A 57671-nucleotide genomic window follows, 5' to 3' on the forward strand; every position below is an offset into this window, starting at 1 on the left:
CGCCCTGATCGAAAACGAGCGGCAGCTGGCCTCGTACGCCGGCCTGGACGTGGTGCAGCGCCAGAGCGGCCTCGCGGCCCGGGCCGCGCGCATCTCGCGCCGCGGCAACGTGCACCTGCGCCAGGCCTTGTACCTGCCGGCGGTCAGCAGCTTGCGCTACAACCCGCAGCAGATGGCCTTTTACGCCCGGCTGCGCGCCCGCCAGCCCAGCGGCAAACCGGGCGTGATTGCCGTCATGCGCAAGCTCTTGCTGCTGTGCTACTCGCTGTGGAAAAACGACCGGCCCTACGACCCGCACTACCACCCGGCGCGCCCGCTCCGCCCCGAAAAAGAAGTAGCCCCGGCCGCGTGACGGGCCGGGGCTACGCAGGATGAACCCGCAGGCTCTCCTCAAACGAGCCCCAAGGTAAAAAACTGCTCCTGTTTCTTGCTTTCCATCACAGTATCTAGCCCCCCGCCGCTTGATGCGCGGAATCATCTGAGGAGGGGAACTAGCTGCTAGCTTCTAGCTCCTGGTCTTGTTCCGCCGCCCAGGCGCGGGCTTCGGCCAGATTGGGAAAGGCCTGAAACTCCATTTGGGGCAGCTCCGGGGTAACCGTCTGGTACATGTTGTTGATCAGGAAGCGGTTCAGCGACTCTTCCGACTCAACCAGGGCGAAGCGGCGGATACCCAGCGCGTCGAGCGTGGGCAGCAGCCAGTCGGCCACCCAGTCCATATCCACGGGGCGCACCGGGCCGAGGCGGCGGTCATCGGCCACCCAGCCCCGCCCGCCGTGCAGCCGGGCCGCGTCCACGGCCTGGGTCAGGGCCGCCCGGAAATCGGCCGAGCCGGCAAAGCCGAGCCACTCGGTTTCGAGCACCGGAACCGGGCCGGGGTGCAGGTGAACGTGCAGAAAAGGGTGGGCGAGCAGGACGGACATGGGCGAAACAGCAGCGGACAAGTGGCAGCACATACGGCGCAACCACAAAAATAACAGTACAGCTGGTGCGGGCCGCGCAGTTCCAGCCCACGGCCACAAGGCCGGCCGCTGCCGGCCGGCCCGGCTCAGCCGGCAGTCGTCAGCGCGGCCAGGCGGGCCCGGACTTCGGCCAGGCGGGCCTGCTTCTGCGGCTCCCGCAGGCGGGTGGCGGCGGCGGTCCAGTAGCGGTGCTGGCTCAGAAACTGCTCCTGCAGCTCCAGCCAGGCCCGCTCGTCGTAGTGCTGCCCGCGGGCGGCCAGCTCCCGGCGCAGCGTGTCACTGACGGGCCAGTAGTCGGGGCGGCCGAGGTAGTCCAGGTCGGCGTCGCAGAGCAGGCGGGCCAGCGGCTCGGTGCCGGGCGTCTGGGGCATCTGCGTGGCCATAATAAGCCGGCAGATCAGCTCGATGTGGGCCGCGGAGAAGCCGAAGCCGGGCAGCACCTGCTGGGCCAGCTGGCAGCCGGCGGCTTCGTGGCCCTGGTAGGCGGTGAGGAAGCCAGCGTCGTGGTAGTGGGCGGCGGTGCCGAGCAGGGCCAGCTGCTGCGGGTCCGTCAGGCCCTCGGCCGCGGCCAGGGTGCGGGCGGCGGCTACCACGTCGATGGTGTGGTGCCGGCCGTGGTAGTAGAGGGCGGCGGGCAGCTGGTGGAGCTGGTCGAGCACGTAGGCTTCGGCGCGGGGGCAATCCATCGGGAGCGGGCGGTAAGCGGGGCTAATTACCGGAAAAATCCGGGTTGGGCCGCGCCGGGCACTATCTTGCAGTTTCAAATCAGGGGCGGCCGACCGTCCGTATCACGCATTCGGAATGACACTACTCGCACGCTGGCGGCAGCTGCTGGGCATCCGCGCCGAGGAAGGGCGCACGGTGGGCTTGTTCTTCCTGCACAACTTCCTGCTGGGCATCGGCACCATCCTGGTGTACGTGTCGGCCAACGTTATCCTGCTCGAAAACCACCCCGAGCAGAACCTGCCCCTGGCTTACCTGGCCGCCGCCGCCGCCATGATCGGGGCCGGCAAGGTGTACAGCCGCTACGAGCACCACCTGGGTTTGCAGCGCGTAGCCGTGCGGGTGCTGCTGGCCGCGCTGGTGCTCACGGGCGTGCTGGCCGCGCTGGTAGCCTGGGGCCACTCGGCGGCCACGGCCGTGGCCATTATGGCCGGTTACCGCGTCATTTACCTGCTCACCAACCTAGAATTCTGGGGCGTGTCGGCCGTGGTGTTCGATGTGCGCCAGGGCCGGCGGCTGTTCGGGGTCATCAGCTCCGGCGACATGCCCGCCAAGGCCCTGGGCGCGGTGCTGGCCATCCTCATTCACCACCACTCCGACCTGCTCTGGCTGCTGCTCACCGCCTTCGGGGCCTACCTCGGGGCGCTGCTGGTGCTGCGCACCACCGGCCGCCAGCACGCGGTGGAAGTGCGCGAGGCGGCCCGCGCCGCCCGGGCCCAGGCCGTGGCCCCGGCCCTGCAGCGCTGGTTCGGCAGCAGCCGCCTGGTGCTGACGATGTGCCTGAGCATGCTCTGCATTGCAGCCGTCACGGCCGGCATCGAGTACTCCTTCTTCGTCAACGTCAAGCACCGCTTCCACGACCAGGCCCTGGTGATGCAGTACGTGGGCCTGGTGCTGGTGGCCGCGTACTTGCTGGCGCTGCTCTTCAAGCTGCTCTTCTCGCGCGCCGCCACCGACCAGGTGGGCGTGCGCCGCATGCTGGTCTTGCTGCCCGGGGTGCTGGCCGCGGCCATGCTGCTGGCCGGCGGACTGTGGTACGCCGGGGTGTCCGAAGGCACCCGGCTGCTCTACTTCTGCGGGGTGTTCGTGACGCTGGAAGTGCTGCGCCGCGCCCTGTTCGACCCGCTGTTTCTGACCCTGTTTCAGCCTCTCTCGCCGCCCGAGCGGCTGCAGGCCCACACCCTGGCCAAGGGCGTGTACGAGCCGCTGGGCCTGGGCCTGGGCGGGTTGCTGCTGCTGCTCGGGCCCCGGCTGCCCGCCGCGTCGGCTTGGGCGCCGTTCGTCTGGATGAGCCTGTTCGTGTTGCTGGCCTGGTACTTTCTGCACCGCACCCACGCCGGCTACCTGGCCGAGCTGCAGCACGCCCTGAGCCGCCGCTTTTCCACCGGCCCCGACCCGGCCACTGCCCTGCGCTGGGCCGCGGCCGAAGAGGGCGGCAGCGCCGCCCCCGCCTTCGACCCGGCCGACTTCGCGCCGGCCGAAACCAGCCAGCTCATTGCCGCCCTGCGCGACAAAACCACCCGCCCGGCCGCCACCCAGGCCCTGCTGCAGCGCGGCCCCGAAGCCGCCGCCGCCCTGGCCGAAACCCTGGAAAGCCCCGAGGCCGACGACGCGCTGGTGCGCCGCGTGGCCCTGCTCTGCGCCCGCCTGCCGCTCACGGCCAGCCACCAGGCCCTGGTCACGCTGGCCTGGCAGCCCAACCTGTTCCGGCGCGAAGCCGCCCTGCGCGCCCTGCGTGGCTACCCGCCCCAGCCCGCCGAGGCGCCCGTGTTCGAGGCCCTGGTGCAGGAGGAGCTGACGCTGGCCCGCCACCTGCTCACCGGCCTCACCGAGCTGGCAGCGGCCGAGCCGCTGGCCCTCAGCCTGGAGTACGAGCTGCAGCGGGTGCAGCAGCGCCTGTTTGGCCTGCTCGGGCAGCTCTACCCGCCCCAGCTCATTGCCGATGCCCAGCGCGGCGTGGCCCAGGCCGCCCGCGAGCGGCAGGCCAACGCCCTCGAAATCCTCGACAACCTCATTCCGCAGCCCGTGTACCAGGCCCTGCAGGCCCTGCTGGAAGTGGCGCCGGCCCCGGCCCGCCTGCGCACCTTCGAGCGGCTGCTGACCTACGACGAGCCCCTGGCCGACATCGTGCCCACCGTGGTGCGCCGCGGCGAAACTGCCTTCACCGACTGGACCATTGCCCACGCCCTGCACCTCTGGCAGCCCACCGCCGCCCTGGCCGACGCCGCCGCCCTGCGCGCCCGCCTCGACAGCGCCAGCCCGCTGGTGCGCGAGGCGGCCGAAGCCTTGGCCCAACGTCTGCGCCAGGAGCAGCCGGAGCTGTACCAGCAGCTGCGGGCCCACCAGCCCACCCTCGATACCGTTTTTATGAGCCATTCCGCGCCCGAATCCCGCATTTCCGCCGCCGAGCGGGTGGCCCTGCTCAAGCACACCGCCCTGTTCGCCGCCACCCCCGAAAACGTGCTCAGCAGCATCGTGCCCATCATGAAGGAAGTCAGCTTCCCGGCCGGGGAGCAGATTTTCGCCAAGGGCGACCTGGGCACCTCCCTGTTCATCGTGCAAACAGGGGAGGTGGGCATCTTCTCCGGCCCGCAGCAGCTGGCCACCTTCGGCCCCGGCGACTTTTTCGGCGAGCTGGCCTTGCTCGACGCCGAGCCCCGCTCCGCCTCGGCCGTCACCCAGGCTCCCGTGCTGGCCTTCCGCCTCGACCAGGACGACTTCTACGACGTGATGGAGGAGCGCCCCGAGGTGCTGCGCAACATCCTGCGCGTGCTCTGCCAGCGCCTGCGCCGCCAGAACGAGAAGTCGGTGGCGTAGGGGCCTCACCCCCCGGCCCCCTCTCCCGTGGAGAGGGGGAGCCAGACGTCAGCAACGACAGCGGGAGCCATGAGCATCAGGCTCATGGCTCCCGCTTCGTATTTCCGAACACGCCGGAGTAGGTTTATTAACTGCTTGAAATGATGACGTATGCGGCGGGGCTGCGTAGCGCTAGTGGAGCAGACCCGCACCGCCTGCTGATGTTGCTGACGCCAGGCTCCCCCTCTCCACGGGAGAGGGGGCCGGGGGGTGAGGCCCCTACGCCACCACCTCGTAAATCATCACCGGCTGGGTCTTGTTCTTCAGCGTCACTTCCCGTAGCGGGCGGCACTGGAACGACTCCTTCACCAGCTCGTAGGTGGATTCGGTGATGATGACCTGCCCGGGCTGGGCCACCGACTGCAGGCGCTGGCTCACGTTCACCGTGTCGCCGATGACGGTGTAATCCAGGCGCTTGAGCGAGGCCGAGCCGATGTTGCCCGACACCATTTCGCCGGTATTCACCCCGATGCTCACCTGCGGCTGGTACGTGCTGCCGTCGGGCAGGGTGTACTCGTTGGCCTGCACCACGGTGCGCACGGCCAGGGCCGCGTCCACGGCGCGGTCGAGGTGGTACTCGCCCCGGAACACGGCCATGACGGCGTCACCCATGAACTTGTCGACGTGGCCGCCCTGGGCAATGATTTCCTTCACCATCTGGTCGAAGTACGTGTTGAGCATGCCCACGATGTCGGCCGCGGGCAGCACCTCCGAGAGGCTGGTGAAGCCGCAAATGTCGATGAACACCACGCTGGCCTGCACCGTCTCGCTCACCATCAGCGTGTGCTCAAACTCGGGCCGGGCCATCACGTTCAGCACCGTCTCGTCGACGTACATGCGCAGGATGTTGTTTTCCTGGATGGCGCGCAGCGTGTCGCGCAGCTGCTGCACGTGCTGGGCGGTCTTGTCCATGGTGGTTTCCAGGTCGGTGAAGTCCACCGGCTTGGTCACGAAGTCGAAGGCGCCGCGGTTCATGGCCGTGCGGATATTCTGCATGTCGCCGTAGGCCGACACCATCACCGTCTTGACCACCGGGTTGGCCTCCTGCAGCTTCGTGAGCAGCGTGAGGCCGTCCATCACCGGCATGTTGATGTCGGAGAGGATAATATCGGTATCGGGGTGCTGGCTGAGGGCCTGGAGGGCTTCCTGCCCGTTGGCGGCGAAGATGAACTCGTAGACGTTTTCGCGGATTTTGCGCCGGAACTTCTGCTTGATGAGCAGCTCCAGGTCCGCCTCGTCGTCGACGACCAGAATCTTAGTTTTCATGCGTTTCCATAGCGGCCAGCTTGGCCTTGAGGGCGGCGAAGTCGACGGGTTTGGTCAGGAAGTCATCGGCCCCGAGGCGCAGGGCCTGGTCGTGGCTGGCCTGGTCGCCGTAGGCCGTAATCATCATCACCTGCGGGGGTGGCGGGGCCGGGTATTCCTCGCGGATGTGGCGCAGCAGCTCCAGCCCGCTCATGCCGGGCATGTTGATGTCGCTGAGAATCAGCACCACTTCGGAGGCGTGGGCATGCAGGTATTCCAGGGCCTCCTCGCCGGAGTAGGCAAAGGAAAACGTGAACTGCCCGCTGCGGATTTCGCGCCGGAACCGCTGCTCAAACAGCGTCCGCACGTCCTGCTCGTCGTCGACCACCAGTATTTTCATCGTAAGCAAAGCTAGGGCAATTCAATGTAGCGCGAACTTTTAGTTCGCGTTTTCTGCAACGGCATTGTTGGATATGAGCCCTCAGACATCAGCAACGATACGCGAACTAAAAGTTCGCGCTACCCCGGCAGCGTGACGATAAACTCGGTGCCCTGGCCCTCGGTGCTTTCCACCTCGATGGTGCCGCTGTGGCCTTTCGTGACGATGTCGTAGCTGAGCGAGAGGCCCAGGCCGGTGCCTTCGCCGGTGGGCTTGGTGGTGAAGAAGGGCTGGAAGATCTTCTGCTGCACCTCCTCCGGAATGCCCGTGCCGTTGTCCTTCACCCGGATTTCGACGTCGCCCGCCCCGGTGCGGCGCGTGACCACGCTCACGGTGGGCACGAAGCCGGCGCCCTGGGCTTCCTGGCGCTTCTGCACGGCGTAAAAGGCGTTGGTGAACAGGTTCAGTAGCACCCGGCCCAGGTCCTGGCCCACGGCCTGAATGCTGCCCACGGCCGGGTCGAAGAAGGTGTTGATGGTGGCGTTGAAGGCCTTGTTTTTGGCCCGCAGGCCGTGGTAGGCCAGGCGCAGGTACTCGTCGGCGAGGTTGTTCAGGTCGGTGGCCTGCCGCTCGCCGGTGCTCTGCCGGGAGTGCTCCAGCATGCCGCGCACGATGCTGGCGGCCCGCTGCCCGTGGTGGTGAATCTTCTCCAGGTTCTGCTTGAGGTCGTTGAGCAGCTCGGCCTCCAGGTCCGGGTCGCGGTCGGGGCGCTGCTGCTCCTCCAGCAGCTCCTGCACCAGTTCGGCCGACACGTCGGAGAAGTTCGTCACGAAGTTCAGCGGGTTCTGGATTTCGTGGGCAATACCGGCCGTCAGCTCCCCCAGCGAGGCCATTTTCTCGCTCTGAATCAGCTGGTCCTGGGTGGTTTTCAGCTCGTCGAGGGTGTGCTGCAACTCCTGGGCCTGCCGGGTGAGGGTGGCGGTGCGCTCGGCCACCATGCGCTCCAGCTGGCTGTTTTCGGCCTCGATGCGGCGCTTGTCCTCGATTTCCCGCTCGCGCTCCAGCCGCTCCTGCTCCAGGTGCTTTTTCTGGTTGCGGGCAATGAGGCCGAAGGTGAACAGCCAGATGACGGCGAAGCCCTGGGAGGTATCGAAAACCTCGTCGTAGCTCTTGAGCAGGGTTTTGCCCACCAAGGCCACCAGCAGCTCGATGAGCGAGTACAGGGCGTAGGGCGCCAGGCCCAGCAGCAGCGTGCGGGCCGGGCGGTAGTCCTGCGTGCGCAGCAGCACCAGCCCGATGACGCTCAGCACGAAGACTAGGTAGGCCTCGTCAAACAAATCGGACTTCAGGAAAAACGACAACGCCAGCAAAGCCGCCCCGGGCACCCAAATCCAGTCGAGCTGGCGACTGAGCCGGGGGGCGCGCAGGGGCAGGCTCAGAAACTGACGCAGCATGCGCACCACCCACAGGGCTATCAGGATGGGCAGAATCAGGGAGGTGTTGAAATCCATAACGGCCGGGCTGGGGCAGGAGGGAAGTTAGTCTTTCTTGGGGGCGTCGGGCGCGGCCTTTTTGCCCGACAGCAGCTGGGGCAGCGGCAGGGTGAAGACCAGCACCGGATTGCTGGTGCGCGGGCTCTTCTTTTCGGCCGCGCCGGCGGGCTGGTCGTCCTTGCTAAGCAGCCGCATGGCGTAGCCCACGGCCGTGGGCAGGGTCACGCGCAGCGTCATGACCTGCTGGGTGGGCGGTGCCGGGGCGGCGGACGGCGGTTCCGACTGGCCTTGGGCCCGGGCCGAAGAAGCCGCCAGCGTGAGCAGCGTAAGCAACATGAATAAGCGGAAGCCAGCGGGCATTAACAAAGCAATTGGCGGCCAAAGATGCGACGATAAGCGAAGCGGCACCAAAGCCGAAGCCCGGTGCCGCCGAATTAGATTCAAAATAAGGGCCCGCCGTTGCCCGGGCGGGGGCGGATTGCTCCTGTAGCTGAACTTGTGCGGTAGGTGTTCTGGGTCATCGAAGAATACCGCACGACAGGGTGCCCGCTCAGCCTGCCCGGCACCACAAGCAGCCGCTTCACGCCCACATGCCCACCGCGTTCTTGCTGGGCAGCACGGTTTTGCCCATCAGAAACTGGTCGACCTGCCGGGCGGCTTCGCGGCCTTCCGAAATGGCCCAGACCACCAAGGACTGCCCGCGGCGCATGTCGCCGGCCACGAACACCCGGGCCACGCTGGTCTGATAGTCCTGCTCGGCGGCCCGCACGTTGCCGCGCTCATCCAGCGTTACCCCAAGCTGCTCGAGCAGGCCGCCCGGCTCGGGGCCGGTGAAGCCTAGGGCCAGCAGCACCCGCTGGGCCGGAATTTCGCGCTCCGAGCCCTCGATTTCCTCGTAGCCCAGGCGGCGGCCCAGCACGTCGGTGTCCCAGGTGATGTCGGAAACCAGCAGGGCGCGCACCCGACCGTGCTCGTCGCCCAGAAAGGCCTTGGTTTTGATGCCCCAGTAGCGCTGGCAGCCTTCCTCGTGCGAGGTGCTGCTGCGGAAAATGGCCGGCTCCAGCGGCCAGGGCGTGTGGGCGGGCCGCTCGGCGGCGGGCTCGTTCATCTGGGCAAACTGCGTCACGGAGCGGGCCTGCTGCCGGTTGGCCGTGCCCACGCAGTCGGAGCCCGTGTCGCCGCTGCCGATGACCACCACGTCTTCGCCGGTGAAGTGCAGCTCTTCGCCCCCGACGGGCAGGCCCGCCACGCGGCGGTTGTGCTGGGTGAGGTAGGGCATGGCCAGGTGGATACCCCGCAGCTCCCGGCCGGGCAGCGGCAAATCCCGCGGCTGCAGGGCGCCGCCGGCCAGCACCACCGCGTCGAAGTCGCGTAGCAGCTGCTCAGCGGGCAGGTCGCGGCCGATTTCCACGCCGCAGCGGAACTGCACGCCGTCCTGCGCCAGCAGCTCAATGCGGCGGTCGATAACCCATTTTTCGAGCTTGAAATCGGGCACGCCGTAGCGCAGCAGCCCGCCGGGCCGCTCGTCGCGCTCAAACACCGTAACCGCGTGCCCGGCCTTGCTGAGCTGGGCCGCCGCCGCCAGCCCGGCCGGCCCCGAGCCCACCACCGCCGCCAGCCCGGCCGGCCCCGAGCCCACCACCGCCACCGTCTTGCCCGACTTGAGCACTGGCGCCGTGGGTTGCACGTAGCCCTTGGCGAAGGCCAGCTCGATGATGTGCTTCTCGATTTCCTCGATGGCCACCGGCGCGCGGTTGATGCTCAGCACGCAGGCCGCCTCGCAGGGCGCGGGGCAGATGCGGCCGGTAAACTCGGGGAAGTTGTTGGTCGACGTGAGAATCTGGTAGGCCTGCTCCCAGTCCTGCCGGTGCACGGCCTCGTTGAACTCGGGGATGATGTTGCCCAGCGGGCAGCCCGAGTGGCAGAACGGGATACCGCAGTTCATGCAGCGGGCCGCCTGCGTGGTCAGCTGCGCTTCCTCGTAGCGGCCTACAAACTCCTGGTTGTGTTGCACGCGCTCCTGCGGGGCCGCCTTCGGGGGCAGCTGCCGCTCGTAGTCCTTGAAACCGGTGATGTGTGCCATAGGGTCGCCTCGTGTGCGCCTCACCCCCGGCCCCCTCTCCGAAAAGGAGAGGGGGAGCCTGACGACTTGGGAGGCTGGTTTGTTGTCGTTGTTGAATGATTTTGACTGGTGCGAATCCGCTCGTAACCCCGATCTGGATTTGCTGCGGGTGCAGAACCGCATCGTTGCTGACGCGGGGCTCCCCCGAAGAAATGTTTGATGCGCATTTCCCTTTTTCGGAGAGGGGGCCGGGGGGTGAGGCGCACAGGCCTACCGCTCGGCCGGCTCGAACCGGGCCGCCTGCAGCACCTTTTTGTACTCCGAGGGAAACACCTTCACGAAGCGCCCGGCTTCCTCCGGCCAGTTGTCGAGCAGGAAGGCGGCCAGGCGGGAGCCGGTGAGCTGCTGGTGGCGGTGCAGGAGTTGGCGGATCTGGTCTTCGTCGTCGGTGTCGAGCGGGTCCAGCTCCACCATTTCCCGGTTGCAGTTCGGCGGGAAGGCGCCGTCCGGGTCGTACACCCAGGCCAGGCCCCCGCTCATGCCAGCGGCGAAGTTGCGGCCGGTGCGGCCCAGGATGAGGGCCCGGCCCCCGGTCATGTACTCGCAGCCGTGGTCCCCCACGCCCTCCACTACGGTCGTGGCGCCGGAGTTGCGCACCGCAAACCGCTCCCCGGCCTGCCCGCGCACGAACAGCTCCCCGCTGGTAGCGCCGTACAGGGCCACGTTGCCGATGATGATGTTCTGCTCGGGCACGTAGCGCGCCCCGGGCGGCGGACCGATGACCAGCTGCGCCCCGCTCAGGCCCTTGCCCACGTAGTCGTTGGCCTCGCCTTCGAGCTTGAACGCGAGGCCCTTGGCGCAGAACGCCCCGAAGCTTTGCCCCGCCGAGCCGCGGAAGGTGTAGTTGATGGTGCCCGCGGGCAGCCCGGCACCCTGGTAGCGCTTAGTCACCTCGTTGCTGAGCAGGGTGCCGATGGTGCGGTCAGTGTTGTGCACGTCGAAGCTGGCAAAGACCGGAACCCGCTCGTGCAGAGCCGGCTCGGCGTGGTGCAGCAGCTGCCAGTCGAGGATGCCGCTGAGGCCGTGGTCCTGGGCCTCGCTCTGGTGCAGGGTGCCGCCCGAGGGATTGGGCACGGGCTGCAGCAGGTCGGTCAGGTCCAGGGTGCGGGCTTTCCAGTGCGTGAGGTCCTCACGCACTTTCAGAAACTGCGGCCGGCCCACCATTTCCTCCACGGTGCGGAAGCCCAACTCGGCCATGATTTCGCGCAGTTCCTCCGCGAGGAAGCGGAACAGGTTGACAATGTGCTCGGGCTGGCCGGTGATCAGCTTGCGCAGCTCCGGGTCCTGCGTCGCCACGCCCACCGGGCAGGTGTTCAGGTGGCACTTGCGCATCAGGATGCAGCCGCCGGCAATGAGGGCGGCCGTGGCTACGCCCCACTCTTCGGCCCCCAGCAACGCCGCCACGGCCAGGTCGCGGCCGGTTTTCACCTGCCCGTCGGCCTGCAGCACCACCCTGGTGCGCAGCTGGTTGCGCACCAGGGTCTGGTGGGCTTCGGCCAGGCCCAGCTCCCAGGGCAGGCCGGCGTGCTTGATGGAGGAGATGGGCGAGGCGCCGGTGCCGCCGTCGTAGCCGGCAATGAGGATGACGTCGGCGTGGGCCTTGGCTACCCCGGCGGCAATAGTGCCCACCCCGGCCTTCGACACCAGCTTCACGCTGATGCGGGCGGCGCGGTTGGCGTTTTTGAGGTCGAAAATGAGCTGGGCCAGGTCCTCGATGGAGTAGATGTCGTGGTGGGGCGGGGGCGAGATGAGCCCGACGCCGGGCGTGGCGTGGCGCACCCGGGCAATCCACTCGTCCACCTTGTGGCCCGGCAATTGGCCGCCTTCGCCCGGCTTGGCACCCTGGGCCATCTTGATTTGCAGCTCGTCGGCGTTGGTCAGGTACTGGGCCGTGACGCCGAAGCGGGCCGAGGCCACCTGCTTGATGGCCGAGCGCATGGAGTCGCCGCCTGGCAGCTGCTCGTAGCGCATGGGGTCCTCGCCGCCCTCCCCGGTGTTGCTCTTGCCGCCGATGCGGTTCATGGCAATGGCCAGGGTGCTGTGCGCCTCGTGCGAGATGGAGCCGAACGACATGGCCCCGGTGGCAAAGCGCCGCATGATGCTTTCGGCCGGTTCCACTTCCACCAGCGGAATGGCGGGCCGGTGCCGGGCAAAATCCAGCAGCCCGCGCAACGTGAACAGCCGCTCCGCCTGCTCGTTGACGAGGCGGGCGTAGCGCCGGTACACCGCGTAGTCGTTGGTGCGGGTGGCGTGCTGCAGCAGGTGCACGGTTTCGGGGTTGAACATGTGCGCCTCCCCGCGCCGCCGCCACTGGTACACCCCGCCCTCCGGCAGCAGCGGCTGCTCCTCCGCCGAGGAGGCCTTGAAGCCCTGAAACTGCTTGTAGAGCGTCTCCCGCGCAATTTCGTCCAGCCCCAGCCCGCCGATGCGCGTCACGGCCCCGGTGAAATACCGGTCGACCACGGCTTGGTTGAGGCCCAGGATTTCAAACACCTGCGCGCCCTGGTACGACTGCAGGGTGCTGATGCCCATCTTCGAGAAAATCTTCAGCAGCCCGTCGCACACGGCCTTGATGTAGTTCTGCCGCAGCTTATCGGCGTCGAGGCTGGTGCGCAGCTGCCCGCCTGCGTGCATGGTCTGCACCGTCGACAAGGCCAGGTACGGATTGATGGCCGTAGCCCCGAAAGCCAGCAAACAGGCGAAGTGGTGCACTTCCCACACGTCGCCGGCCTCCACCACCAGGCCCACCGAAGCGCGCACGCCCAGCCGGATCAGGTGGTGGTGCACCGCCGACACGGCCAGCAAGGACGGAATCGGGGCGTGCTTGGAGTCCACGGCGCGGTCGGAGAGGATGAGCACCTCGAAGCCGTCGCGCACCGCGTCCTCGGCGTAGCGGCAGAGGCGGGCCAGGCCGTCGGCCAGGGCGCCGGGCTGCCCGTCGGCCTTGAAGTAGGTCTGCAGGGTCTTGGCGTTGAACAGGCCCGTGTCGATGCTACGCAGCTTTTCCAGCTCGTGGTTGTTCAGCACCGGCTGGCGCAGGGCTACGCAGTGGCAGTGCATCTTGTCCTCGTCCAGGATGTTGCCGTTGTTGCCGATAAAGGTGGCCAGGCTCATCACCAGCCGCTCCCGAATGGGGTCGATGGGCGGGTTGGTCACCTGGGCGAAGAACTGCTTGAAGTAGCTCGACAGGTGCTGCGGCTGGTCCGACAGCACCGCCAGCGGCACGTCCACGCCCATGGAGCCGATGGGCTCCTTGCCCTCCAGGGCCATCGGCGTAATCAGCGTGTCAATGTCCTCGCGGGTGTAGCCGAATACCTGGTGGTACTTGAACACCGCGTCGGCCGCCAGGTCCGTAAACACCTGCCGGGGCTCGGGCAGCTCCTCCAGCCGGATCTGGTACTCCGCCAGCCACTGCCCGTACGGCTGCTGCCGGGCCGCCTGCGCCTTCAGCTCCTCGTCGGTGATAATCTGGCCGGCCCGCGTGTCGATGAGCAGCATCTTGCCTGGCTGCAGGCGGCCTTTCTTCGTGATGGTAGCTTCGTCGATGGGCAGCACGCCGGTTTCGGAGGCCACAAGCACCCGGCCGTCGTCGGTGAGGGTGTAGCGCAAAGGGCGCAGGCCGTTGCGGTCGAGCATGGCGCCGAGCAGGTGGCCGTCGGTGAACAGCAGGGCGGCCGGACCGTCCCAGGGCTCCATAAAGGTGGCGTGGAACTCGTAGAAGGCCTTTTTCAGCGGGTCCATCTGCTCGTTGCCGTCCCAGGCCTCAGGCACCAGCATCATCAGCACGTGCGGCAGCGGGCGGCCCGAGTGCAGCAGCACCTCCACGATGTTGTCGAGGCAGGCCGAGTCCGACTGCTGGCTGTCGATAACCGGCAGCAGCATGTCCATTTCCTCCCGCGTGAAGTACGGCGACACGTAGGAGCGCACCCCGGCGTAAAACCAGTTCAAATTGCCCCGCAGCGTGTTGATTTCGCCGTTGTGCGCCAGATGCCGGAAGGGCTGAGCCAGCTTCCACGACGGCATCGTGTTGGTCGAGAAGCGCGAATGCACCATCCCAAACGCCGACGTGACCCGCTCATCCGACAAATCGGGGAAGTAGCCGCGCACCTGGTAAGTCGTCAGCTGCCCCTTGTATACTATCGTCTGGCTCGACAGCGAAGCGAAGTAAAAATCATCCGCCGCAGCGGGCACCGTTTCGGCCACCGTCTTGGTGATGAAGCGGCGCAGCACGTACAGCTTCCGCTCGAAGTCCTCGGCCGTAGCCAGCCCCGGCGGCCGCAACACGAATACCTGCTCCACATAGGGCTCGGCCGCCAGGGCCGTCGGGCCGATGCCGGCGGGATTCGTGGGCACGGGTCGATACCCGAGAATGGGCAGCCCCAGCTGCTTACCAGCCGCGTTGATGACCTGGCGGCAGGCCGTTTGCGCGGCCGCGTCCTTGGGCAAAAACAACATGCCCACGCCGTAGCCGCCGGGCTCGGGCAGGCGGATGCTCAGGGCGGTACATTCTTCGAGCAGAAACCAGTGGGGGAGCTGGAGCAGCAGTCCGGCGCCGTCGCCGGAATCCGAGTCGCAGCCGCAGGCGCCGCGGTGCTCCATGTTTTCGAGCATGGTTAGCGCGTCGCTGATGATCTGGTGCGACTTCTGCCCGTTCAGGTACGCGATGAATCCCGTCCCACAGGCGTCATGCTCAAACTCCGGGCGGTACAGGCCCGGGGAAGGAGTTGGCGTCATTGGTAGCTAGTGCTAAGCGGGAATGCGGGTAGGGCAGGAGCGGTGCGAATCAGTAAGGTAAGATTCTTTGCCTAAGATGACAACGGGTCCGCTGTCGTGGGTATTAACTTTTTGTCATGAATGCCTATCCGCCCAACTTTCAGTAGCTTAAAAGCTGAACTTGAATGCCTGAACAACAATCCGTGCCCAAGAACTCCCCGACCTTAAGATTGTGCCTCCTCAGTATGGTGCTGCCCTACGTGCTGGTTGTGCTGATTCCGCGCACAACGGATGGGGGTAACATCCTAAAGCTGAATTTTCTGGCGCTTTGTACGCTGTTTTTCACTGGCTATATGCTGGATAAAGTCGCTAACCGGCAGGGCCGGCGGCCTTACCATCTGGTCGGTGCCTTGGCGGCAGTAGTATTTTTCTTCTTGAGTGAGTCGACGCTTCGAGCAACAGTTGATTATGTAAGCTTCAAATTCAAGCAAAACCGGGTAGAGCCGCTTGCGCTAAACCCGCACAACGCCCAGCAGCTGACTGCCGCTGGCTTCGTGCGCGTTGAAACGGCCCATCCCGGCGTGACTTTGTTCGTGGAAGATGGGGCAGCCAGCGTTAAATACTGGGGTGTGGCTTACTCGGCTGCGGATGAAACGCCCAACAATTCTTACCTGCCGCACGAAGTCTGTTACTGGCAACGCCTGAGCGGTCATTGGTATAAATGGGTGCGGTATGATTAAGAATCGGTCCAGATAAGGATGGTTTTTTGTAAAGTTTTCAAAAAAAGCTTGCGCTTGAGCCGCAAACGCATTACTTGCTAAGGCTTAACAATTCGGTAACATGGAAGTCGCAGTTTTGAAGTACCCGGCCGTCCGCAACTACGTCGCCGGTCAGTTTGTGGAAGACGCCGGGGCCCGCAGCCTCGACGTGTACAGCCCGCTCACCGGGGCGGTGATTTCCACCGTGCCGCTGTCGGGCGCTGCGGCGCTGGACCAGGCCGTGCAGGCTGCCAAAGCTGCGTTTCCCGCCTGGTCGAGTACGCCCATTAAGGAACGGGTACAGATTTTCTACCGCTACAAAACCCTGCTGGAGCGTGACATGAAAGCCCTGGCCGATTTGGTGCGCGAGGAAAATGGCAAGACCCTGGACGAAGCCCGGGCCGAAGTGGAAAAGGCCGTCGAGCTGACCGAGTTTGCCTGCTCCATGCCCCAGCTGGTGCAGGGCGAGTTTCTGGAAGTCAGCAAGGGCGTGGAAGCCCGCGTGGAGCGCAAGCCCCTGGGCGTGGTGGCCAGCATCGCGCCCTTCAACTTCCCCAACATGGTGCCGCACTGGACCATCCCGAACGCCCTGGTGCTCGGCAACTGCATGATCCTGAAGCCCTCGGAAGTAGTGCCGCTGAGTGCTGGCCGCATTGCCGAGCTGCTGAAAGAAGCCGGCCTGCCCGACGGCGTGCTCAACATCGTGCATGGCGACCGGGAAATTGTGGAAGCCATCTGCGACCATCCGGGCATTGAGGCCGTGTCGTTCGTGGGCTCCACCAAGATTGCCAAGGTCGTCTACATCCGCGCCACCTCGAACCTGAAGCGCTGCGTGGCCCTGGGCGGGGCCAAAAACCACCTGATGGTGCTGCCCGACGCCCACCCCGACATGACGGCCTCCAACGTGGCCGCCTCCATGTCGGGCTGCGCGGGGCAGCGCTGCATGGCCGGCTCCACCATGGTCGGCGTCGGCCAGGTCGACCACATCGTGCAGAAGCTGGTGGACGAGGCGAAGAAAATCGTGCCGGGCCAGAATCTGGGCTCGGTTATCAGCAAGGAAGCCAAGGCCCGCATCGAGCAGCACATCACCGAGGCCGAGCAGGCTGGCGCCAAAGTGCTGCTCGACGGCCGCAATGCCCACGTGGAGGGCCACGAGGACGGCTACTACGTGGGCCCCACCGTGGTCGACTACGTGACGCCCGACATGCGCATTGCCCAGGAAGAAGTGTTCGGCCCGGTGCTGGCCATCCTGCGCACCAACACGCTGGATGAGGCCCTGGCCATCGAAAATGCCAACCCCTACGGCAACGCGGCGGCCGTGTTTACCCAGAGCGGCAGCATGGCCCGCTACGTTATGGACCACGCCAACGCCGGCATGATTGGCGTCAACATCGGGGTGCCGGTGCCGCGGGAGCCGTTTTCCTTCGGCGGCTGGAACGAATCGAAATTCGGCGCCTGCGACATCACCGGCAAAAGCTCCATCGAATTCTGGACCCAGCTCAAGAAAACCACCACCAAGTGGAACCCCGAGTCGCGGGTGAATTGGATGAGCTAACGGAATTTCCTAAATTAATTTCTCGCAGAGGTTCGCAGAAGAGGCGCGGAGGTTCGCTGAGGTCGTTCCAGAACGGCTCAGCGAACCTCCGCGAAAAACCTCTGCGAACCTCTGCGAGAAATGACGCCCGCACCGAATAAACGAACTGCAACCGCCCACCCCACAAATGGAAACCTACACCGAAACCGACAAGGAGCAAATCCTGCGGGATAATCTGGAGCATACCCTGTTTTCCTGGTCGAAACAGGCCGGCCTGAACCCCATCAGCGCCGAGCGCGCCGAGGGCGTGTACCTCTGGGACCGGGACGGGAAGCGCTACATCGACTTCTCCTCGCAGCTGATGAACGTCAACATCGGCCACGGCAACCAGAAGGTGACCGAGGCGGTGGCCGCGCAGATGCGGGAGCTGAGCTACGTGTACCCCGGCATGATTACCAAAGCGCGGGGGGATTTGGGCAAGCGCCTGGCGGAAATCACCGCCCCGAACCTGACCAAGGCGTTTTTCACCCTGGGCGGGGCCGAGGCCATCGAAAACGCCATCAAGCTGGCCCGCATCTACACCGGCCGGCACAAGATCGTGTCCTTGTACCAGTCGTTTCACGGCGCTTCGTACGGGGCCATCAGCGTCGGCGGCGACCCGCGCAAGTTCGCCGTCGACTCCCAAGCCATGCCCGGCACGGTGCACGTCGAAAACCCGTACTTCTACCGCTGCCCCTGGTACAGCACTACGCCCGAGGAATGCGCCGAGCGGGCCGCCGCGGCCATGGGGCGCATCATCGGCTACGAAAACCCGGGCAGCGTGGCGGCCATTATTCTGGAGGGCGAGTCGGGCACTTCGGGCTGCATCAAGTACCCGCCCGGCTACTGGAAAGCGGTGCGCGAAATCTGCGACCGGCACGGCATTCTGCTCATTGCCGACGAAGTTATGTCGGGCTTCGGGCGCACCGGCAAGTGGTTCGGGTCCGACCACCACGGCGTGAAAGTGGACCTGATGTGCATGGCCAAGGGCATCACGGCCGGCTACCTGCCCCTGGGCGCGGTGATGGTGGACGAGCAGATTGCCTGCTACTTCGACGAGCGGGCCCTGCCGCTGGGCCTCACGTACTCGGCCCACCCGGTATCCTGCGCCGCCGCCGTAGCCGTGCTCGACATCTACGAGGAGGAAAACATGCTGCAGAACGTGCAGGAGCTGGGCCACTACCTCGACGCCCGCATCTGCGACCTGATGGCGGAGCACCCGAGCATCGGCGACTGGCGCAACACCGGCCTGTTCGGCTGCCTGGAGCTGGTGAAAAACCGCGACACCAAGGAGCCGATGGCGCCCTGGAACGCCGCCCCCGACCAGATGGCGGTGATGAACCAGGTAGCGGCCAAAATTCGGGAGCTGGGCATGTACACCTTCGTGCGCTGGAATTATATTTTCATTGCGCCCCCGCTGAACATCACCAAGGACGAGCTGGACGAAGGCCTGGATATTATTTCCCAGGCTTTGCGCATCGCCGATCAGCACGTGCATTAATCGGCGCTGAAAAAATCCGCTTGGGGCAGGCCAAGGCCGGAGCCTTCAGGTGGTGATATAATAATTACTGGCGGCTTCTTTTTCTCGCACCGTGCGGGGTTGGGTGGCTATTTTCTATACAGTAATTATTACGCCCATTGATGAATTGAAATCAGATAAGAAAAGCTTATATTTTCCATCTGATTGCGGTACTCCTTTTTCCTGTTGAATGGCGTCTTTGCTCCTTAAAAATGGCCGCGTCGTGACGGCTGATTCCGACGCGGTGTGCGACATCCTGATTGACGGTGAAACCATCGTTGCCATCGGCCGCGACCTGCCGGTGCAGGCCGATCAGGTTATCGACGCCACCGGCAAAATCGTGGTACCCGGCGGCATCGATCCGCACGTGCACCTGGACATGCCCTTCATGGGCACGTTTAGCTCCGACACCCACGAAACGGGCACCCGCGCGGCCCTGCACGGCGGCACTACCACCGTTATCGACTTCGTGCTGCAGAAGCAGGGCCACTCCCTGCGCGAGGCGCTGAGCGAGTGGCAGAGCCGGGCCACCGGTACCGCCGTGGGCGACTACAGCTTCCACATGGCCGTGACGGACTTCAATCCGCAGACCAAGGAGGAAATCAAGGACATGGTGGCCGAGGGAATCACCTCCTTCAAGACCTTTATGGCCTACAAGGGCGCGCTGATGATTGACGACGCGCAGATGGTGGGGCTGATGCAGGAAGTGCGCAAGCACGGCGGGCTGGTGACGGCCCACGCCACCAACGGCGACATGATTGACACGCTCATTGCCCAGCACCGGGCCCAGGGCAAACTCACGCCGCGCTACCACTACCTCTCGCAGCCCGAAGTAACCGAAGCCGAAGCCTCCGGCCGCTTCGCCGACATTGCCAACTACACCGGCGTCAACAGCTACATCGTGCACCTGACCTGCGAGGGGGCCCTGAACCAGGTGCGCCGCGCCACCGAGCGGAATCAGCGGGTATTCGTGGAAACCTGCATCCAGTACCTGCTGCTCGACGCCTCGCTCTACGGCGACGATTTTGAGGGTGCCAAGTGGGTGATGTCGCCGCCGCTACGGGAGCAGAAGGACCAGCAGACGCTCTGGGCCGGCATCAACCAAGGGCTGGTGCAGGTGGTGGGCACAGACCACTGCCCCTTTATGTGGGAGCAGAAACGGATGGGCGCCGACGACTTCTCCAAGATTCCGAACGGGCACCCGGCCATCGAGCACCGCATGGAACTGCTGTTTTCAGAGGGCGTCAGCAAGAGCCGCATCAGCCTGCAGAAGTTCGTGGAGGTGTCGAGCACCAACGCGGCCAAAATCTTCGGCATGTTCCCGCGCAAGGGCACCATCAGCATCGGCGCCGACGCGGATCTGGTGCTCATCGACCCGGAGAAAAAGCACACGATTTCGGCCGCTACCCACCACATGAACGTGGACTACTCCGGCTACGAAGGCTGGGAGCTGACTGGCAAAATCGAGACGGTGCTGCTGCGCGGGCAGGTGGCCGTGGCTGGCGGCGAAACCAAGGTTTCACGCGGCTACGGGCAGTTCATCAAGCGCGGGCCAGTGACGTTCTGACCTCACCCCCGGCCCCTCTCCAAAAGAGAGGGGTGCGTTCTGAAGTTAAAGCACCACAAAGCATAAGGACAAATCCTACACTGAATACAAACGCACCACCCAAAGTCGTCAGGCTCCCCCTCTCTTTTGGAGAGGGGGCTGGGGGGTGAGGTCCCTTTCCCACCAAATAACCGCGTACCCCGAATGCCCAGAATAATTAAATCAGGCCTCATTCAGATGAGCCTGCCCATGACCGAAGGCGAAGGCACGATTCAGGAAATCATGGAGGCCATGGTGCAAAAGCACATTCCCCTGATTGAGGAAGCCGGCCGGCAGGGCGTGCAGATTCTGTGTCTGCAGGAAATCTTCAATACGCCCTATTTCTGTCCTGGCCAGGACAAGGCCTGGTACGCTTCCGCGGAGGCTGTGCCGGGGCCCACGACGGAGCGCATGGCCGAGTACGCCAAGAAGTACAACATGGTGATGATTGTGCCGGTGTACGAGAAGGAGCAGGCCGGCTTCCTCTACAACACCGCCGCCGTTATCGACGCCGACGGGACGTACCTGGGCAAGTACCGCAAAAACCACATTCCGCACACCTCGGGCTTCTGGGAAAAGTACTTTTTCAAGCCCGGCAACCTGGGCTACCCGGTATTCCAGACCAAGTACGCCAAAGTGGGCGTGTACATCTGCTACGACCGGCATTTCCCCGACGGGGCCCGCGTGCTGGGCCTGAACGGGGCCGAAATCGTGTACAACCCCTCGGCCACGGTGGCCGGCCTCTCGCAGTACCTCTGGAAGCTGGAGCAGCCCGCCCACGCGGCCGCCAACGGCTACTTTATGGGCTGCATCAACCGGGTAGGGGAAGAGAAGCCCTGGAACCTGGGTAAATTCTACGGTACCAGCTACTTCGTGGACCCGCGCGGGCAGATTTTCGCCCAGGCCTCGGAGGACAAGGACGAGCTGATCGTCGCCGAATTCGACCTCGACATGATTGACGAGGTGCGCGCTACCTGGCAGTTCTTCCGCGACCGGCGCCCCGAAACCTACGAGAAGCTGGTGGAGCTGTAAGAGGCGTTTTTCGTTTTTCGTTGCTCGTTTTTCGGGGCAGAACCGCGCTGTTAAGCCGGGTTTGCCAGAAGGGCCAGAGAACGAAAAACGAAAAACAAACAACGAAAAACGAACCCTTATGGCCGAATACCCAACTCCCACCACGGCGCAGGATTTCGCGGCGAATTTCGCCCAGATCAAGCCGCTGATGAGCAACACCGAGGCGCTGTACGAAAGCTCCCGCTGCCTGTTCTGCTTCGACGCGCCCTGCATCAAGGCCTGCCCCTCCGGCATCGACATTCCGCAGTTTATCCGGCAGATCAACTCCGGCAATACCACCGGCGCGGCCAAGACCATTTACGAGGCCAACTACTTCGGCAACGCCTGCGGCAAGGTGTGCCCCACGGAAGTGCTCTGCGAGGGCGCCTGCGTGTACAACCTCAACGAGCAGAAGCCCATCGAAATCGGGCGGCTGCAGAGCCACGCCACGCGCAAGGTGATTGACAGCGGCCAGAAGCTGTTTGGGCCGGGCGCGGCCAACGGGCGCAAGGTGGCCGTTATCGGCGCCGGGCCGGCGGGTATTTCGGCGGCCTGCGAGCTGCGGGCCTTGGGCTACGAGGTGGATGTGTTTGAGGCCCGCGCCCAGCCCTCGGGGCTGACTTTGTACGGCGTGGCGCCCTACAAAATCACCAACGAGGAGACGCTGGCCGAAATGGACTACCTGGAGCAGCAGTTTGGCTACCGAGTGCATTACAACCAGCGCATCAGCTCCCGCGAGGACCTGCAACGGCTGGAGGACGGCTACGACGCCATTTTCCTCGGCATCGGGCTGGGCGCGACCAATGCGCTGCTCCTGCCCGGCGAGGAGCGGCAGCACTGCGTAGGCGCGGTTGAGTTTATCGAGCAGTTGCGCACCGAGCAGCAGCACGTAGCCGTGGGCCGCAAGGTCGTCGTGCTCGGTGGCGGCAATACGGCCATGGACGCGGCTTCCGAATCGGCCCGCATGGGAGCCGAGGACGTGGTGCTGGCTTACCGCCGGGGCAAGGATGAAATGGGCGCCTACGAGTTTGAGTACGACCTGGCCAAGAGCGTGGGCGTGAAGGGCTTGTTCAACGTGGCGCCGGTGGAAATCATCGGCAACGGCAAGGTGGAGGGCGTGCGGTTTATCCGCACCGCCACCGTCGATGGGCAGGTGCAGGTGGTGCCGGGCTCGGAGTTCGTAGAAAGCTGCGATATGGTCATCAAAGCCACCGGGCAGAGCAAGCAGACCGGCTTTTTGCACCTGATTCCGGGTTTGCAGCTCGACGGCAAGGGCCGCATCGTGGCCGACGCCCGCACCGGGCAGACCACCAACCCGAAGTACTTCGCCTCCGGCGACGCGCTGAACGGCGGAGCCGAGGTGGTCAACGCCGCCGCCGAAGCCAAGCAGACGGCGCGGGGAATCCATGGGTTTTTGAGCGGTAACTAAAGCCGTTGGTCATGTCGAGCTTGTCGAGACATCTCGCGCGCTGACGTCGGATAGCAACTCCCTGAAGCAGAACATCACTTTCCAACGTCAGCACGCGAGATGTCTCGACAAGCTCGACATGACGTTCTTTTCCAAGCAAGCAACCCATGCCTGACCTTTCCATAAACTTTGCCGGCATCAAGTCGCCGAACCCGTTCTGGCTGGCGTCGGCGCCGCCCACCAACTCCGGCTACCAGGTGATGAAAGCCTTCGACGCGGGCTGGGGCGGGGCCGTGTGGAAGACGCTGGGCGTGCCTGTGGTAAACGTGTCGAGCCGCTACGGCGGGGTCAACTACCGCGACAAGCGCCTGGTGGGCTTCAACAACATCGAGCTGATTTCGGACCGCCCGCTCGCCGACAACCTGCGCGAAATCGAGGAAGTCAAGAAGCATTTCCCGCACCACGCCGTCATTGCCTCCCTGATGGTGCAGAGCCGGCAGGAGTGGCACGACATCGTGCGCGACGTAACCAACGCTGGCGCCGACGGCATCGAGCTGAATTTCGGCTGCCCGCACGGCATGTGCGAGCGGGGCATGGGCTCGGCCGTGGGCCAGGAGCCGGAGGTGCTGCGCACCATCGTGGAGTGGGTAATGGAAGTAGCCCGGATTCCGGTCATCGTCAAGCTCACGCCCAACATTTCGGACATCACCGAGCCGGCCCGGGCCGCCCGCGCCGGCGGGGCCGACGCCATTTCGCTCATCAACACCATTCAGAGCATCGTGGGCGTGGACCTCGACAAGTTCGCGCCCTATCCGATAGTGGATGGCAAGGGCACCAACGGCGGCTACTGCGGGCCGGCGGTGAAGCCCATTGCGCTGAACATGGTGAAGAACTGCGCCCAGGACCCCGACGTGCGCCTGCCCATTTCGGGCATCGGCGGCATCGAGAACTGGCGCGACGCGGTGGAGCACATCCTGCTCGGGGCCTCCTCGGTGCAGGTGTGCACGGCGGCCATGCACTTCGGCTTCGGCATCATCCGGGAAATGACGGCCGGGCTGGAGCAGTACATGACCGAGAAGGGCTTCAGCACCATCTACGACATGGTGGGCAAGGCCCTGCCGAACGTGAAGCACTGGGAAGACCTGAACCTGAAGTACAAGGTCACGGCCCACATCAACGAGGACAAGTGCATCGGCTGCCAGCTGTGCTACACGGCCTGCGAAGACGGCGCCCACCAGGCCATTCGGCTGCAGGAAGGCACCCGCACGCCCGCCATCATCGAGGAAAACTGCGTGGGCTGCAACCTCTGCTCCCTGGTGTGCCCGGTGGAGCAGTGCATCACCATGGAGCGCACCGACGACGCCACCCAGCACCGCACCTGGAAGGAGCGCACCGCCGCCAACGACATCCCGGTGACTTTCAACGACGAGCGGGCCGGCGGTCTGCACCACTGGGTGCCCGAGCCAGCGGCTGCGCTGGGCAAGGAGCGGCATAAGACGCTACCCGGCAAGGCCCGTGCCCTGGGCAGCCCGCAGGCAGCCCGGCTGCCGGCGCCTGCCGAAAGCCAATCCTGACCCTGGCAACTACCGCAGCCTGGCCCCCGGTCGCCGAGTTTTTCGGCGGCCGGGGGCCAGCCGGCTTAAAAAAGCCCTGAAGCGCGGCCAAAATTCAGTGCTGGCACTGATTCGGCGGGCAAAATATGTGGGGAATTTGCCGCCCTGTGTCCTGCATCGAAGCGGGCACCGCAACCACCACCTTCATGGCTACCAATGAATTAACCATTGCCGTTACCGTCCGGCTCGGCGACAACCAGCTAACGGCTGAACTAGCGCCCCAGACGGGCGTGTTGCCCCAGCCCGCGGCGGCCGTCGCAGCCCTAGAGGCCGCGCGGCCCTTAGGCTATTATATTGGTTACGAGGGCTACGACGTCAACTTTCTGGGCCAGCCGGTGCCGCTACCGGTGCTGACGGACGAGCAGCGGCGCAACGCGGCCAAGAACAGCAGCGCCACCGCCGGGCAAGACCCGACGGTGCTGCCCTACACCCACTTCAGCATCGTGATGAACCGTCGCCGGCAACTGGCCTACTACACCGCCGTGAACATCGACGGGGCGCTGATTCCGCCTGCTGAGGACACCACCCGGGGCAAAGACAAGTGGTTTTACGACTCGCGGATTGCCGAGTCGGAGCAAATCGGGGAAACGCTCTACGCCCGCAACGCCCTCGACCGGGGCCACCTGGTGCGCCGCCTCGACCCGGTGTGGGGCCCGTACTGGCAGCGCGCCAACGACGACACCTTTCACTTCACCAACTGCTCGCCCCAGCACGAGAAATTCAACCAGGGCAAAGATTTGTGGCAGGGCTTGGAAAACTACCTGCTCGACGCGGCCGACATACGCGACAAGAAGATGACCGTGTTTACCGGCCCCGTCATGGACGAGGACGACCCGCTGTACAAGGGGGTGCGCCTGCCCCTCGCGTTCTGGAAAATCCTGCTTTACCAGCGCAACAACCAGCTGGTGGTAGCGGCCTACGTGCTGGAGCAGGGCAAGCTGATTGCCGACATGCTCAGCGCCGCCGCCCGCGAAGCCGCCTTCGAGCCCGGCGCGTTTCGCGTGCCTCTGCAGCACCTCATCGAACGCACCGGCCTGCAGTTTGCCTTTCCCGAGGCGCAGGAACTGGACTTAAAGGACGGCGGCCTCAATGAGTTCGAGGCGGCACACGAACGGGTAGCCCTGCGCTTCGGCTACCGGGACCTAAGCATGTAAGGCGAGCCACCGGGCCTCTACTTCGAAACGGTTATTTCCAATGAGCGAATTACCTTCCCAGGCGCAGGACCAGTTTCTGCAGCGCCTCAGGGCCACCGCGCCGGAGCGCGACAGTACCCGCAGCAAGCTGGCCACCAATTCCCTGATTTCGGCCGACACTCCCGAGCGCCTCGAAAAGCGCAAAAACCGGCTGCTGGCCCACCGCAGCATGGCCACTGCGCTGCCCGACACCCACCGCGACATGCTGCTGAGCGGCGCAGTGCTGGCCACCGCCCCCGCCGAGGTGAAAAACGCCTTCGAGGTCCTGATTGAGGGGCGGGATATTCAGCAGGCGTGGTTTCTGCCGCGTGGGGCCGAGCTGCGCCGCACGGTGGGGCGGGTACACATCCGCAACGCGTCCTACCGCGAAGGTTGGGGCACGGGCTTTCTGGTGGCACCGAACCTGCTGCTCACCAACCAGCACGTGCTCGAGTCGGCCGACGTGGCCCGCCACAGCTGGGTGGAGTTTGAGCACGAGGAAACCTACAGCGGCCAGATGCTGCGCTCGGCCATCTTTGATTTGTGCCCCGACGTGGTGTACCTCAGCAGCCCCGCCGACGACGGCCTCGATTACGCCTTGGTGGCGGTGGCCTCCCAGCCCCGGCAGGCCGAAAGCAACTGGCCCCAGGCCACGCTGGCCGGCTTCGGCTTCAATCAGCTGAGCAGCGAAGAAGGCAAGCTGGTCAAGGGCGAGCCAATTCACATCATTCACCACCCCGAGGGCCAGGCCCGGCAGCTGAGCCTGCGCAACAACCGCCTGATGGCCCTGGCCGATGCGCAGCTGGCGGGCAGCTGGATGCACTACGAAACCGACACGCTCCACGGCTCCTCGGGCGGGCCGCTGTTCAACAATCAGTGGGAGGTAGTGGGCATCCACCACGCCGGCGCCGTGAAGAAGGACGAGCAGGGCCGGCCCCTGGCCATCGGCGGCGCCCTCTGGACCTCCGACATGGGCGAGAGCCGCAAGTGGTACTACGCCAACGAGGGGCTGCGCATCAGCCGCTTCATGCAGGACGTGGTCCAGCGCTTAAAAACCTTCACGGCCTCTACCCCCGATTTTACGCTCACCGGGCAAGGTCAGAGCCTGGTAGAAGCCATGTTCAAGCCCACCGCCGGCCCGGCAGCCGGGCGGGTGGACCCGCCCACCGCGCCCCCGCCTCCCACCGACCCGCCCCGGCGCTTCAGGCCGGAGTAATCGTCGGGACTATCAGCGCACCACCTCCAGCCAGCCCTTGAACTTGCGGCCGTTGGTGAAGGTGACCAGGTAGTAATAGGTGCCGGCTACGCCGCTACCCGGCCAGCTGAAGCTGCGCTCGGGTGAGTGGTACACCTCGTTGCCCCAGCGCGAGAAGATGCGCACCCCGGCGAAGCGCGAGTCGCAGAGGTCGGGCGGCAGGCCGGGCAGGGTGAACACGTCGTTGAGCCCGTCGCCGTTGGGCGTGATGACGTTGGGCGGCAAAAAGGCCACGGTGTCGGCGGTGGGCACCATCAGGAAGCGCACCACGCGCTGCTGCGGCAGCGGCGTGCAGGTGGCCGCCTCCTGCAGCCGGAACGTCACGGTCAGCTCCGTGGGGACGGGGTTGTTGTCGCAGGTGGGCTGCCAGGCGAAGGTGCCGGTGGCGCGGCCCGAGCCGTTCTGGGCCGTAAAGCGCATATCCACCGTTGCCAGGTCGAAGTTCTGCCCCTCGGCCGTCATGGTCAGGGCGTTGTTGTCGGCGTCGAGGCCCAGCAGGTTGGCGGTGTAGGGCTGCCCGACGGGCACCTGCACCAGCACCGGCGGGGCCGCGGCGTCGAGGGGCGGGGAGGGGAAGGTGCTGGTCAGCTGCGGGGCCGTATTGGGGGCAGTGCGCGCCGTGAAGGCAATGCGGACGGTGTCGCGCTTGGGCAGGGAGCAGCCGTTGTCGGCCACGACGACGTCGAGCAGAAACACCCGGCCCTGGGAGTCCAGGCAGTCGGGGAAGCACAGGGTGGCGCGCAGCGTATCGGGGGCGCCGGGCGTGCGCACGCGGCCGGTGGTGGCGGTGGTGAAGATGGGCCCCGGTGTGCCGGCGGCCACGGTGAAGTTCACCGGGTGGGTCGACAGCGTGAGCTGGGAGTTGGCGTCGGGGTCGGTAAACAGCAGCTGAATGCAGTGGTCCTGGCCGGGCAGCAGGCGCAGCGTGTCGCGGGCGGGGCGGTAGGGCTGGCGGGTGCCGGGCGGCATCATCACCATGCTCGGGGCCGCGTTCTGCGGGCAGGCCAGCACCATCAGCTGAAAGTCGCGCCGCGTTTCCCCGATTTTGACGCCCCGGCGGTACTCCGCGCAGCGCACCCCGAACACGAACAGCCCCAAGCGGGTGGGCCGCACCGTCAGCCGGCCGCTGCGGCCATCGATGGTCATGGTGGGCGCCCCGGGAATCTGGTTGGCGGTGCTCAGCCCCGCGTTCCAGGTGATGGGGCTGAAGGGGCCGGGCAGCGCGGTGCCGAGGCTGACGGTGGCGGTGTTGGTATGCCCGTTCAGGGGCGTCACCATGTCGTAGGCCAGGGAGTCGCCGTCGGTGTCCTGGCCGCCAAAATCGTAGTAGAACAGCTCGCCCAGGCAGGCGTAGTCGCCCAGGGGCGGGAAAATGCGCGGGGTGGAGTCGCGGAAGGGCTGCCCGTTCTGCACCACGGCCGGAAACTCCAGGTAGAACGCCTGGGCCGCGCCGCCGGGATTCACGATGTTGGTGATGCCGTTGTTGCGGCAGCAGCGCTCCACGGCCACGTAGTAGCCGGCCGGGCTGGTGTACACGTTGCCGGCCAGCGTGACTTCGCGGCTGTACACCAGCTTGCGGGTGCTCAGCGAGCCAGCCGTGCAGGAAGGGTTGGTGTAGTTGACGAAGGTGTTCGAGGTCAGCGGCAGCGTCACCTGCGCCATCAGCTGGTCGGTGCCCTTGGCGAAAATGCCGGCCAGCAGCTGCTGGTCGAGGGCGCCGCTGTTGCCGTTTACCGCGTCGAAGTAGAGGTTGAGCGTGAGCAGGTAGGTGCTGCCCGAGCGGTACTGCAGCTCCATCTCCCCGCCCACAATATGCGTGGCGCGGGCCGGCCGTTGCAGGCCGAGCAGCAACAGAAGCAGGAGCAGCAAATGACCCCGACGAGCTAAGCCGAAAGTAACGGGAGGCAGCATGGCAAAAGCGGAAAATAGCGGATGAAAAGTAGGCGTTTGGCGATAAGGAGCAGCTAGGGTGGGCGGAAAAAGAACCCGGCAAAAAGCCGGGCGCGCGGGCCGGCAGGAGCGGGGCCGTCGAAACCGGGCGTCCGACGGCTCCGCCCGGGCTTAGCTGGCGCCGCCCGTGCTGGTCGTGGTGGTCGGGGCCGAGGGCGTGCCGCAGCCGCCTTTGCCGCCCGCTTTGGGGCCGACTTCCGGGGTTTCGCAGGCGGTGAAGGCGAGGCTGGTGCCCAGCAGCAGCAGGCCCAGCCCGACGCGTAGAGAAGCAATGCGCATAGGATGAAGGAAAAAAAGTGAACGAAGTGGCTGGTTCGGGGTGACACCGGCGGCGGCCAGCCGTCCGCCGCAACGGTGCTTACCGGGGGCCGCCCAGCGGCAGTCCACTCGGGACGCGGGGCGGAATGGTTGGGTCGAATCCAAAAGAATTCAGGGCCGCACCGGCAGGGCAACTCCTGGTTTCAGCGCCAAAACAAGGGTCAGACGCCCGCGCGCCACAACGCAATAGACCATCGGCCCCAGAATACCGACGAAACACCTTTCCCGGCTTTCTATGCCGGCGCAGCCGGTCGGAATAATTTCGGAATAAACTCGCTGGATAGCAAGTATAAACGGCCGGCCTGGCGCCGGTTTAGCCGTCGAAGACGGCGTAACCGGTGCCGGAAATAAAGCAGGTTTCCAACCTGCGTCGAACGTTGTTTCGTCGGCCAAAATGGTCGTTGGGGTGCCACACGCAGGCTGAAAGCCTGTGTTATTATCGGCACCGGTTACGCCGTCTTCAACGGCTAAACCGGCGCCAGCCGTTCAAGTACACCTTTGACTTACCAACTCAGCGCTACTGCGCCCGTTTCAGGCCGGCCGTGGCGGTGGCGTCGCCGGGGCGGATGAGCAGGGCTTTCTGGTAGAGCACGCGGGCCTCGGTTTTCTTGCCCAGGTTCAGGTAGGCCCAGGCCAGGGAAAGGTTGGAGTCGTAGTCGAAGGGGTAGAGGTTGACTACCTTCTCGAAGTAGCGGGCGGCCTGGGCGTAGTCCTTGCGGTTCAGGTGGATAATGCCCACCCAGTAGTTGGCCTGGGTGTTCTGCGGGTCGATTTTGAGAATGGCCTGGTAGAGCGTGAGCATGCGGTCCACCTTGTTGAGGGCATTGAGCGGCTTCACCAGCCCGAATTTCGGCTCGATGGCGTAGGGCCGCTGCTCGGTGGCTTTCTGGTAGTAGGCCTCCGATACCGGGTAGTTCTTGGCCAGGAAATACAGCCAGCCCAGGCGCAGGTTCTGCTCGTAGGTGCCGGCGTAGCCCTTTTTCAGGGCCGCAATAGCGTCGGCGTACTCGCCCTTGGCCTCGGCGGCGTAGCTGCTGGCAAAGGCGGCCGCGGCGTCCTGAGCGCGGGCGCCGAGGTGCACGGTCAGGGCCAGGAGCAGCGCCAGGAGCCGGGAAGAAGTGAAGGGTTTTACCAGGTCCATGTAGCGGCGAGGGTCAGCGTATGTTGGGTATAAAACGTGAGCGTCTGAATCTGGGTGCGGGCTTCGGCCCCGTAGTGCAGGCGCGTTACCCAGTGGCGGCCGGGCAGCGGCACCAGCAGGCCCAGCCCCAGGCGGCGGCGCAGCGGGTCGAGCAAGTTATACACGTAGGCCCCATCCTGGTCGGCCAGCACCGGCACGCGGCCCCAGCCGGCGTAGCCGTCCACCCACAGCCGCCGGGCCAGCCGGGCACCCGCGCCCAGCACCACGTGCGGGGCGGTGCGGCCGGCCGTGCGCACGAAGCTGGCGCGCCCGAAGCCGTACAGGTGCAGGTTGCCCAGCGGGTAGGCGGTCAGCTGCAGTTCCGTCTGGGTGCGGACCGAGTCGGTGAGGCGGCCGGCGTACAGGCCGGCCTGCAGCTGCCAGTGGGGCCGCACGTAGCGCAGGGCCGCGTAGCCGAGGTGGCCGGGGTAGCGCGTCTCGTGGAAGCGGCTGCCGGTATAGTGGTAGCCGACTTTGCCCTGCAAACGGGCCGGCAGCGGCACGGTCAGCAACGCCTGGTAATCGAACTGGCGCACCGCCACCCAGCGGGGGCCGGGGCCGGGCCCAGGGCCCGGCCCAAACTCGGGCACGACCACCCGCACCTGCTGGGCGTAGTGCGACACGGCCTGCCAGAGTGCCCAGCCACCGCCCCACTGGCTGCCCAGGCCCAGGCGGCCGTAGCTGGCGGCGCTGCGGTCGGCGGTGCTGGGCCACTGCCCGCCCGCTTCGGCTTCGGCGCGGGCCAGCAGCCGCGGGGCCAGGCGCAGGGTGCGGCGCGCGGAGTCGGGCAGGGGGCGGGCGGCCCGGGCGGCGGCTTCGCGCTGGTTCAGGGCCAGCCAGGCCAGGCTCAGGCCGAGGCGGCTCTGCTCGTCGGCGGAGTTGTCCAGCAGGGCCCGCTCGTAGTGGCGCACGGCCTCGGCCGGCCGCTCCCGCAGCGTGGCCGCGAAGCCCAGGCGCTGCCGCAGGGCCGGGTAATCGAGGCCCAGCCCGATGGCGCGGCGGCCCACTGAATCCAGCAGGGCCCAGCGGTGGCGGGCCAGCAGGGCGGCAGTCAGGCTGTCGACGTAGGCAAAATCGGCCGGGTCGCGTACGAGCGGGACCCGCCGGCGCAGCGAATCGGGCCGGGGCCAGACGCCGGCCGGCGCCCCGGGCTCCTGCACCAGGCTATCGGGCAAAACGACGGGCTCCACCACCAGGCTGTCGGCCGGCTCGCGCACCACCGAGTCGAGCGGGGCGGCGGGCACCGTCTGGGCCGCGGCGGGACGTACGGCCAGCCCGAGCAGCAGCGCGCCGAGCCAGAGCAGGGGCAACATCAGGCGACGGGCTGGCATACGAGGCGAAGGGGCGAAGATTGGTGGGGTAGCTGCACGCGCAGGCCGGCCAGCGCGCCGTGGACCAGCTCGATGTCAGTTGTTTGCAGCACGCGGGTGCGGCCGAAGTAGCGCAGCTCGGCGCGGCTGCTCAGCTGCAGCCGGCGCGGGTGGTACGGGTCGTCGGCACCGTGGTAGCGCAGCGCGAAAGTGGGGTGCACGAAGCGCACGAAGGGCGCCGCAAAGTCCTGCGCCCATTTCAGCACAGGGCTCCGCAGCAGCGTCAGCGGGAAGGTGTCGGGCAGCTCGGGGCCGGGCAGGTAGCTGAGCAGCACGCGGTAGGCGGCGCGGTAGAAGAGGTAAAGCCAGCTCGATTCGTCGCCGTAAAAGGCCGTGAAGCTGAAGGCGGCCAGGCTGCGCTCGAAGTACGCCACGGCGCCGGTGCGGTGGCAGTAGAGGTAGGTTTTGTTGTAGGCATCGGTAAACACCTCCCAGCGCTGGGGCGGGGCCGCGGGGTTATCGGCGTCGCATACGTCGAGCCGGTAGCCGGGCGGCAGCTCGAAGGCCAGCCGCAGCAGCGGGTTCAACGGCAGATTCTGCACCGATTCGCCCTCGGCTGGCACCTGGAACGTGCGTACGGCCGGGCCGCTGAGGTAGTAAGCCAGCGGGTAGGCCAGCGTGCGGGAGCCGATGTAGGGCGTGGCCTGCACCTGGAAGTGCAAGTGCGGCTCGGGCGAGCGGCCGGAGTTGCCGCAGGCGCCCAGCAGCTCGCCGCGGCGCACCAGGTCGCCGGGCTTCACGGGGGAGGAGTGCGGGCGCAGGTGGGAGACTTTCGAGTACAGCCCCGGCGCGTGCTGCAGCACCACGGTGTTGCCCCAGTTCTGGCGGGTGTTTACCTGGCCCACCGGGTTGTCGTCGATGTGGCTCACGACTTCCACCACGGTCCCGTCGGCCGGGGCCAGCACGGGCTTGTTGTAGCAGTAGAAGTCGGCCAGGTTCTGGCCCGCGCCGCGGTAGCTGCGGCCCTCGGCGTCGAGCAGCATGAAATCGAGGGCCTGGGCCCACTCGCCCTGGTGGGTGGGGGCGCCGTCGTAGCCCTGCGTCACTTGCCACTCGCCCAGGAAGGGCAGGCTCAGGTGCACGTACAGCTGGCTTTGCAGCCGTTCCCGGTCGTTGGTGAAGGCGTAGAGGTTGCGCTCGGGCGAGTAGCGCTGAATGGGCGTCAGCGGCAGCCAGCGGCTATCCACGCGCAGCAGCAGCACGTACAGAAACAGCTGCGAGGTGAGGCAGAAGGGCAGCGAAAACGCCGGCAGCCCCAGCCGGGCCAGCAGGCTGCCCAGCCCCGCCACCAGCACCGCCGTGACGGGCACGCTCAGCAGGGCCCACAGGTACGAGGCCGCCGAGGGAATGACGAACACCCCGCCCACGGCTACGGCAGCCATGATGTAGTTGGCCCCCAGGATGTAGTGGTTGATGGCCCCGTCCTGGTACACGCCCGTGGCCATGCCAAAGGCGTAGGCGCCCAGGAAGGCCACAACCGAGAGGGAAAACGCAATGCGGGAGTGCCAGAGCAGCCCCAGGGCCATCAGCAGGCCCACCAGCGGGCTGTCCTGGAAAAACACCGAGCTGAGGGCGCGCAGGTAGGTATCGGGCATGAGCGGCAGCTGCCAGCCGTTGAGCCAGTGAATGAGCTGCAGCAGCGGCTCCCCGCCCACGGCGTACATTTCGTTGAGCCAGTAAATGCCCCGCTCGTTCAGGGCCAGGGCGTGAAACTGCTCGGCCGCCGGCGTGAGCAGCCAGATAACCCCCAGAAACGGCACCGACAGCGGCGGCAGCCCCCGGGGCCCCAGCCAGCCGCCCAGCGCCACCGTCAGCAGCAGGGCCAGCAGCGCGCCCACCAGCAGCACCAGCCCGTAGGCCCAGCCCGGCTCGTAGAAGGTGCCCAGCGCCAGCCCGACCAGCAGAGCGTTGAAGCTGTAGGCGCCGGTTTTGAGTACTTCCCGGTCGAAGCCCAGCAGCCAGGCCCCGCCCGCGGCCAGCAGCGCGGCCGTCAGTCCCGCCGCGCCCGCGCCGGGGTTGGCAAACGAGAGCAGCAGCAGCAGGGCCGCGAAGCCGCGGTGCTGGGAAAAGAAAATCAGGCTGTAGCTGCGCAACACGGCCAGGGCAAGCAGGCGCAGGGGCGTATTGGCAGGAGTAGAAGGCAAGACGGAAACGAGTAAAGACAACAAGCAAGTTAGCGCCGCCGCTCGGCTATTGCCGAGTGGCTTCTACGCCTGAGGGGCGGTGCCCCGAATTCGGCCGCGCCGTGTGGACTTCACTGGCTTGGCGGCGCGGAAGGCGGCCCGGCACAGCCGAGCTAGGTTCCACTCACTCGGCAGTGGCCGGGCGAGTGGGGGCCACTGCAGCGGGCAGCAGATGCCCCGGCACCTCTTCCAATTGTTGCAGGTACTCCACCGTCTCGGCCTGCCGGATGCGGTGGGGGCGGCCCTGCGCATCGAGCAGCACGATGGCCGGGCGCAGCGAAATGAACTGCATCCATTGGGTCATGTTGTAGGCGCCTACTTTGTGCACCACCACCTGGTCACCGCGGTTGAGCAGGGGCAGGTTCACCGATTCGCGCAGCTGGTCGATGTTCATGCACATGGGGCCGAAGAGCACGGTGTCCTCGGTGTGGTGCGAAAACTCGCCCGCCGGGCTGATGCGGTGGTCGTACCAGAACGAGGTGAAGAGCAGGTTCACGCCGAAATCGAGGATGGTGGCGCGGCGGCCGTCGGCCAGGCGCTTGGTGGCCAGCACCGTGCCCAGCAGGTAGCCTGCGTCGTCGACAAGCACCCGGCCGGCTTCGAGGATGAGCAGGGGCAGCTCCTCGGGGCGGAAGCCGGCGCGGTGCAGGGTGTCGGCAATGACCTCGGCAAACTCGTCGAGGCTGGGGGCCGTGTCGGTGCCGGGGAGGTAGGCGCCCTTGAGCGTGTTGGTGCTGGGGAAGCCGCCGCCGAGGTCCAGGTATTGAATGGGGGTGTTCAGCTGGGTGAGGCAGCTCCAGGCCAGGTCGGCCAGCTTCTGGGCGGCCACGCCGTAGGGCTTGGTGCTGAGCATGAAAGTACCGATGTGGCAGTGCAGCCCCACCAGCTCCAGCCGCCCCGAGGCCACAATGCGGCTGATGGCGTTCCAGGCCTGCCCGTTTTCCAGGTTGAAGCCGAACCGGTCCCACTGCGGGTACACGCCCGCGTCGAGGTTCACCCGCACCGCCACCCGCGGCCGGCGCGCCAGCCCTTCAGCCAGGCCCAGCAGCTCGTACAGCTCGTCGAAGTGGTCGAGGTGAATAACCGAGTCGTTTTCGGCCGCCAGCTGCAGTTCCGCCCGGCTTTTGCCCGGCCCGTTGAACAGAATCTGCGGGCCCGGCACGCCGTTGAGCAGCGCCTTTTGGTACTCGAAGCCCGATACCACCTCTGCCCAGGCGCCTTCCTGGTGAAACACCCGGCACACCGCGTTCAGGTAGTTGGTCTTGTACGACCACGCGAACTGCACCCGCGGGTAGCGCGTGCGGAAAGCCCGCACGGCCTGCTGGTAGTTGCGCCGCAGCTGCTTTTCGCTGAGCACGAACAGCGGGGAGCCGAACTCCGCCAGCAAGTCCTCCACCGCTGCGCCATCGACATGCGTGACGGCCTGGGCCTCCGAGCGGGAGCCGAATTTGTTGAGCGGCCCGGCGTTGAGCTTGCGGATTAAGGGTCGTTCGTAGCGTTGTTTCATGGGTGAGGAAGTAGCGCGGGCTTCAGCCCGCGTTCGGCAGATAGTAATTCCAGTCGTCCACCCGACCATCGTGCTACGACAATCGTCTGGCCGGATGCGGGCTAAACCGCAGGAAGGCGTAGCCAAGCCCGCGCTACAGCTCGCCCAGGGCCGAAATCTGGTGAAATTCGTGGTTGTCGGTTATCAAATCCCAGGCGTAGCGGATAAACATGCGGCCCACGGCGTACGTCGTCCAGGGCTCCACCGGCAGGCCCAGGGCCAGGCGCAGCAGGGCGGCGGGCTGGTTCTGGCCGGCGGCGGCCGTCAGGTATATCCAGGCCGGAAAGCGCGGGTTGATTTCCAGCACGTACAGCCGGCCATCGGCGGCGCGCATCAGCTCCAGCTCGCAGCCGCCGCGCCAGCGGGTGCCCTGCACGAAGCGGCGCGCCAGCTGCAGCAGCGTCTCGTCTTCCAGCGTGATGCCAGCCCAGGCCTTGCCCTTGTCGGTGATGTAGAGCTTGCGCATGGGCACCGCGCTTAGCGTGCCGCCCTGCCCGTCGCCCAGCGCCGCCACGTTGATTTCGTGGCCCGGCACGAATTCCTGGGCAATAACCGGCAGCCCCCACTTGGCGCTGAGCTGGTGAAAGGCCTGGCGGGCCTGCTCCAGCGTGTGCGCCACCGTGGCGTCGTAGAATTTGCCCTTCACCACCAGCGGGTAGCCCAGCTGCTCGGCCGCCGCGGCCAGCTCGTCGGCGCGGTGCAGGGGGCGCTGCCGGGGCACCAGCAGCCCGTGCTCCTCCCCGAACGCGCGCAGGTTCAGCTTGTCGCGGGCTTCGAGCTGACCGAGCGTGGGCAGAAAGGTGCGGATGCCCAGGGCTTCCAGCCGGGGCACCAGCCGGGCGAAGTTGGGCAGCTCCGCGTCGAAGTTGGGGATGATAACGTCCAGCCCTTCCCGCTCGTGAATCTCGCGCAGGCGCTCCAGCAGCACCTGCGTCCCGGCCGAAGGGTAGGGCAGCTGGTAGGTTTTATCCACCAAATCGTGCAAGTAAATGCCCGGCTCCAGCGCCTCGTAGCTCAGGCCAATGACGCGCAACTCGAACTCCGCCGCCTCGCGCAGGGCGCGGATGACGGCCACGCCCGGCCCGGGGCTGTCGATGGCGTTCAGCCCCGTCACGGCCACGGTGCAGCGCCGTTTGGGGTGGTCGGTAGTCGGTAGGTGGGAGTCAGACACGGGAGAAGGCAGCATGATCGGGGAATACGGGGCGTAAGCAGCGCAGCAGAGGACGAGCAGTGAAGTCCTGCTTGTGACTACTTAATACCAACTACCTAATCCAGCAGCTGAAAGTCGCGCAGCTGGGCCACGAGGTCGTCCCAGTCCTTTTCCAGCTGGCGGGGCTCCACGTCGTAGCGGTTCAGCAGGTGAGTTTTGATGTCGGCCGGGCTACGGTCCTGCTTGAGCAGCTGCAGAATCTCAGTAGCCAGCCCGTTGGCCGCAAACGAGTCGCCGGTGGCGGGGTTGAAGATGAACCCGGTTTCGCTGGTGGCAATGTTCTTTCGGAGTTTCATAGCGGGCGGGCTGGTCAGGCGGTCTTGCAAAGGTGGCACGAGCCCGGCAAAAGGCCGGCGGCTCCTTTAAACATACGCCACCCCAGCCGCGCCGGCCGATTTCCAATCGACCAACCGCCCGCAAACGCCGACGAGTCGGGCGCCGGGCATGCGGCCCGCGGGCGCGGGTGGGCGCCGTTGCTGCCCCAATGGCCGCGTCGTCCGGGCGTTAACCGCAAAACCAAGCAGCGTCACTCATTCACCACCACTCGTGCGGGGGGCGCAAACGCCGGACTTCGGCGGCCATTGGGAGGGGTAGAGCTGGGAGCGTAGGAGGCGGTTTTAGGAGGCCAGATAGTGCAGAATGTCGGTGAGCAGCTGGCCTTCCTGGGCGGCCGAGAAGTAGGTGACCAGCTGCGGACTGGGCGCGGCCCGGCGGGCGGTTTGCAGCACTGTGCGCGTCTGCAGAGCGCAGAAAGTCACGTCGCCGGCGGGGTACAGGTGCTGCAGGCCCGGGAAGTCGGCGGCGGCGGCGCCCTCGGCCGCTACCACGGGGCAGCCGGCTGCCAGCGCCGCCAGCAGCAGCGAATCGTAGTCGTCGAGGGCCGCGGGGGCCAGCAGGGCGTCGAGGGCGGGGAAGAGCAGGCCGCCGGGCTCGGGCAGGTGAAAGGGCCGCAGGTATACGCAGTGGTGCAGCTGCAGGGCGTAGGCGTGCTGGCGCAGCTGCTGCCAGCGGGCCGCGTGGGGCGGTGTTTGGGGGTGGCCTACTATTACCAGGCCGGCTTCCAGGCCCAGCTCGGTACGCAGGCGGTGCAGCACTTCCAGGGCAAAGAAGCCGCTCAGGCCGTCGTCGGCCACGCCCAGTAGGGGCGGCTGCGCGGGCAAATCGAGCAAGCGGCGGGCTTCGGCGGGCGCGGCGGCTCCTACGCGCCGGGCCGCCGCCGGCAGTCCGGGCGGCACCACCCACAGGCGGCGGGCTTCCAGGCCGGTGCGGGCTTCCACGGCGCGGGCCGTGCCGGGCAGCGGGGCCAGCCAGGCATCGAGCGGGCGGCGCCACTGCCGGGCCCACCAGCCCGCCGGGGCGGCCGTGCGCAGCGGCTCGTGCTGGCGGAACAGCAGGCGCAGGCGGCCACCGAGCAGCAGCTTGGCGGCGCCGGCCACCGGCAAATCGGCGGCGCGGGCCACCAGCAGCGCCCCGATGCGCTGCCGGTGCAGCCAGCGGGCCAGCAGCCAGGCCGCTCGCGGTACGCGACCCGGGCCCCGGTCCGGCAGGGGCTGCACCGGCAGCAGGCCGGCGGCGTGGTGGGCCAGGGAGGAGGAGGCCGCCGCCACCAGCTGCACCGGCTGCGCGGCGCGGTGCAGGGTGGCGCACAGCCGCAGCAGGTGCTCTTCGGCCGGACCCAGGTCGGGACTCAGGTTCAGCACGGCCAGCGGTTCGGCCGGGGCCACGGCGGCACCGGGGTGGGCGGGGGCGGGCGGCGGGGTGAACAAGGCAGGCATACACCGGAGGACTAACGGGGCGAAGGCGAAAGAGCTGGCTCAAACCTAGCGCCCCGCCCGCCGCCCTGCCCGGGCATCAGACCAGCCGGCCGTTTGTCTCGACCAACGGCCGGTTTTGCGGGCCCGCTGCCGCTCGCACCGGCGGCCCGGGCGGCAGGTACGCCCAGATAGAAAAACCAGCTATTCGGCGACACATCCGGGCCCGTCGCAGAGTGGCGGCTGCAGACGCGCCGGCGGCTTGCTAGGTTTGAACCACGTTCTGCCGCTCACTACGCTTCATCCTCTGACAACAACCTTACCCACGACGCCGAGCTCTATGGCCTGTCTGCTTTCCAGCATCCCCGGTTCTGTGCCGGCCGCCCCCTCACCGGAGCTGCTGACCGTTCAGCCCGAACCCGGCACCCAGTTTCGCCTGGGGCAGAATTACCCGAACCCTTTCTACGCCGAAACGACCATTTTCTTTTCCCTCGCCGCGCCTTCCGATGTGCTCCTGGCCCTGTACGATTTGCGCGGCCACATGGTGAAAGAGCTCAGCCAGACGGGCTTGGGCGCCGGCCCGCAGGAGTTTATTCTGAACCTGCCGGCCCTGGGCCTGCCCCGCGCCAGCTACGTGTACCAGCTGCACGTGCACAACGCCGCCGGGCACTTCACCGATTACCGACTGATGACGGCCGCCGCGCCGTAACGACGATATTTTTTTGTGTTGGGGGAAAGGCCGTTCTGTTTCAGAACGGCTTTTTTATTTGCAAGTGCCTGCCAGAATGATAGTTGAGTTTTGCCTGTGGTCTGTGGTAACCAATCTTCACGGCGGAGCAGGAAGGCGGCAGGATGAGCGGAAAAAACCGGGCAGCCGGCCCGACGGCAGCACGGCGGCGCCTTGCGGCAGCGCAGGTGCTCGGTCCTGAGCCCGCCGCCAAGCCCGTTCGACCCGCCCCATCCGCCCGTCAATTAGCGCCCGAATGGGGCCGGTAAGCGCCGCCGTCACCTGCAAACGCCCCGCGGGCTCCATCCGAACGGAATAAACCCGGCGCTGGTCGGTAAACTCCGGCCGTTGGTGGAGCCCGGTAGCCGGAATCTACCCGCGCGCGTAGCTTTGGCCGGGTGATTGGTAAACGGCTGAATGGCTACATGCTCAAATGGCTGATGTTCGGGCACCCCACACGTTGTAACCGCTAACCATTCGACCATTCAGCCATTTAACAATTATCAGCCCCAATGCCCCTGAATTCGTCGTTTCTGCGCCATGCCTCCACCGTGCTGCTGCACGCCCTGATCTGGGGGCTGGTGGGCCTGCTGCTGGCTTCGCCGCCGCCCGGGCAGCCCAGCCCGCTACCCACGGCTTTTTGGCTGAAGCAGGCCGCCGTGCTGGCTGCGCTGATGGTCTTGTTCTACGCCAATGCGCTCTGGGCCGTGCCGCGCCTGCTCTACCGCCGCCGCGTGTGGCTGTACCTGCCGCTGCTGCTGGCGGCCGTGGCGGGCGTGCTGCTGCTGCATCAGCGCCTTGAGGTAGCCCTGAACGTACCCGAGCTGCTGGCCCAGGCCCGTGAAAACGCCTTGAACGTGAGTGCCTGGTGCGGGCCGCGGCCCCACGTGCAGCTGGGCCCGCAGGACGCGCCCGAGGTGCTGAACCCCGCCATTCTGCTCATCACCCTGCTCACGCTGGCCATCAGCACCGGCACCACGGTGGTGCAGCGCGCCCAGCGTGAGGCCCAGCTGCGGCGGGAGCTGGAGCAGGAAAAGCTGGCCACCGAGCTGTCCTTGCTCAAGGCCCAGATCAACCCGCACTTCTTCTTCAACACGCTCAACAACATCTACGCCCTCACGCTCATCGACGGGGAGCAGGCCCGCGCCGCCCTGCACCGCCTCTCCCGCATGATGCGCTACGTGCTCTACGAAACGCCCGCCGGCACCACCTTGCTGAGCCACGAGCTGACGTTTGCCCAGGACTACATCGAGCTGATGCACCTGCGCCTGACCGACAAAGTGCAGGTGACGCTGGATGCCCCCGCGCAGGTGCAGGAAGTGCAGATTGCGCCCATGCTGCTGCTGCCCTTCGTCGAAAATGCCTTCAAGCACGGCGTCAGTGCCACCGCGCCCAGCCGCATCTACGTGGGGGTGCGCCAGCCCGAGCCGCACGTGCTGGAAATGGAAGTGCGCAACACCCTGTTTCCGCCGCGGCCCGGTAGCCTGGAAGAGCCCGGCGGCATTGGCCTCGTCAATACCCGCCGCCGCCTGGAGCTGCTCTACCCCGGCCGTTACACCCTCACCGTCAACCCCCGCACCGACCAGAACGAGTACCAGGTGCTCCTTACTTTAGCCGTATGATCCTGAACTGCATTGCCGTCGACGACGAGCCCCTGGCCCTGGGCATGGTTTGCGCCTTTATCGAGCAGACGCCGTTTCTGAAGCTGGTGGGCCGCTACGGCAGCGCCGTGGAAGCCTTGCGCGGCCTGCACCAGCCCGATATGCAGGTGGACCTCATCTTCCTCGACATCCAGATGCCCGACCTCAACGGCCTGGAGCTGGCCCGGGTGCTGGGCCGGGGCGAGGACAAGGCCCGCATCGTCTTCACCACCGCCTTCAACCAGTACGCCCTCGAAGGCTACAAAGTCGACGCGCTGGACTACCTGGTGAAGCCCTTCAACTACGACGAATTTCTGCGCGCCGCCCTCAAAGCCAAGGGCTACTTCGAGCTGATTCGCCGCCCGGCCCCCGCGGCCCCGGCTCCCGCAGCCGCTCCGCCCGCCGAACCCGCGCCCGTCCCGGCCCCCGAAGACCAATACCTCTACCTGAAAGTGGAGTACCAGCTCGTGCGCGTGGCCCTGAGCGACATTCTTTACATCGAGGGCCTGAAGGACTACATCAAAGTCTACCGCCGCAGCGAAACCAAGCCGCTGCTGTCCCTTTCCAGCCTCAAAGCCGTGGAGGACAAGTTGCCGGCGCGCCGCTTCATGCGCATTCACCGCTCCTACATCGTCGCCCTCGACCACATTGCCAGCGTCACCCGCGGCACCGTGCAGATTGGCGGCGAAACCATTCCCGTCAGCGACAGTTACCGCGAGGCGTTTGATAAGTACCTGAGCCGCTGGAAGTAGGCGAGGCATTTGCGCTAACGGTTGCTGGTAGCCAGAGCGCGCAGTCCTGCAGCCGCGTAGCGGCGCCACGTTGGTAGAGTCACCACGCGAAAAGAACCAACGAGCTGCAGCGCAGCGGCATGGCCCCGGTGCCACGTGAACGTCAACGCCCGTTCAACCTCAGCAAGGCCATGCCGCTGCGCTGCAGCTCGAAATGCTTTCATCCGCCAATTCCTACCAATATGGCGCCGCTCGGCGGCTGTAGGATGGCGCCTGGCGCCAAGTCGAATCGGGGATAGGTCCTTTTAGAACAGACAACGGCCACCCGAATCCGGGTGGCCGTTGTCTGTTCGGTGGAGCTTGGGTTACTTCCGGCGCTGGCGCAGGCGGCGCAGGGCGTAGGCCGCCCCGCCGGCCAGCAGCAGGGAGGCTCCGCCGTCGATGGGCACGGCGGTGGGGTCGGGGGGCTGGTTGCCGGGCACGGGGCCGCCCGAGCCGGGGTCGGTTTGGGCCAGGGCGGGGGCGGCGGCCAGGGCCAGCAGCGGGAGCAGAAGCAGCAGGGGGCGTTTCATCGGTGGAGGAAGCTTAGTTCAAGACGAGTTTGCGGGTGAGCGTACCGGCGGCCGTGCGCAGCTGCATGGTGTACACCCCGGCCGGCAGCCCGGCTACCGACAGCGGCTGCTCCAGCAGGCGGCCGTTCAGGCTCAGGGCCTCGCGGCGCACCAGCTGCCCCAGGTTGTTGAGCAGGTGCAGCTCGGCCTGGCCGGCCGTCAGGCCCGCGGCGGCCACCGTCACCGTGCGGCCCTGGGCCGGGTTCGGGTACACCGTCAGCTCGGTCCCGGTCAGGCGCGCCGACTGAGCGGCCGTCACGCGGGCGGCGTTCAGGTGCAGCACGAAGCGGGCGGCGGTGCTGCCCTGGCTGAGCTGGGCGGTGTAGCTGCCCAGCCGCAGGTCGTGCCAGGTGCCGGTGAGGCGGTCTTCCAGGTACAGGCCAGCAGTGGCGGCGAAATTCACCAGCTGCTGGGGCTCAAAGGTGAAGCTGCCGGCTTGCGGGGCGTGCACCGTCAGCGGCAGGGCCACGGGCTGGGGGCCGGTGGGCAGGCCCTGGATGCTCAGCGCGTCGGGGCCGGCCTGCTGGTAGAGGCTGGGCTGCAGCCCGCCGTTGAGCTGCACTTTCAGCGCGTCGAACTGCCCATCGAAGCCCGCGGTGGCGCCGGCCTGCTGGTACACGTAGAGCACGTCTTCAGTGACCGAGCCGGCGGCGCGCAGGCTCAGGGCCAGCAGCGGGCGGGTTTCCTGGGTGCGGTTCAGGGCCGGGTTTTCCAGCGTCGTTACGCGGTGCGTGTTGTTCAGCGCCAGGGTGGGCGTGCCCGAGGCGGCCCGCACGAAGAAGGCCTGGCCCATCGGAATCAGGTGGGAGCCGCCCACGCCGTTGACGTAGCTCACGTAGCCGCCGGCGTAGGGGCCGGTGCTGCGGTACACGTAGGCCGCCCCGTTCATGCCGCTCGGGATGCTCACCAGGTCCCAGTCGAGTGGGGAGGGGAAGGGGTTGCCGATGAGGTTCCAGCCCGGCGCTGCGGCCCCGCGGCTCAGCGCAATATTCACCGCGCCGTTGGTGAGCGTGCCCACGAAGTCCACCGTTTGCGGCGTCAGGTTCACGGTGTAGCCGCGGCCGGGCGTCAGCGCGTCGGTCAGCGCCGCCGGCGACTCCCAGCCGGTGTCGAAGGTATTGGAGAGGCCGGGCTGCAGGCGCAGCTCGTTGTAGGCGAATACCGTCGGGAAGGGCACCACCGAGCCGGGGTTGGCAGTGGCGTTGTAAGCGGGGTTGACCACCGGGGTGAAGTTGCTGGCGGCCAGGTCGGCCACCGTCGAGCCGCTGACCGGGGCGGTGAGGTGGCGGTAGCCGGTGCCGGGGTTCAGGGCCGGGCTAATCCAGCGCTGCACCGTGACGGGGCCCTGCACCACGCCGGGGTTGTTGTACACCGAGGCTGTGCCCGAGCTGTTGGATACCAGCGTGAGCATCTGGTTGTTGGTGTTCAGGTTGCCGGCCAGCGTGAGCAGCCCGCGCACCTGCACCGGGGCCAGCAGCCGCGCCCCGCTGGTGCCGATGGTGAGGTTGCCAAACTCGGTGTTGGCGTTGCCGCCGATGTCGTCGAGGGTGGCGCCCAGCATGGCAATGGTGCCGCCGGTCTGGTTGAACGAGCCGCTGTTCAGAAACTGCCCGTGCACCGAGAACGTCCCGCCGCTCAGCGTGAGCTGCCCGCCGCTTTCGATGGTGATGTTGCGCACCGCCGCCGGGGCGCTGATGACGGGGTAGCGCGGCATGCCGGCCGGAATGGTGATGTTGTCGCCGAAAGTGGGCACCACGCCGCAGGCCCAGTTGGCCGTATTGTTCCAGTCGTTGCTGACCGAGCCGCTCCAGCTGAATTGCCCGCCCACGTTCACCGTCACCACGGCCTCGTCGTAGCAGCCGCTGTTCACGTTGGTGGCCCGCACGCGGTACTGCTGGGTGCTGGGCGGGTTTACCAGGATGGAGTTGTCGGTGCTGCTGATGATGTTGGTGGTCGGCGTCCAGGTGTAGGCAATGCCCTGGCGGATGCTGGCCGGGTTGTTGATCCACGCCGGGGTGGCGCTGGCCGCGGCCAGGGTGCCGTTGTTGCCATTGGCCGTCTGGTCGACGAAGGCCGTGCCCGAGCCCTCGTCGAGGCGGTAGTAGGCCACCAAGCCGGGCTGGGTGCCGAGCACGGTTTTGTTGTAGTCGGCCTGAATCTGGGCTTCGGTGCGGGCCACGTTCCAGAGGCGGATTTCGTCGGCCTGCCCGTTGTAGTACTCCGTAAAGCCCGGCTGCTGGCCCAGGGTCAGCGGGTTGGTGTTGATGGTGACGGTGCCGGTCTGCGGCTCGTCGAGCACCTTGGCCCCGTCGATGAAAATCTTCACCCGGCTGCCGTCGTAGGTGGCGGCGGTGTGGTGCCAGGCGTTGCGCAGGCCGGCGTAGGGCACCGTAAAGGTGCGCCAGCTGCCGCTGATGTGCAGGTAGAGCACCAGGGTGTTGAAGTTGTCGTTGGAGCGCGGGAAGATGTAGCCCGTGTTCTGCGTGTTCGAGGATTTGCTCACCACGTTTTGCACCGAGTTGCCGGTACCCACGGGGTTGATCCAGGCCTCCACCGTCAGGGCCGAGGTCAGGTTCAGCGAGCTGCTGGCCGGTATGGTAGCCATGTCGTCGGCGCCATCGAAGCGCAGGCCGCGGCCGGCCACGGAGGCGGTGCTGTTCGTGCCGGTGGCGGTGAGCGTGACGGAGCCGCCCTGGCAGATGGTGGTGCTGCCGGCGGGCGAAATCGTCACCGACGGCGCCGTGTCGGCCATCACGTTGAAGGGCGCCGAGGTGGCCGTGCAGCTGGCGTTGTCGGTCAGGCGCACCGAGTAGGCCCCGGTGGTCGTGATGTTCGACAGGCCCGGGCCGTTGGCCCCGGTGGTGCTGGCGGGCAGGTCCACGCCGTTGCGGGCCCATTGGTAGCTGGCCGATTCGTCGGACAAAGCCACCGCGTCGATTTCATTCCAGCCCGGCACGGCCGCCGAGTTGATGGCCAGGCGCACGTCCTGCACCGCAAAGCTGGTCTGCGGGAAGTTGATGTTCAGAATGCGCGAGTTGGAGCCCGCCGAAGCGGCCGTAGCCGTGTACACCGGCACCCAGGCGTTGGTGTTGGGGTTGCGCACAAACACCGTGTCGATGGCGCCGGGGTTGTAGGTTTCCCAGATGAGGATGCGCTTGGCCGGCGCTGGGTTGGGGAAGCGTAGCACCAGGTACTCGCGGGTGCCGTCGGCCGCGCTGCTGGCCCAGCTGCCGCTGATGTCGCCGTGCTGCGGATAGACGTTGGGGGTGCCGGTAGCCATGCTGGCGGCCCAGCTGCTGCTGTATTCGGTGCTGAAGCGCAGCACCGAGGAGGCGTAGCGCACCGGGTTGGCGCCGAGCGAAGTTATCAGGCTCACCTGCCCGTTGCAGACGGAGGCCGCCCCGAACGAGCTGACGGTGGGCGCGGGGCACTGGGCCTGGGCGGAGTAGGCGCCCCAACTGCTCAACAGCCCAAGCAGGAGTATGGATTTGGTCATAGTAGAGAGAAGAAAGAACAGTGGTTCAGAAAGCGCAGCGGCCAAAGACAGCAGGCTGTCAGGGAACTACAAAGGAACTGTTCTGCCTTGCACTCAGCAATGACATTATTGGGTTATGAAGGGGCCACGGCATCACATAATCATGTGAGGCGGGGGGTAATGGGGGTAGGGGGGTGTGAGGGTAGGAGTTTAGGAGTTGATGAATTGAGAAGGGTAGGAGTTTTAAGGCTCATCGGTCTGAGCGTATCGGGTTAAGGCAGCAACGACAGTTCCTGGTGGGCAAACCCGCTTCTGGCAGCCGATACCCCATAAACTCACACCCTCATACCCTCCCAAACTCCCACCCTCATACCCTATAGCTCCCCGAGCCGGCGGCCCGTGTCGCGCCGGCGGGCGGGGTGCTTGGCTTCGCCCACCACCTGCGCCCCGTAGATGCCGCCGTGGCCCGAGCTGAGGTAGGCCACCACGCAGGCCAGGGCCAGATAGGGCGCGGCGGGCAGGCCGAACAGCTCCAGGCCCATCAGCGTGCAGGCCAGCGGGGTATTGGCCGCCCCGCTGAACACTGCCACGAAGCCCATGCCCGCCAGCAAAGCCACCGGCAGCGGCAGCACCACGGCCAGGGCCGAGCCCAGCGCGGCGCCGATGAAAAACAGCGGCGTCACCTCCCCGCCCTTGAAGCCCGCGCCCAGCGTCAGGGAGGTCAGCAGCAGCTTCAGCCCGAAGGCGTACCAGGGCAGCGGCGCCTCGAAGGCCGCCACGATGGTGGGCACGCCCAGGCCCAGGTAGCGCGTAACGTCGGGCACCGGGCCCAGGCCCAGCAGCCACGTCAGCAGGAGCAGCAGGGCCCCGCCCGCCACCGGCCGCAGCGGCGCCCAGCGCATCAGCCGCCCAAACCAGCCCTGCCAGCCGTGCACCGCCGCCACGAAGCCCCGCGCCGTGAGCCCGCTCAGCAAGCCCAGCAGCAGGGCCACGGCCACCCCGGCCACCGACAGCGTCGGCACCGCGGGCACGTAGTAGTGCGTGTGGCCCACGCCCCAGAGCCGCGTCACCCAGTCGGCGCCGTAGGCAGCCAGCAGGCTGGGCAGCAGCGCGTGGTAGCGCAGGCGGCCGATCAGGAATACTTCCAGCCCGAACACCGCCCCGGCCAGCGGCGTGCCGAACACCGAGGCAAAACCCGCGCTGATGCCCGCAATGAGCAGCAACGGCCGCTCCCGGCGCCGTAGCCGCAGCGGCCCGGGCAGCCAGCGGGTGAGTTGGTCGGCCAGGGCGCCGCCCATCTGCACGGCCGTGCCCTCCCGCCCCGCCGAGCCGCCCACCAGGTGCGTGAGCAGGGTACCCAGCAGCACCAGCGGGACCATGCGCAGCGGAATCACGTCGCGCGGGCGGTGGATTTCCTCGATAAGCTGATTGTTGCCCCGGGCCACGCTTTGGCCGAAATAATGGTAGAGCAAGCCCACCAGCAGCCCGCCCAGGGGCAGCAGCAGAATCAGCCAGGGGTGGGCCTCACGGGTGCGCGTCACCCAGTCCAGGCTCAGCAGAAAGCCCGCCGACGCCGTGCCCGCCAGCGCGCTAATCAGGCCGCAGATGAGCAGCCAGCGCAGCAGAAACAGCAGCTGCGGCAGCGGCTCGGGCAGGCGGGAGCGGCGGGTAGAAGTGGGAGCGGAGCTGGGCAACGGCAGAAATGGTAGCGGCGGCAAAGGTAGCCGCCGGCGCTGTGGACGCTCCGCGGCAGTTGCGGGCCGGCTGCCTGCCGCGGCAGCAAGGACTTAGTCGCAGATGGTGGGCAGCTCGGGCTGACGGGCAAAGCGGAACATATCGGCCAGCTGCCCGGGCGTGGTGCGTACCGGGGAGAGTTCCAGCCCGGGAATTTCGCTTTCGTGCACCCAGCGTACCTCGCCGGTTTCCATGGTGTCAGAAGTGATGCTGCCGCCCACGATGCGGCAGAGGATGTAGCACTTGTAGGCGTACCAGGGCTCCGGCGGGTGAGGGTGCAGCTTCTTATCGTAGAGGGCCAGCAGGCGCACGGCTTCCACTTCCAGGCCGGTTTCCTCGCGGGCTTCCTTCACGGCCACTTCCTTGGGCGTCAGGCCGATGTCGGCCCAGCCGCCGGGCACGGTCCAGCGGTTGTGGTCGATTTTCTCCTGCACCATCAGGATTTCGTCGGTACCGCGGAACAGCACCACCCGCACGTCGACCTTGGGCGTCTGGTAGCCGACTTCGTTGGTAAACAGCGGGCCGATTTTTTCCACCGGCTCGTCGGTCAGCCGGTGCAGAATGTCAATGCTGATGGCCTGCAGCTGCTCGTAGCGGTCCGTGTCGTACACGTTCTGGCTGTAGGTTAGCCCGGCCTGGGCAATGGCTTGCAGCTGCTGCGCCGTGCGCAGCCAGTCGAGGTTGGTCATGGGGGCGAAAGTAGGGCTGCAGGCAAAAAAGAACGTCATCCTGACGAAGGAAGGACCTTCCTCCAACTCCGCACCGCCGCTGATGCCAACGTGCAGGCTCTTACTCAGCTGACTGGAAAGAAGCGCAGCCACTGACCAAACGGTAGTGGCTGCGCTTTTACATGTTCTGATGTAGTAACGTCTGCACTTCGTAGGCCGCGGCGGTGCGGGGTTAGAGGAAGGTCCTTCGCTCTGCTCAGGATGACGTTCTGATGCGTCGAAAAACGAAAAACCAACAACGAAAAACGAATTACGCCAGCAGCACCTTATCCGGCGTGACGGGCAGCTCCCGGATGCGCTTGCCGGTGGCGTTGAAGATGGCGTTGGTAATGGCCGGCGCTACGCCGATGATGGCAATTTCGCCGATGCCCTTGGTGCCCAGCGGGTCCACGATGGTGTCGGGCTTGCCCACGAAAAATACTTCCACCGGCGGCGCGTCGGCGTGCACGGGCACGTGGTAGTCGGCCAGGTCCTTGGTGACGTAGCGGCCGAACCGGTCGTCCATCACCGCGCCCTCGTGCAGGGCCATGCCGATGCCGCCGATGGCCCCGCCAATCATCTGGCTGCCGGCCGTTTTCAGGTTGACGATGGTGCCCGCGTCGGCGCCCGATACCAGGCGCGTCACGCGCACCTCGCCGGTGAGGGCGTGCACGCGCACCTCGGCGAAGTGAATGGAGAAGGAGTACATGGAGTACTGCTGCCGCTCGTTGCCAGGCTTGGCCTCGGTCGTCACCTCGATGTCCTGCCCGTTGTTGGCTTTGCACAAGTCGGCAAAGGCGGTGCGCGGGCCGCCGTTGGCTTTCAGGCCCAGCTGCCCGTTGGTCAAGGTCAGCTGCTCGGGCTGCACGTTGGCAAAGGACGCCCCGCCCAGCTGCTGCAGCTTCTTCTTGAGGTCGATGCAGGCGGCCAGCACGGCCGAGCCCACAGTGTTGACGGTGGCCGAGCCGCCCTGCGAGGGCGCGTTGGGGAAGGTGGAGTTGCCCAGCTCGAAGCGAATCTGGTCGGTGGGCATGTCCAGCGCGTCGGCCGCAATCTGCACCATGGCCGTGCCCGTGCCCGGGCCGATGTCGGTGGTGGCGCTTTGCAGCAGCACCGTGCCGTCTTGCCGGAGTACGGCGCGCACCTTGGCCGCCCCGCGGTTGGCCCCGAAGGTACCCACGCCCATGCCGTAGCCGATGAGCCAGTCCCCCTCGCGCAGGCTACCGGGCTTCAGCTGCCGCCGGCTCCAGCCGATACGCTCGGCGCCCATCTGGTACAGCTCCTTGAGGTATTTCGTCGACCAGGGCTTGCCGTTGTCGGGGTCGGTGTCGGCGTAGTTGCGCAGGCGCAGCTCGATGGGGTCCATGTTGAGCAGGTGGGCCAGCTCGTCCAGGGCCGATTCCAGGGCGAAGGCGCCGGTGGCCTCGCCCGGGCCGCGCATCCAGATGGGCGTGCTGATGTCCAGCCCCAGGATGCGGTAGCGCGTCGACACGTTCGGGCAGGCGTACATCATGCGCGTCTGCTGCAGGGTCGACTCGGTAAACTCCTCGTAGCTGGACGTCTGCCCCACCGACTCGTGGGTGATGCCCACCAGCTTGCCGTCCCGGGTGGCCCCGATGCCGATGCGCTGCCAGGTGTAGGGCCGGTAGCCGACCATGGTAAACATCTGCTCCCGCGTCAGCACCAGCTTCACCGGCTTGCCCGTCACCTTGGCCCCGATGATGGCGGCCGTTTCGTGGGGCCAGTTGTGCAGCCCGTTGCCGAAGGCCCCGCCCACGAAGGTGGCCACCACCTTCACGTTGTCTTCGGGCAGGTTCCAGTCCTTGGCAAAGGCCCGCTGCGTGCCCTTCACGGCCTGCACCTTGTCGTACACCGTCAGCCGGTCGGGGGCTTCCCAGTGGGCAATGATGCTCTGCAGCTCCATGGGGTTGTGCATCTCCGAGGGGTGGCGGTACTCGGCCTCCAGCTTCACCGGGGCGGTCTGGTAACCGTCCTTCTGCCCGCGGTCCTTGTCGTTTTGCGGCGACTTGGGGTTGCGCTTGGCCTGGGTCGGCAGCACGCCCCGCTCCTTGTTGGCCTCGAAGTTGGTGCGGTGCTCCTCGGGGGCGTACGTAGCCTTCACCAGCCGGGCGGCGTAGCGGGCCCGCTCCAGCGTATCGGCCACCACCAGGGCAATGGGCTGGTCGTTGAAGTAAATCCGCTCGTCGTAGAACACGCGCAGGGGCTGGCCGATGGCCGGCGGCTCGTCGGGGTTGCTCTTGGCGGCGAAGCCCGGCACCTTGGGCGAGTTCAGGTGCGTGATGACGGCCAGCACGCCCGGGGCCCGCTCGGCCGCCTTGGTATCGATGCCGGTGATGCGGCCCTTGGCAATGGTGCTGCCCACCAGCGCGCCGTGCACCAGGCCCGGCAGCTGGTACTCGGCCGAATACTGGGCCGCGCCGGTGACCTTCAGCCGGCCGTCCACCCGGTTCATCCGGTCGCCCACGACCTTGTCCTGAAATAGTGCGGTATTGCTCATGATGAGGGAGAATTGCGAAAGAGGAAGGGCGCCTGCGTCGTAGCGCGAAGCTCCGCTTCGCGTACCTAGCACGTTTGTCGCAGAACAAGTACGTTGTTCAGCGACTCGTTCAGAATGCGCGAAGCGGAGCTTGACTTCGTCGACCTACGGTTCGCGCTACGACGCGGCCGGCGCAGTTACGCGGAGGCAGCGGCGTTTTTCAGCGCCTGCACGATGGTATTCGGGGCCAGCTGCAGCTTGTAGGCGTTGTGCTTAAAGGCCTTGGCACCCTGCATGGCCAGCTCGGCGGCCTGCCGGAAAGTGGCTTCGGTAGCGGGCTTGCCGATGAGGCTCTTTTCCGCCGCGCTCAGGCGCCAGGGCTTGTGGGCCACGCCGCCCATGGCCAGGCGAGCGTCCTTGATAGTGTTGCCGTCGAGGCTGAGGGCCGCGGCTACCGATACCAGGGCGAAGGCGTAGGAGGCCCGCTCGCGCACTTTCAGGTAGTGCACATGCCGGGTAAAGGGGCTGTCGGGAATTTCCACGCCCAGAATCAGCTCCCCGGGCTCCAGGTTGGTGTCGCGCTGCGGGGTGTCGCCGGGCAGGCGGTGCAAGTCGCTGAAGGCCAGGCGCCGCTCCCCCTTGGGGCCGCTCAGCAGCACGGCGGCATCCAGGGCCACCAGGACCACGCTCATGTCGGAGGGGTGCACGGCAATGCACTTGTCCGAGAAGCCGAAGATGGCGTGCATGCGGTTGTGGCCTTCCAGCGCGCCGCAGCCCGAGCCCGGCTCCCGCTTGTTGCAGGGCATGGCCGTATCGTAGAAGTAGGAGCAGCGGGTGCGCTGCAGCATGTTGCCGCCCACGGTGGCCATGTTGCGCAGCTGGGCCGAGGCCCCGGCCGCCAGCGCCTGGGCCAGCAGCGGGTGCCGCTCCCGCACCAGCTTGTCCTCGGCCACGGTGCTGTTCAGGACTAAGGCCCCGATGCGCAGCCCCGCCTCGGCCTTCTCAATCTTGTCGAGCGGCAGGCGGTTGATGTCGATGAGCCGCGGGGGCGTCATCACCCCGCGCTTCATTAGGTCGAGCAGGTTGGTGCCGCCGGCAATAAACTGCGCGTTGGCGTCCTTGGCCAGGGCCTCAATGGCGGCCTTGGTTTTGGTGGGGCGGACGTATTGAAACTGGTTCATGTGTTGGGAATTAATAATTAACAATGAAGAATGAATAATTGATGCTTCCGCTGCTTTGCTATGCGGCTTCCTGTTACTCGCGCTATTCATCAGCGCAAAACCTGGAAGAGTGGGCGCAGAGCAGCCATGGCTCCAATTATTAATTATTCATTCTTAATTATTAATTGAGTTTTTCACTTCCTGAATGGCCGCCACGATGTTGGGGTAGGCGCCGCAGCGGCAGATGTTGCCGCTCATGTACTCCTTGATTTCGGCCTCCGAACCGGCGTGCCCCTCGCGGATGCAGGCCACGGCCGACATAATCTGCCCGGGCGTGCAGTAGCCGCACTGAAAGCCGTCGTGCTTCAGGAAAGCCTCCTGCATGGGGTGCAGCTTTTCGCCGTCAGCCAGGCCTTCGATGGTGGTTATCTTCTTGCCGTCCTGCATGATGGCCAGGGTCAGGCAGCTGTTCACGCGCTTGCCGTCGATGTGTACCGTGCAGGCCCCGCACTGGCCGTAGTCGCAGCCTTTCTTGGTGCCGGTCAGGTGCAGCTGCTCGCGCAGCAGGTCGAGCAGGGTAGTGCGCGGCTCCACCTGCAGCTTGTACTTCTTGCCGTTCACGTCGAGGCGCAGGGGCTGCTTTTCGAAGGCGGCGGCCACGGTTTCGTCCAGCTCGGCGGCGGCGGCCTGCACGATGGGGCCGGGCGTGAGGGCCAGGGCCGTCAGCAAGGACGACTGTTTCAGGAAGGAGCGGCGGGCTTCGTCGTGGCCGCCGGCTTCGGGGGCCGGGGATGGGGGCGTAGCGTGGTCCATGGCGGTGATGTCGGAAAAGTAAAGGCGGCAGCTCGGGTGCCGGGAGTAAACAGTCGGGGCGCGGGCGGGTTTGGTTGCGGCGAACCATCCGTTGCGTCTCCCGAACCCCTCGTTTACGCGCCGACGTCCGTTTCGTTAAGTCCGGCGTATGTCTTAGGCAAGCCACCCTCTTCTCCGCCCCATGAGCGAACCGCTTCCCGCCCCCATTCCCGCCGTGCTGCTGGCCGCCGGCGCCTCCTCCCGCATGGGCCAGCCCAAGCAGCTGTTGCCCTACCAGGGCCGCACGCTGCTGCGCCACGCCGCCGAAACCGCCCTGGCCGCCGGCTGCAGCCCGGTCGTCATCGTGACCGGGGCCGTGCACGCGGCCCTGGCGGCCGAGGTGCGCGACTTGCCCGTGCAGCTGATTCACAACGAGGTGTGGGAAGCCGGCCTGGGCACCTCCATCGGGGTAGGGGTGCGGGCCCTGGAAGAGCTGGCCCCCGAAGCTGCCGCCGTGCTGCTGCTGCTCACCGACCAGCCCCTGGTGACGCCCGCGCTGCTGGGTGAGCTGCTCACGGCCTGGCAGCAAAGCGGCCTGCCCGTGGCCACCGCCTACGCCGATACCGTGGGCGTGCCGGCCATCTTCGGGCGGTTGGTGTGGCCGCAGCTGCTGGCCCTGCCCGCCGCCGCCGGGGCCAAGCCCCTGCTGGCCAAACTGGGCGACGAGCTGGCCACGGTGCCCTTCCCCGCGGCCGCCGTGGATGTGGACACGCCCGAGCAGTACCGGCAGCTGTTGGCCGGCGGCAGGGACCAGACGCCAGCTGACAACCAGTCCGCCAGTGCCCCGGCTGGCGCCCCAGCCGCGTAGCGGCGCCCCGTCAATAGACCAGAAAGAGGTAAAACGACCGAGCTCCGTAGGAGCGGCACCCGGCCGGCGTGGCTTAGGTGCCGCTCCTACGGAGCTCATTATTTCCCAATCGGTGCGGGACTATCGACGTGGCGCCGCTACGCGGCTGGGGTGCCGATTAGTGGATGTATTGAAAATATTTCAGGGAACCAATGGTTGAGCTGTGCGGCTAGCTATATTCAGGTCTCCACAACCAATCATCTTTTCACTTATGCCCATCGAATACTCGCTGGCGGAGCGCGGCAACCCCAGCAAACCCACTGACCCCAAGAAATTCTACGCCGCCGCCCGCTCCCAGGGCGACACCACCGTACGCAGCATTGCCGAGCGCATCAACCAGATGAGCACTGTCAGCACCATCGACGTGATGGCCGTGCTCGAAGCCTTGTTCCAGACGGTGCCGCAGGAGCTGGCCGAGGGCCGCATCGTCCGCTTCGGCGACTTTGGCTCCTTTTCCGTAACCCTGCAAAGCGAGGGCGCTGCCACCGAAAAGGAGTTCAACGCCTCGCTCATCAACAACGTGAAGGTGCAGTTCCGCCCCGGTAAGCTGTTCGATCAGGCCATGCAGGGCGCCGAGTTGCGCAAGGTGAGCGAGCCGTCGGCCGCTACCCTCAGAAAAGCCGCCCGCAAGTAAGCGCGGCTCCGCGCCGCCCGTAGGCCGGTTTTCCGAATCGACCTATCGTTTTTGTAAAACGACCTATCGTTTCATCTGAAACGATAGGTCGTTTTGCTTTCGGCCCCGGCGTGCCACTCGGTACCGGTCATGGCGCCTTCGGTAACAGCTAGGCGTCGGGTAGCGCTAATAACTCAGCTTCCAGACGGCGAATCGCAGCTACGAGGTGTTTAAAACTCATTGACCGCTCGTTATCCAGCGCCAGGTACTTGCCCAACAGACGTGAATCCCGTACTTTCTGATAGGCCTGCGCCGTTAGCTTGCCCAGCTCCTGATCGGGGGCTTCCAGGTAATCAGGGGCGCGAAACTTGGCCCCGGCTTGTTGCTTCTGAAGCCCCCGCAGCCGCAACACCTTCTCCACCGCCGCCAGATCGGCCAGGTAAAACGTTTCCAGCGCCCGGCAAGCAATCCGCACTATGGAAACCGATTCGCGGCACTTGTCCACCAATCGGGCTTTGATTACCCGGCAATCGGGGGCGCTATCCTGGTCGCGCATCACGATAAAGCGGGCTTCAGCGTTGATATAGTGGCGCAGTTTGCCCACCAACCGCTTTTCTAGGTCCTGTTTGCCTTCAAAGGGAATCAGGCGGACCTGGATGGAGGCATCGAGCAGGCGCGGCAGCAAGGTTTCCAGCAACGCCCGGGCGGAGGGCTCCTCCAGCAGAAAGACCAGTTCGCGTCTCATCGGGGGTCGGCACCTTCAAAAAAACCTTCTTTCCAGAGGTAGCCCATCTGGTCGCCTTCGGCCATGTAGGCCGCCAGTTGCGGGTCTTCTTTGGCTAAGTGAATCTGGGTGCCCCCGGCTTCTTTTACCAGCCAGCAGACCTCTTCCAGGCGCACGGCATTTAGAAAGTCCGGCGAGTGGGTGGATACCAGCACCTGGCCGCCACGCTGCGAGTAGGCCCGGAATTCCTCGGCCAACTCGGCCATCAGGCGGGGGTACAGCTGGTTTTCGGGCTCCTCCACGCACAGCAACGGGTGCGGCTTCGGGTCATACAGCAGCACCAGATAGGCGAACATCTTGATGGTGCCATCGGAGACGTAGCGGTCCAGGAAAGGCGTTTTGAAGGAGCCGTCCTGGAAGCGCAGCGTGAGGTAGCCGTCCTCCGTCAGGCGCGGCTGCACGTCCTGGATACCGGGCACCCGCCGCGACATGGTTTGCAGAATCTTATCAAACTCGGGCCGGTGCTGCTCATATAGGTAACGAGCTACCAGCGGCAGGTTGTCACCGGTTTCCGACAGGTGCTCCGAGCTACCCGCGGCGTCCTTGCGGCCACGGGCGGCACTGATGTGGAAGTCCGATACGTGCCAGGACTCAATAAGCTGTCGGAAGGCATTGGCCGCCTTGAACCGCTCAAATTGACCCAATCCTTTCACGGCTAGTACGTCGGGGGAATTCAGGGTCTGGGTTTCGCGGTCCAGTTCCTCGTCCGGCTTGTTGAAATCCTCCTCATTGGTAATAGCATAGCCGGTGCCGTTCTTGAAATCGAGGAAGTGGAAAGGTTTGCCATGCCGTCCACGCTTGTAACGCAGAATTTCACGCTTGACGTAGGGAGTGCCTTTGCGTTCGGCAATTTCGAGAATGTACGTTACCAGCCGTTCACTGCCAGTAATCAGCATTCGGTACTGAATTTCAATCAGAATGCTCTTGCCGTTGCTGTCGCGGCTGATGACTTCCTTGAACCGTCCGCGCTTGTCCAGAGCCGAGCGCACGTTATTCTTCAGACAGTCGTGCAGGAAACCGAAGACGTCAAACAGCGTGGATTTGCCCGTGCCATTAGCGCCGACTACTACCAGGAACGGTGGTATATCGCGCAGATGAATGTCGCGGAAGGTTTTGAAATTCTGTAGGCGAATGGATTCAATCTTCATCTGACCAACCAAACTAGGCACGGGAGTGAGAAACGAAAGATAGAGCAAATATCCACCAGAGTACAGCGGCAAAGGCTAGGAGGGCTTTATTGGTCACTTAGTGACATTATGCGCGGTCCACAACCGCCCCCGCCAATTCCCGTTATCTTGCCCGTTGCCAACCCTCTCACCTGCCAGAGCTACATGACCACTGCCGCCGCGCCCGCCGCCGATGCGGGCTTCGACAACGTACCCAAGGACGACAAGCGCATCACCCGGGGCTGGACGTTCTACGACTGGGCCAACTCGGTGTACCCGCTGGTCATTACCAGCAGCATCTTTCCCATTTACTGGGGCTCGGTCACCAAGGAAATCAGCCCGCAGACCGACGTGGTGAACTTCCTGGGCTACCAGGTGCCCGGCTCCTCGCTGCTCACTTACGCCATTTCGGCCGCCTTCCTGCTCATTGCCCTGGTCAGCCCCTTTCTCACGGCCCTGGCCGACTTTTCGGGCCGCAAGAAGCTGTTCATGCAGATTTTCTGCTACCTCGGGGCCGTATCCTGCGCCGCGCTGTACTGGTTCGACAAGACCACGCTGGTCGTTTCCACCTTCGTGTTCATTGCCGCCACGGTGGGCTTCTCGGGCTCCATCGTGTTCTACAACAGCTACCTGCCCATTATCAGCTCCGAGGAAAAGTACGACTCCCTGTCCGCCCGGGGCTTCTCCATGGGCTACATCGGCTCGGTGCTGCTGCTGGTCATCTGCCTGGTGCTCATCATGGGCCACCAGACGTTCGGCCTGGAAAAGGGCGAGGCTACCCGCATCGGCTTTCTGCTGACGGGCATCTGGTGGGCCGGCTTCGCGCAGATTCCCTTTGCTACCCTGCCCAAGGACCCGGGTAGGGGGCTTGGGGTCTTGGGGACTGAGGGGCTTGGGACGGCCACGAACAACCAAGACCCCAAGGACCCGGGTAGGGGGCTTGGGGTCTTGGGGACTGAGGGGCTTGGGACGGCCACGAACAACCAAGACCCCAAGACCCTAAGCTCCCAAGACCCTGATAGAGGCTGGCTGCTCAACGGCTTCCGGGAGCTGGGCAAGGTGTGGGACCAGCTCAAGCACCTGCCCAACCTGAAACGCTTCCTGCTGGCCTACTTCACCTACAACATGGGCGTGCAGACGGTGATGTACGTGGCCACCATCTTCGGCGACAAGGAGCTGAAGCTGGATAGCACCGCCCTGATTACCACCATTCTGCTGCTGCAGCTGGTGGGCATTCTGGGTGCCTATTTGTTTGCCAAGCTCTCGGAGCGCATCGGCAATACCCGGGCCCTGAGCTGGTCGGTGGTTATCTGGTGCGGCATCTGCGTGGCGGGCTACTTCGTGCAGGCCGGTTGGTCGTTCTACGCCCTGGCCGCGGTTATCGGCCTCACCATGGGCGCCATCCAGAGCCTGTCGCGCAGCACCTACTCCAAGATTATTCCCGAAAACACGCCCAACACGGCCGCCTTCTTCAGCTTCTTCGACGTGACCGAGAAGCTCAGCATCGTGATTGGCACGTTCTCCTTCGGCTACATTGCCCAGCTCACCGGCTCGATGCGCAACAGCATTCTGGCCCTGATTGTGTACTTCATCCTCGGCCTCATCTTCCTGCTGACGCTGCGCGGCCGCAAGCTGCGCGAGCATACGGCCGGCCCCGAAGCCGTGGCGCCCCCGCTGGCCACGCCCAACGTGGGCCTGCCAGCCGCGGTGGAGTAAAGGCATTGGAGCAAGTACAGCAATGAACCTGCAAATGGATTTGCAACACGTTCGGGCCACCCAGCTGGCGGTAGTAGAGGCGCTGCAGGCAGCACTCGTAGCTTGGCAAGAACCCGAGGCATCCGAGGCACTTCACTTTGTGGCGGCGGATGTGCAGCGCGACGAATGGGTGCTGCTCGCCGCCGCGGGCTTACCCACCCAAGGCCGCTACTTGTACGTGTTTGAAGTTGATGATGTGCAGACAGCCCTGCACGATTACCGTGCGTACCGGCAGCAGACGGGTCCTGGCAATCCGGGATTTTTATCCCGCTTCAACAACGCCCCTGTGCCAACCGGTACACTCTACGTGGGTAGTTCCAACGGGCTGCGGGAACGTTTTAAGATGCATCTGGGGTATTTTGACCCACGCATGAGGACGTACGGGCTAAAGCTGCGCAAATGGCTGGTATCATCCACTCCGCGACTTACTTTCCGTTACTG

44 protein-coding genes (1 of these 44 running past the window's edge) are annotated in these 57671 nt (G+C 65.8%); 18 read left to right on the plus strand and 26 right to left on the minus strand.

Annotated features, from left to right (window positions below; translation table 11 throughout):
* A partial coding sequence (locus EJV47_RS03365; protein WP_133372530.1) for a transposase occupies positions 1-352 on the plus strand: 352 nt, incomplete at its 5' end.
* A 139-nt stretch (positions 353-491) separates the two neighbouring features.
* Here the strand turns inward: EJV47_RS03365 and EJV47_RS03370 are convergent.
* On the minus strand, positions 492-920 hold the full coding sequence (locus EJV47_RS03370) for a hypothetical protein (protein WP_126691739.1): 429 nt from the start codon (positions 918-920) through the stop codon (positions 492-494).
* Between the two features lie 125 nt (positions 921-1045).
* Complete coding sequence (locus EJV47_RS03375) at positions 1046-1645, minus strand: HD domain-containing protein (RefSeq protein ID WP_126691740.1); 600 nt, start codon at positions 1643-1645, stop codon at positions 1046-1048.
* Between the two features lie 115 nt (positions 1646-1760).
* On the opposite strand from EJV47_RS03375, the gene EJV47_RS03380 reads away from it, so the two are divergent.
* Positions 1761-4499 carry a cyclic nucleotide-binding domain-containing protein gene (locus EJV47_RS03380; RefSeq protein ID WP_126691741.1) on the plus strand — a complete coding sequence of 913 codons (2739 nt, stop codon included), beginning with the start codon at positions 1761-1763 and terminating at the stop codon, positions 4497-4499.
* A 258-nt stretch (positions 4500-4757) separates the two neighbouring features.
* On the opposite strand, the gene EJV47_RS03385 is transcribed toward EJV47_RS03380, so the two are convergent.
* The 6 genes from EJV47_RS03385 to gltB all read right to left on the minus strand — a co-directional run bounded on the left by EJV47_RS03385 (position 4758) and on the right by gltB (position 14511).
* The gene (locus EJV47_RS03385; protein WP_126691742.1) at positions 4758-5804 is read right to left on the minus strand and encodes an adenylate/guanylate cyclase domain-containing protein; all 1047 of its coding nucleotides are present in this window, start codon (positions 5802-5804) and stop codon (positions 4758-4760) included.
* On the minus strand, positions 5794-6183 hold the full coding sequence (locus EJV47_RS03390; RefSeq protein ID WP_126691743.1) for a response regulator: 390 nt from the start codon (positions 6181-6183) through the stop codon (positions 5794-5796). Before EJV47_RS03390 ends, EJV47_RS03385 begins: the two co-directional genes overlap by 11 nt.
* 119 nt (positions 6184-6302) lie before the next feature.
* Positions 6303-7673, minus strand: coding sequence for an ATP-binding protein (locus tag EJV47_RS03395; protein ID WP_126691744.1), 1371 nt, complete (start codon positions 7671-7673; stop codon positions 6303-6305).
* A gap of 27 nt (positions 7674-7700) precedes the next feature.
* Positions 7701-7991 carry a hypothetical protein gene (locus tag EJV47_RS03400; RefSeq protein ID WP_126691745.1) on the minus strand — a complete coding sequence of 97 codons (291 nt, stop codon included), beginning with the start codon at positions 7989-7991 and terminating at the stop codon, positions 7701-7703.
* A 244-nt stretch (positions 7992-8235) separates the two neighbouring features.
* Complete coding sequence (locus EJV47_RS03405) at positions 8236-9738, minus strand: glutamate synthase subunit beta (protein ID WP_126691746.1); 1503 nt, start codon at positions 9736-9738, stop codon at positions 8236-8238.
* A gap of 249 nt (positions 9739-9987) precedes the next feature.
* The gene (gene gltB, locus EJV47_RS03410; protein WP_126691747.1) at positions 9988-14511 is read right to left on the minus strand and encodes a glutamate synthase large subunit; all 4524 of its coding nucleotides are present in this window, start codon (positions 14509-14511) and stop codon (positions 9988-9990) included.
* A gap of 224 nt (positions 14512-14735) precedes the next feature.
* Here gltB and EJV47_RS03415 point away from each other — a divergent pair, with 224 nt between their 5' ends.
* The 9 genes from EJV47_RS03415 (at position 14736) to EJV47_RS03455 (ending at position 26384) form a co-directional block, all read left to right on the plus strand.
* Entirely contained in the window at positions 14736-15230 is a 495-nt protein-coding gene (locus tag EJV47_RS03415; RefSeq protein ID WP_126691748.1) for a hypothetical protein, read from the plus strand.
* 100 nt (positions 15231-15330) lie between these two features.
* Positions 15331-16803 (plus strand): CoA-acylating methylmalonate-semialdehyde dehydrogenase, encoded by a 1473-nt coding sequence (locus EJV47_RS03420; protein ID WP_243650991.1) that lies wholly within the window; start codon positions 15331-15333, stop codon positions 16801-16803.
* Positions 16804-16969: 166 nt separating this feature from the next.
* A complete protein-coding gene (locus tag EJV47_RS03425) occupies positions 16970-18322 on the plus strand; it encodes an aminotransferase class III-fold pyridoxal phosphate-dependent enzyme (protein ID WP_126691749.1) in 1353 nt (450 codons plus the stop codon).
* Between the two features lie 208 nt (positions 18323-18530).
* Positions 18531-19907, plus strand: a complete 1377-nt coding sequence (hydA, locus tag EJV47_RS03430) for a dihydropyrimidinase (RefSeq protein WP_126691750.1) — start codon at positions 18531-18533, stop codon at positions 19905-19907.
* Positions 19908-20090: 183 nt separating this feature from the next.
* Entirely contained in the window at positions 20091-20957 is an 867-nt protein-coding gene (locus EJV47_RS03435) for a nitrilase-related carbon-nitrogen hydrolase (protein WP_243650992.1), read from the plus strand.
* A gap of 118 nt (positions 20958-21075) precedes the next feature.
* Positions 21076-22404 (plus strand): FAD-dependent oxidoreductase, encoded by a 1329-nt coding sequence (locus tag EJV47_RS03440; RefSeq protein ID WP_126691751.1) that lies wholly within the window; start codon positions 21076-21078, stop codon positions 22402-22404.
* A 146-nt stretch (positions 22405-22550) separates the two neighbouring features.
* Complete coding sequence (preA, locus tag EJV47_RS03445) at positions 22551-23957, plus strand: NAD-dependent dihydropyrimidine dehydrogenase subunit PreA (RefSeq protein ID WP_126691752.1); 1407 nt, start codon at positions 22551-22553, stop codon at positions 23955-23957.
* A 146-nt stretch (positions 23958-24103) separates the two neighbouring features.
* Positions 24104-25150 carry a DNA/RNA non-specific endonuclease gene (locus EJV47_RS03450; protein ID WP_207895822.1) on the plus strand — a complete coding sequence of 349 codons (1047 nt, stop codon included), beginning with the start codon at positions 24104-24106 and terminating at the stop codon, positions 25148-25150.
* Between the two features lie 40 nt (positions 25151-25190).
* Entirely contained in the window at positions 25191-26384 is a 1194-nt protein-coding gene (locus EJV47_RS03455) for a trypsin-like serine peptidase (RefSeq protein ID WP_126691753.1), read from the plus strand.
* Between the two features lie 12 nt (positions 26385-26396).
* Here EJV47_RS03455 and EJV47_RS03460 read toward each other — a convergent pair whose 3' ends face one another.
* The 9 genes from EJV47_RS03460 to EJV47_RS03495 all read right to left on the minus strand — a co-directional run bounded on the left by EJV47_RS03460 (position 26397) and on the right by EJV47_RS03495 (position 37955).
* Complete coding sequence (locus tag EJV47_RS03460; RefSeq protein ID WP_126691754.1) at positions 26397-28292, minus strand: T9SS type B sorting domain-containing protein; 1896 nt, start codon at positions 28290-28292, stop codon at positions 26397-26399.
* 192 nt (positions 28293-28484) lie between these two features.
* On the minus strand, positions 28485-28652 hold the full coding sequence (locus tag EJV47_RS27895; RefSeq protein ID WP_165903603.1) for a hypothetical protein: 168 nt from the start codon (positions 28650-28652) through the stop codon (positions 28485-28487).
* Between the two features lie 556 nt (positions 28653-29208).
* On the minus strand, positions 29209-29832 hold the full coding sequence (locus EJV47_RS03465) for a tetratricopeptide repeat protein (protein WP_126691755.1): 624 nt from the start codon (positions 29830-29832) through the stop codon (positions 29209-29211).
* Positions 29820-31202 (minus strand): hypothetical protein, encoded by a 1383-nt coding sequence (locus tag EJV47_RS03470; RefSeq protein ID WP_126691756.1) that lies wholly within the window; start codon positions 31200-31202, stop codon positions 29820-29822. Before EJV47_RS03470 ends, EJV47_RS03465 begins: the two co-directional genes overlap by 13 nt.
* Positions 31184-33385: an urea transporter gene (locus tag EJV47_RS03475; protein ID WP_165903604.1), complete on the minus strand. Its 2202-nt coding sequence runs from the start codon at positions 33383-33385 to the stop codon at positions 31184-31186. Before EJV47_RS03475 ends, EJV47_RS03470 begins: the two co-directional genes overlap by 19 nt.
* A 163-nt stretch (positions 33386-33548) precedes the next feature.
* A complete protein-coding gene (locus EJV47_RS03480; RefSeq protein WP_126691758.1) occupies positions 33549-34931 on the minus strand; it encodes a type III PLP-dependent enzyme domain-containing protein in 1383 nt (460 codons plus the stop codon).
* 133 nt (positions 34932-35064) lie between these two features.
* Positions 35065-36156 carry an ATP-grasp domain-containing protein gene (locus EJV47_RS03485; protein WP_126691759.1) on the minus strand — a complete coding sequence of 364 codons (1092 nt, stop codon included), beginning with the start codon at positions 36154-36156 and terminating at the stop codon, positions 35065-35067.
* Positions 36157-36236: 80 nt separating this feature from the next.
* Positions 36237-36476 (minus strand): PqqD family protein, encoded by a 240-nt coding sequence (locus tag EJV47_RS03490; RefSeq protein WP_126691760.1) that lies wholly within the window; start codon positions 36474-36476, stop codon positions 36237-36239.
* A gap of 321 nt (positions 36477-36797) precedes the next feature.
* A complete protein-coding gene (locus EJV47_RS03495; protein ID WP_126691761.1) occupies positions 36798-37955 on the minus strand; it encodes a glycosyltransferase in 1158 nt (385 codons plus the stop codon).
* Between the two features lie 316 nt (positions 37956-38271).
* Between EJV47_RS03495 and EJV47_RS03500 the strand changes: the two genes are divergently transcribed.
* The 3 genes from EJV47_RS03500 to EJV47_RS03510 all read left to right on the plus strand — a co-directional run bounded on the left by EJV47_RS03500 (position 38272) and on the right by EJV47_RS03510 (position 41050).
* Complete coding sequence (locus EJV47_RS03500) at positions 38272-38640, plus strand: T9SS type A sorting domain-containing protein (protein ID WP_126691762.1); 369 nt, start codon at positions 38272-38274, stop codon at positions 38638-38640.
* Positions 38641-39170: 530 nt separating this feature from the next.
* The gene (locus EJV47_RS03505; protein WP_126691763.1) at positions 39171-40280 is read left to right on the plus strand and encodes a sensor histidine kinase; all 1110 of its coding nucleotides are present in this window, start codon (positions 39171-39173) and stop codon (positions 40278-40280) included.
* A complete protein-coding gene (locus tag EJV47_RS03510) occupies positions 40277-41050 on the plus strand; it encodes a LytR/AlgR family response regulator transcription factor (protein ID WP_126691764.1) in 774 nt (257 codons plus the stop codon). The genes EJV47_RS03505 and EJV47_RS03510 overlap by 4 nt, the downstream gene beginning before the upstream one ends.
* Positions 41051-41394: 344 nt before the next feature.
* Here EJV47_RS03510 and EJV47_RS03515 read toward each other — a convergent pair whose 3' ends face one another.
* From EJV47_RS03515 to EJV47_RS03545, 7 genes are all read right to left on the minus strand, one after another.
* A complete protein-coding gene (locus EJV47_RS03515) occupies positions 41395-41601 on the minus strand; it encodes a PID-CTERM protein-sorting domain-containing protein (protein ID WP_126691765.1) in 207 nt (68 codons plus the stop codon).
* 13 nt (positions 41602-41614) lie between these two features.
* A complete protein-coding gene (locus EJV47_RS03520; protein WP_126691766.1) occupies positions 41615-45136 on the minus strand; it encodes a LamG-like jellyroll fold domain-containing protein in 3522 nt (1173 codons plus the stop codon).
* Positions 45137-45489: 353 nt separating this feature from the next.
* Entirely contained in the window at positions 45490-46809 is a 1320-nt protein-coding gene (locus EJV47_RS03525) for a chloride channel protein (protein ID WP_243650993.1), read from the minus strand.
* Between the two features lie 93 nt (positions 46810-46902).
* A complete protein-coding gene (locus tag EJV47_RS03530; RefSeq protein WP_126691767.1) occupies positions 46903-47538 on the minus strand; it encodes an NUDIX hydrolase N-terminal domain-containing protein in 636 nt (211 codons plus the stop codon).
* 289 nt (positions 47539-47827) lie between these two features.
* Entirely contained in the window at positions 47828-50074 is a 2247-nt protein-coding gene (locus EJV47_RS03535) for a xanthine dehydrogenase family protein molybdopterin-binding subunit (RefSeq protein ID WP_126691768.1), read from the minus strand.
* Positions 50075-50250: 176 nt separating this feature from the next.
* On the minus strand, positions 50251-51234 hold the full coding sequence (locus EJV47_RS03540) for an FAD binding domain-containing protein (RefSeq protein ID WP_126691769.1): 984 nt from the start codon (positions 51232-51234) through the stop codon (positions 50251-50253).
* 153 nt (positions 51235-51387) lie between these two features.
* Positions 51388-52026, minus strand: a complete 639-nt coding sequence (locus tag EJV47_RS03545; RefSeq protein WP_126691770.1) for a (2Fe-2S)-binding protein — start codon at positions 52024-52026, stop codon at positions 51388-51390.
* 181 nt (positions 52027-52207) lie between these two features.
* Here EJV47_RS03545 and EJV47_RS03550 point away from each other — a divergent pair, with 181 nt between their 5' ends.
* Positions 52208-52873, plus strand: coding sequence for a nucleotidyltransferase family protein (locus EJV47_RS03550; RefSeq protein WP_126691771.1), 666 nt, complete (start codon positions 52208-52210; stop codon positions 52871-52873).
* 250 nt (positions 52874-53123) lie between these two features.
* Positions 53124-53546: an HU family DNA-binding protein gene (locus EJV47_RS03555; protein WP_126691772.1), complete on the plus strand. Its 423-nt coding sequence runs from the start codon at positions 53124-53126 to the stop codon at positions 53544-53546.
* Between the two features lie 148 nt (positions 53547-53694).
* On the opposite strand, the gene EJV47_RS03560 is transcribed toward EJV47_RS03555, so the two are convergent.
* Positions 53695-54270, minus strand: a complete 576-nt coding sequence (locus tag EJV47_RS03560; protein WP_126691773.1) for a DUF4276 family protein — start codon at positions 54268-54270, stop codon at positions 53695-53697.
* Positions 54267-55529: an AAA family ATPase gene (locus EJV47_RS03565; protein WP_243650994.1), complete on the minus strand. Its 1263-nt coding sequence runs from the start codon at positions 55527-55529 to the stop codon at positions 54267-54269. The genes EJV47_RS03560 and EJV47_RS03565 overlap by 4 nt, the downstream gene beginning before the upstream one ends.
* A 75-nt stretch (positions 55530-55604) precedes the next feature.
* Between EJV47_RS03565 and EJV47_RS03570 the strand changes: the two genes are divergently transcribed.
* Positions 55605-57191, plus strand: coding sequence for an MFS transporter (locus EJV47_RS03570; protein ID WP_424321751.1), 1587 nt, complete (start codon positions 55605-55607; stop codon positions 57189-57191).
* A 22-nt stretch (positions 57192-57213) separates the two neighbouring features.
* Positions 57214-57671, plus strand: the 5' portion of a protein-coding gene (locus tag EJV47_RS03575) for a hypothetical protein (protein ID WP_126691774.1). 97 nt of this gene lie beyond the right edge of the window; 458 of the gene's 555 nt are visible here — the first part of the coding sequence; the start codon lies at positions 57214-57216; its stop codon lies off the right edge, out of view.

Origin of the sequence: Hymenobacter gummosus (assembly GCF_003970915.1) — a bacterium.
In the GTDB taxonomy this organism is placed as follows: Bacteria; Bacteroidota; Bacteroidia; order Cytophagales; family Hymenobacteraceae; genus Solirubrum; species Solirubrum gummosum.

Bases quoted from the DNA above. Each gene is read 5' to 3' on its own strand.
- EJV47_RS03370 (WP_126691739.1), bottom strand. From the start codon at position 920: ATGTCCGTCCTGCTCGCCCACCCTTTTCTGCACGTTCACCTGCACCCC.
- EJV47_RS03375 (WP_126691740.1), bottom strand. From the start codon at position 1,645: ATGGATTGCCCCCGCGCCGAAGCCTACGTGCTCGACCAGCTCCACCAG.
- EJV47_RS03380 (WP_126691741.1), top strand. From the start codon at position 1,761: ATGACACTACTCGCACGCTGGCGGCAGCTGCTGGGCATCCGCGCCGAG.
- EJV47_RS03385 (WP_126691742.1), bottom strand. From the start codon at position 5,804: ATGAAAACTAAGATTCTGGTCGTCGACGACGAGGCGGACCTGGAGCTG.
- EJV47_RS03390 (WP_126691743.1), bottom strand. From the start codon at position 6,183: ATGAAAATACTGGTGGTCGACGACGAGCAGGACGTGCGGACGCTGTTT.
- EJV47_RS03395 (WP_126691744.1), bottom strand. From the start codon at position 7,673: ATGGATTTCAACACCTCCCTGATTCTGCCCATCCTGATAGCCCTGTGG.
- EJV47_RS03400 (WP_126691745.1), bottom strand. From the start codon at position 7,991: ATGTTGCTTACGCTGCTCACGCTGGCGGCTTCTTCGGCCCGGGCCCAA.
- EJV47_RS03405 (WP_126691746.1), bottom strand. From the start codon at position 9,738: ATGGCACACATCACCGGTTTCAAGGACTACGAGCGGCAGCTGCCCCCG.
- gltB (WP_126691747.1), bottom strand. From the start codon at position 14,511: ATGACGCCAACTCCTTCCCCGGGCCTGTACCGCCCGGAGTTTGAGCAT.
- EJV47_RS03415 (WP_126691748.1), top strand. From the start codon at position 14,736: ATGGTGCTGCCCTACGTGCTGGTTGTGCTGATTCCGCGCACAACGGAT.
- EJV47_RS03420 (WP_243650991.1), top strand. From the start codon at position 15,331: ATGGAAGTCGCAGTTTTGAAGTACCCGGCCGTCCGCAACTACGTCGCC.
- EJV47_RS03425 (WP_126691749.1), top strand. From the start codon at position 16,970: ATGGAAACCTACACCGAAACCGACAAGGAGCAAATCCTGCGGGATAAT.
- hydA (WP_126691750.1), top strand. From the start codon at position 18,531: ATGGCGTCTTTGCTCCTTAAAAATGGCCGCGTCGTGACGGCTGATTCC.
- EJV47_RS03435 (WP_243650992.1), top strand. From the start codon at position 20,091: ATGCCCAGAATAATTAAATCAGGCCTCATTCAGATGAGCCTGCCCATG.
- EJV47_RS03440 (WP_126691751.1), top strand. From the start codon at position 21,076: ATGGCCGAATACCCAACTCCCACCACGGCGCAGGATTTCGCGGCGAAT.
- preA (WP_126691752.1), top strand. From the start codon at position 22,551: ATGCCTGACCTTTCCATAAACTTTGCCGGCATCAAGTCGCCGAACCCG.
- EJV47_RS03455 (WP_126691753.1), top strand. From the start codon at position 25,191: ATGAGCGAATTACCTTCCCAGGCGCAGGACCAGTTTCTGCAGCGCCTC.
- EJV47_RS27895 (WP_165903603.1), bottom strand. From the start codon at position 28,652: ATGCGCATTGCTTCTCTACGCGTCGGGCTGGGCCTGCTGCTGCTGGGC.
- EJV47_RS03465 (WP_126691755.1), bottom strand. From the start codon at position 29,832: ATGGACCTGGTAAAACCCTTCACTTCTTCCCGGCTCCTGGCGCTGCTC.
- EJV47_RS03470 (WP_126691756.1), bottom strand. From the start codon at position 31,202: ATGCCAGCCCGTCGCCTGATGTTGCCCCTGCTCTGGCTCGGCGCGCTG.
- EJV47_RS03480 (WP_126691758.1), bottom strand. From the start codon at position 34,931: ATGAAACAACGCTACGAACGACCCTTAATCCGCAAGCTCAACGCCGGG.
- EJV47_RS03485 (WP_126691759.1), bottom strand. From the start codon at position 36,156: ATGCTGCCTTCTCCCGTGTCTGACTCCCACCTACCGACTACCGACCAC.
- EJV47_RS03490 (WP_126691760.1), bottom strand. From the start codon at position 36,476: ATGAAACTCCGAAAGAACATTGCCACCAGCGAAACCGGGTTCATCTTC.
- EJV47_RS03495 (WP_126691761.1), bottom strand. From the start codon at position 37,955: ATGCCTGCCTTGTTCACCCCGCCGCCCGCCCCCGCCCACCCCGGTGCC.
- EJV47_RS03500 (WP_126691762.1), top strand. From the start codon at position 38,272: ATGGCCTGTCTGCTTTCCAGCATCCCCGGTTCTGTGCCGGCCGCCCCC.
- EJV47_RS03505 (WP_126691763.1), top strand. From the start codon at position 39,171: ATGCCCCTGAATTCGTCGTTTCTGCGCCATGCCTCCACCGTGCTGCTG.
- EJV47_RS03510 (WP_126691764.1), top strand. From the start codon at position 40,277: ATGATCCTGAACTGCATTGCCGTCGACGACGAGCCCCTGGCCCTGGGC.
- EJV47_RS03515 (WP_126691765.1), bottom strand. From the start codon at position 41,601: ATGAAACGCCCCCTGCTGCTTCTGCTCCCGCTGCTGGCCCTGGCCGCC.
- EJV47_RS03520 (WP_126691766.1), bottom strand. From the start codon at position 45,136: ATGACCAAATCCATACTCCTGCTTGGGCTGTTGAGCAGTTGGGGCGCC.
- EJV47_RS03530 (WP_126691767.1), bottom strand. From the start codon at position 47,538: ATGACCAACCTCGACTGGCTGCGCACGGCGCAGCAGCTGCAAGCCATT.
- EJV47_RS03535 (WP_126691768.1), bottom strand. From the start codon at position 50,074: ATGAGCAATACCGCACTATTTCAGGACAAGGTCGTGGGCGACCGGATG.
- EJV47_RS03540 (WP_126691769.1), bottom strand. From the start codon at position 51,234: ATGAACCAGTTTCAATACGTCCGCCCCACCAAAACCAAGGCCGCCATT.
- EJV47_RS03545 (WP_126691770.1), bottom strand. From the start codon at position 52,026: ATGGACCACGCTACGCCCCCATCCCCGGCCCCCGAAGCCGGCGGCCAC.
- EJV47_RS03550 (WP_126691771.1), top strand. From the start codon at position 52,208: ATGAGCGAACCGCTTCCCGCCCCCATTCCCGCCGTGCTGCTGGCCGCC.
- EJV47_RS03555 (WP_126691772.1), top strand. From the start codon at position 53,124: ATGCCCATCGAATACTCGCTGGCGGAGCGCGGCAACCCCAGCAAACCC.
- EJV47_RS03560 (WP_126691773.1), bottom strand. From the start codon at position 54,270: ATGAGACGCGAACTGGTCTTTCTGCTGGAGGAGCCCTCCGCCCGGGCG.